46 protein-coding genes (1 of these 46 running past the window's edge) are annotated in these 57,671 nt (G+C 55.5%); 27 read left to right on the top strand and 19 right to left on the bottom strand.

The genetic code is table 11. The features are described 5' to 3' along the window. The 3 genes from B9A24_RS04605 to B9A24_RS04595 all read left to right on the top strand — a co-directional run. Positions 1 to 455: the end of a glycoside hydrolase family 43 protein gene (locus tag B9A24_RS04605; protein WP_200813862.1), read on the top strand. 664 nt of this gene lie to the left of the window's left edge; the window shows 455 of its 1,119 coding nt (coding positions 665-1,119); its start codon lies off the left edge, out of view; the stop codon is at positions 453 to 455. 311 nt (positions 456 to 766) lie between these two features. After that, on the top strand, positions 767 to 2,755 hold the full coding sequence (locus B9A24_RS04600; RefSeq protein ID WP_084444002.1) for a sialate O-acetylesterase: 1,989 nt from the start codon (positions 767 to 769) through the stop codon (positions 2,753 to 2,755). 92 nt (positions 2,756 to 2,847) lie between these two features. Continuing rightward, positions 2,848 to 3,882 (top strand): LacI family DNA-binding transcriptional regulator, encoded by a 1,035-nt coding sequence (locus tag B9A24_RS04595; protein ID WP_084444001.1) that lies wholly within the window; start codon positions 2,848 to 2,850, stop codon positions 3,880 to 3,882. Positions 3,883 to 3,980: 98 nt separating this feature from the next. Here the strand turns inward: B9A24_RS04595 and prmA are convergent, their stop codons facing one another. The 8 genes from prmA to B9A24_RS04555 all read right to left on the bottom strand — a co-directional run bounded on the left by prmA (position 3,981) and on the right by B9A24_RS04555 (position 11,654). Next, the gene (gene prmA / locus B9A24_RS04590) at positions 3,981 to 4,814 is read right to left on the bottom strand and encodes a 50S ribosomal protein L11 methyltransferase (protein WP_084444000.1); all 834 of its coding nucleotides are present in this window, start codon (positions 4,812 to 4,814) and stop codon (positions 3,981 to 3,983) included. A 115-nt stretch (positions 4,815 to 4,929) separates the two neighbouring features. Beyond that, entirely contained in the window at positions 4,930 to 6,297 is a 1,368-nt protein-coding gene (locus tag B9A24_RS04585; protein ID WP_084443999.1) for a hypothetical protein, read from the bottom strand. Further along, a complete protein-coding gene (locus B9A24_RS04580) occupies positions 6,276 to 7,037 on the bottom strand; it encodes an ABC transporter ATP-binding protein (RefSeq protein ID WP_084443998.1) in 762 nt (253 codons plus the stop codon). Before B9A24_RS04580 ends, B9A24_RS04585 begins: the two co-directional genes overlap by 22 nt. Positions 7,038 to 7,207: 170 nt before the next feature. Continuing rightward, positions 7,208 to 7,600, bottom strand: coding sequence for a 7(1) septoil knot domain-containing protein (locus tag B9A24_RS04575; protein WP_084443997.1), 393 nt, complete (start codon positions 7,598 to 7,600; stop codon positions 7,208 to 7,210). A gap of 78 nt (positions 7,601 to 7,678) precedes the next feature. Beyond that, on the bottom strand, positions 7,679 to 8,443 hold the full coding sequence (tpiA, locus tag B9A24_RS04570; protein WP_084443996.1) for a triose-phosphate isomerase: 765 nt from the start codon (positions 8,441 to 8,443) through the stop codon (positions 7,679 to 7,681). An 80-nt stretch (positions 8,444 to 8,523) separates the two neighbouring features. Further along, positions 8,524 to 9,306, bottom strand: a complete 783-nt coding sequence (locus tag B9A24_RS04565) for a hypothetical protein (RefSeq protein WP_084443995.1) — start codon at positions 9,304 to 9,306, stop codon at positions 8,524 to 8,526. A 111-nt stretch (positions 9,307 to 9,417) separates the two neighbouring features. Continuing rightward, on the bottom strand, positions 9,418 to 10,641 hold the full coding sequence (locus B9A24_RS04560; protein WP_084443994.1) for a Gfo/Idh/MocA family protein: 1,224 nt from the start codon (positions 10,639 to 10,641) through the stop codon (positions 9,418 to 9,420). Then, entirely contained in the window at positions 10,638 to 11,654 is a 1,017-nt protein-coding gene (locus tag B9A24_RS04555; RefSeq protein ID WP_143434755.1) for an FAD:protein FMN transferase, read from the bottom strand. The genes B9A24_RS04560 and B9A24_RS04555 overlap by 4 nt, the downstream gene beginning before the upstream one ends. Positions 11,655 to 12,291: 637 nt before the next feature. On the opposite strand from B9A24_RS04555, the gene B9A24_RS04550 reads away from it, so the two are divergent. The 6 genes from B9A24_RS04550 to B9A24_RS04525 all read left to right on the top strand — a co-directional run bounded on the left by B9A24_RS04550 (position 12,292) and on the right by B9A24_RS04525 (position 21,521). After that, positions 12,292 to 15,375: a SusC/RagA family TonB-linked outer membrane protein gene (locus B9A24_RS04550; protein WP_084443992.1), complete on the top strand. Its 3,084-nt coding sequence runs from the start codon at positions 12,292 to 12,294 to the stop codon at positions 15,373 to 15,375. A 32-nt stretch (positions 15,376 to 15,407) separates the two neighbouring features. Beyond that, positions 15,408 to 17,060, top strand: a complete 1,653-nt coding sequence (locus B9A24_RS04545) for a RagB/SusD family nutrient uptake outer membrane protein (RefSeq protein WP_084443991.1) — start codon at positions 15,408 to 15,410, stop codon at positions 17,058 to 17,060. 92 nt (positions 17,061 to 17,152) lie between these two features. Then, positions 17,153 to 18,538: a 3-keto-disaccharide hydrolase gene (locus B9A24_RS04540; RefSeq protein WP_084443990.1), complete on the top strand. Its 1,386-nt coding sequence runs from the start codon at positions 17,153 to 17,155 to the stop codon at positions 18,536 to 18,538. A gap of 32 nt (positions 18,539 to 18,570) precedes the next feature. Further along, complete coding sequence (locus B9A24_RS04535) at positions 18,571 to 19,926, top strand: Gfo/Idh/MocA family protein (protein WP_084443989.1); 1,356 nt, start codon at positions 18,571 to 18,573, stop codon at positions 19,924 to 19,926. A 15-nt stretch (positions 19,927 to 19,941) separates the two neighbouring features. Then, positions 19,942 to 21,018 carry a DUF6807 domain-containing protein gene (locus B9A24_RS04530; protein ID WP_084443988.1) on the top strand — a complete coding sequence of 359 codons (1,077 nt, stop codon included), beginning with the start codon at positions 19,942 to 19,944 and terminating at the stop codon, positions 21,016 to 21,018. Between the two features lie 47 nt (positions 21,019 to 21,065). Further along, positions 21,066 to 21,521, top strand: coding sequence for a VOC family protein (locus B9A24_RS04525; RefSeq protein WP_084443987.1), 456 nt, complete (start codon positions 21,066 to 21,068; stop codon positions 21,519 to 21,521). Positions 21,522 to 21,547: 26 nt separating this feature from the next. On the opposite strand, the gene B9A24_RS04520 is transcribed toward B9A24_RS04525, so the two are convergent. Further along, a complete protein-coding gene (locus B9A24_RS04520) occupies positions 21,548 to 22,561 on the bottom strand; it encodes a LacI family DNA-binding transcriptional regulator (protein WP_084443986.1) in 1,014 nt (337 codons plus the stop codon). 717 nt (positions 22,562 to 23,278) lie between these two features. Here B9A24_RS04520 and B9A24_RS04515 point away from each other — a divergent pair. The 5 genes from B9A24_RS04515 (at position 23,279) to uxuA (ending at position 29,547) form a co-directional block, all read left to right on the top strand. Then, entirely contained in the window at positions 23,279 to 23,614 is a 336-nt protein-coding gene (locus B9A24_RS04515; RefSeq protein WP_143434754.1) for a hypothetical protein, read from the top strand. 99 nt (positions 23,615 to 23,713) lie between these two features. Then, positions 23,714 to 24,889, top strand: coding sequence for an endo-1,4-beta-xylanase (locus B9A24_RS04510; RefSeq protein WP_084443984.1), 1,176 nt, complete (start codon positions 23,714 to 23,716; stop codon positions 24,887 to 24,889). A 90-nt stretch (positions 24,890 to 24,979) separates the two neighbouring features. After that, positions 24,980 to 27,262, top strand: a complete 2,283-nt coding sequence (locus B9A24_RS04505; protein ID WP_234996981.1) for a glycoside hydrolase family 3 N-terminal domain-containing protein — start codon at positions 24,980 to 24,982, stop codon at positions 27,260 to 27,262. A 70-nt stretch (positions 27,263 to 27,332) separates the two neighbouring features. Continuing rightward, positions 27,333 to 28,154, top strand: a complete 822-nt coding sequence (locus B9A24_RS04500) for an SDR family oxidoreductase (protein WP_084443983.1) — start codon at positions 27,333 to 27,335, stop codon at positions 28,152 to 28,154. A gap of 220 nt (positions 28,155 to 28,374) precedes the next feature. Then, positions 28,375 to 29,547 (top strand): mannonate dehydratase, encoded by a 1,173-nt coding sequence (gene uxuA, locus B9A24_RS04495; protein WP_084443982.1) that lies wholly within the window; start codon positions 28,375 to 28,377, stop codon positions 29,545 to 29,547. A 239-nt stretch (positions 29,548 to 29,786) separates the two neighbouring features. On the opposite strand, the gene B9A24_RS04490 is transcribed toward uxuA, so the two are convergent. Then, the gene (locus B9A24_RS04490; protein ID WP_084443981.1) at positions 29,787 to 30,200 is read right to left on the bottom strand and encodes a DUF2251 domain-containing protein; all 414 of its coding nucleotides are present in this window, start codon (positions 30,198 to 30,200) and stop codon (positions 29,787 to 29,789) included. 68 nt (positions 30,201 to 30,268) lie between these two features. Beyond that, positions 30,269 to 33,109 carry an excinuclease ABC subunit UvrA gene (gene uvrA, locus B9A24_RS04485; protein WP_084444051.1) on the bottom strand — a complete coding sequence of 947 codons (2,841 nt, stop codon included), beginning with the start codon at positions 33,107 to 33,109 and terminating at the stop codon, positions 30,269 to 30,271. A 268-nt stretch (positions 33,110 to 33,377) separates the two neighbouring features. On the opposite strand from uvrA, the gene B9A24_RS04480 reads away from it, so the two are divergent. After that, complete coding sequence (locus B9A24_RS04480) at positions 33,378 to 35,510, top strand: DUF262 domain-containing protein (protein ID WP_084443980.1); 2,133 nt, start codon at positions 33,378 to 33,380, stop codon at positions 35,508 to 35,510. Positions 35,511 to 35,695: 185 nt separating this feature from the next. After that, on the top strand, positions 35,696 to 36,199 hold the full coding sequence (locus tag B9A24_RS04475; protein WP_084443979.1) for a DUF1905 domain-containing protein: 504 nt from the start codon (positions 35,696 to 35,698) through the stop codon (positions 36,197 to 36,199). 198 nt (positions 36,200 to 36,397) lie between these two features. Here the strand turns inward: B9A24_RS04475 and B9A24_RS04470 are convergent, their stop codons facing one another. Further along, positions 36,398 to 37,090 carry an SGNH/GDSL hydrolase family protein gene (locus tag B9A24_RS04470; RefSeq protein WP_084443978.1) on the bottom strand — a complete coding sequence of 231 codons (693 nt, stop codon included), beginning with the start codon at positions 37,088 to 37,090 and terminating at the stop codon, positions 36,398 to 36,400. A gap of 257 nt (positions 37,091 to 37,347) precedes the next feature. Here B9A24_RS04470 and B9A24_RS04465 point away from each other — a divergent pair, with 257 nt between their 5' ends. After that, positions 37,348 to 38,826: an alpha/beta hydrolase family protein gene (locus B9A24_RS04465; protein WP_084443977.1), complete on the top strand. Its 1,479-nt coding sequence runs from the start codon at positions 37,348 to 37,350 to the stop codon at positions 38,824 to 38,826. 243 nt (positions 38,827 to 39,069) lie between these two features. Then, a complete protein-coding gene (locus B9A24_RS04460) occupies positions 39,070 to 40,551 on the top strand; it encodes an alpha/beta hydrolase family protein (protein WP_084443976.1) in 1,482 nt (493 codons plus the stop codon). Between the two features lie 110 nt (positions 40,552 to 40,661). Here B9A24_RS04460 and B9A24_RS04455 read toward each other — a convergent pair whose 3' ends face one another. Next, the gene (locus B9A24_RS04455; protein ID WP_084443975.1) at positions 40,662 to 41,954 is read right to left on the bottom strand and encodes an MFS transporter; all 1,293 of its coding nucleotides are present in this window, start codon (positions 41,952 to 41,954) and stop codon (positions 40,662 to 40,664) included. Positions 41,955 to 42,670: 716 nt separating this feature from the next. Here B9A24_RS04455 and B9A24_RS04450 point away from each other — a divergent pair. The 3 genes from B9A24_RS04450 to nth all read left to right on the top strand — a co-directional run bounded on the left by B9A24_RS04450 (position 42,671) and on the right by nth (position 44,273). After that, positions 42,671 to 43,306: an RNA polymerase sigma factor gene (locus tag B9A24_RS04450; protein ID WP_084443974.1), complete on the top strand. Its 636-nt coding sequence runs from the start codon at positions 42,671 to 42,673 to the stop codon at positions 43,304 to 43,306. Further along, positions 43,245 to 43,475 (top strand): anti-sigma factor, encoded by a 231-nt coding sequence (locus tag B9A24_RS04445; protein ID WP_084443973.1) that lies wholly within the window; start codon positions 43,245 to 43,247, stop codon positions 43,473 to 43,475. The genes B9A24_RS04450 and B9A24_RS04445 overlap by 62 nt, the downstream gene beginning before the upstream one ends. 69 nt (positions 43,476 to 43,544) lie before the next feature. Beyond that, entirely contained in the window at positions 43,545 to 44,273 is a 729-nt protein-coding gene (gene nth, locus B9A24_RS04440; RefSeq protein ID WP_084443972.1) for an endonuclease III, read from the top strand. A 13-nt stretch (positions 44,274 to 44,286) separates the two neighbouring features. Here nth and B9A24_RS04435 read toward each other — a convergent pair whose 3' ends face one another. Beyond that, entirely contained in the window at positions 44,287 to 45,495 is a 1,209-nt protein-coding gene (locus tag B9A24_RS04435; RefSeq protein WP_084443971.1) for a glycosyltransferase family 4 protein, read from the bottom strand. Positions 45,496 to 45,562: 67 nt separating this feature from the next. Further along, positions 45,563 to 46,585, bottom strand: coding sequence for a gliding motility lipoprotein GldB (gene gldB / locus B9A24_RS04430; protein WP_449404354.1), 1,023 nt, complete (start codon positions 46,583 to 46,585; stop codon positions 45,563 to 45,565). 86 nt (positions 46,586 to 46,671) lie between these two features. Here gldB and B9A24_RS04425 point away from each other — a divergent pair, with 86 nt between their 5' ends. Then, positions 46,672 to 47,331, top strand: a complete 660-nt coding sequence (locus B9A24_RS04425) for a porin family protein (protein ID WP_159451937.1) — start codon at positions 46,672 to 46,674, stop codon at positions 47,329 to 47,331. Positions 47,332 to 47,451: 120 nt separating this feature from the next. On the opposite strand, the gene B9A24_RS04420 is transcribed toward B9A24_RS04425, so the two are convergent. The 3 genes from B9A24_RS04420 to B9A24_RS04410 all read right to left on the bottom strand — a co-directional run bounded on the left by B9A24_RS04420 (position 47,452) and on the right by B9A24_RS04410 (position 50,767). Beyond that, the gene (locus B9A24_RS04420; protein ID WP_200813861.1) at positions 47,452 to 49,059 is read right to left on the bottom strand and encodes an Rne/Rng family ribonuclease; all 1,608 of its coding nucleotides are present in this window, start codon (positions 49,057 to 49,059) and stop codon (positions 47,452 to 47,454) included. Positions 49,060 to 49,459: 400 nt separating this feature from the next. Beyond that, the gene (locus B9A24_RS04415) at positions 49,460 to 50,341 is read right to left on the bottom strand and encodes a tetratricopeptide repeat protein (protein WP_234996979.1); all 882 of its coding nucleotides are present in this window, start codon (positions 50,339 to 50,341) and stop codon (positions 49,460 to 49,462) included. A gap of 120 nt (positions 50,342 to 50,461) precedes the next feature. Continuing rightward, on the bottom strand, positions 50,462 to 50,767 hold the full coding sequence (locus B9A24_RS04410; RefSeq protein WP_084443967.1) for an HU family DNA-binding protein: 306 nt from the start codon (positions 50,765 to 50,767) through the stop codon (positions 50,462 to 50,464). A gap of 199 nt (positions 50,768 to 50,966) precedes the next feature. Here B9A24_RS04410 and mutY point away from each other — a divergent pair, with 199 nt between their 5' ends. From mutY to recG, 4 genes are all read left to right on the top strand, one after another. Then, the gene (mutY, locus tag B9A24_RS04405) at positions 50,967 to 52,058 is read left to right on the top strand and encodes an A/G-specific adenine glycosylase (RefSeq protein ID WP_234996977.1); all 1,092 of its coding nucleotides are present in this window, start codon (positions 50,967 to 50,969) and stop codon (positions 52,056 to 52,058) included. A 94-nt stretch (positions 52,059 to 52,152) separates the two neighbouring features. Further along, entirely contained in the window at positions 52,153 to 52,578 is a 426-nt protein-coding gene (locus B9A24_RS04400; protein WP_084443965.1) for a single-stranded DNA-binding protein, read from the top strand. A 148-nt stretch (positions 52,579 to 52,726) separates the two neighbouring features. Then, a complete protein-coding gene (gene gldD / locus B9A24_RS04395) occupies positions 52,727 to 53,326 on the top strand; it encodes a gliding motility lipoprotein GldD (RefSeq protein WP_084443964.1) in 600 nt (199 codons plus the stop codon). Positions 53,327 to 53,384: 58 nt separating this feature from the next. Further along, on the top strand, positions 53,385 to 55,481 hold the full coding sequence (recG, locus tag B9A24_RS04390) for an ATP-dependent DNA helicase RecG (protein WP_084443963.1): 2,097 nt from the start codon (positions 53,385 to 53,387) through the stop codon (positions 55,479 to 55,481). Positions 55,482 to 55,537: 56 nt separating this feature from the next. On the opposite strand, the gene B9A24_RS04385 is transcribed toward recG, so the two are convergent. Beyond that, on the bottom strand, positions 55,538 to 55,768 hold the full coding sequence (locus B9A24_RS04385) for a hypothetical protein (RefSeq protein ID WP_143434752.1): 231 nt from the start codon (positions 55,766 to 55,768) through the stop codon (positions 55,538 to 55,540). Between the two features lie 567 nt (positions 55,769 to 56,335). Between B9A24_RS04385 and B9A24_RS04380 the strand changes: the two genes are divergently transcribed. Then, positions 56,336 to 57,625, top strand: a complete 1,290-nt coding sequence (locus tag B9A24_RS04380) for a hypothetical protein (RefSeq protein WP_084443961.1) — start codon at positions 56,336 to 56,338, stop codon at positions 57,623 to 57,625. The last annotated feature ends 46 nt before the right edge of the window (positions 57,626 to 57,671 follow it).

The raw sequence follows: 57,671 nt of genomic DNA, 5'->3' as shown, positions 1-57,671 counted from the left end.
GCACCGTCATGCGGGCCCGCCACCCCTGGACGTTGTTTGAGGCCAACCGCCGCATGCCCATCTACGACAACCGCGTATTTGCGCAGTGGCACACGCTGGAGGGGCCATTTATGCGCAAGCACGAAGGCAAATACTACTGCTTTTACAGCGGCGCTAATTTCCTGACTGACCGCTACGGCGTCGATTTTGTGGTGGCTGATTCTATCCTCGGCCCCTACTCCGATGCCGGAGCCGAGAAAGGTGCCCGTGTGCTCCACTCAGTACCTGGTAAAGTGCGCGGCCCCGGCCATCACTCCCACGCCATGAGCCCCGACGGTAAAACCGAAGTACTCGTGTATCATGCCTGGGACGAAGGCATGAAGGAGCGCCAACTGTGTATCGACCCTCTCCTCTGGACACCCGAAGGCCCCCGCTGCCAGGGCCCCACCTACACGCCCCAGCCCCGCCTGACGTAAATAGTTTAAGGAAAAGCCCCCAGCACGTCATGCAGAGGCGTAGCCGAAGCATCTCGCTCGCTTCGTTGCTATATAAAAGGCGGTCGTGCTGGATCTAGCGTCCGCCTGTCGAAGCATCTCTACTGCTGACTAATCTCAACGAAGCAGGAGAAATGCTTCGCTGCCTTAGCATCACAATAGTAACCTAGCGTCCGCGAGCCAGATGCTTCGTCGCCGCTTCATGCGCGGTATGCTCTGCATGACTGCCTTTTAAAGAATGTACTGACTTTCAGAGAGTTGTTCTCTTACGCTAACGCTAAGTATTACTGTTTATGATGCGCATCAAATACACTCTCTTACTATTGGCTTTCCTTACGCAACTCCCCGTGCAAGCCACCGTGCGTGTGCCTAAGCTGGTGGGCGACCACATGGTGCTCCAGCGGGATAAGCTCCTGCAACTCTGGGGGTGGGCCGATGCCGGCGAAGCGGTAACGGTTTCGTTTCGGGGGAAAAGCTACCCAGCCAAAACGGGCGGGCCGGGGGGCAAATGGACAGTGGCGCTGCCCGCGCAGCCAGCGGGCGGGCCTTACGAGATGACCATCAAAGGCCAGAACACGCTTCAGATCAAAGACATCCTGCTGGGTGACGTATGGCTGGCTTCCGGTCAATCGAACATGGAGTGGCCTCTGCAACAGAATGTTGTCAATTTTAAGCAGGAAATAGCCCAGGCAAATTTTCCTCGTATTCGTCTGCTCAACGTGCAAGATGCCACGGCAGCCACCCCGCAGGCGGATTTCAATAGCAAAGGCTGGAAAGTGTGCGGCCCCCAGACGGTGGGGGACTTTTCGGCCGTAGCATACTTTTTCGGGCGCGATTTGCATCAGCAATACAAGGTACCTATTGGGCTGATTTCGAGCGAGTGGGGCGGCACGCCCGCCGAAGCCTGGACCAGCGGACAAGCCCTGCGTAAATTCCCGGAATTTTCCCCCCAGGTCGCGGCTTTAGAGTCCGGCGCGGGTTCGGCGCGCCAGCAGGCAGATTATCAGGCCGCACTAGCTGCCTGGAAGAAAAGCCCCGCCGGGCAAGATCGTGGTCTACTTCATGGGCAGCCCTCCTGGGCCGATCCGACATATGCCGCTACCAATTGGCCAACGATGCAGCTACCCGGCATTTGGGAAGGGCAAACCGATCATCCCGAGCTCAGCAGCTTCGACGGCATTGTCTGGCTACGCAAGGATGTAACATTGCCGGCAGCGGCGGCCGGACAGGCGCTTACTCTTTCGCTCGCGCAAATCGACGACCGCGACTCTACCTGGTTCAACGGTGTACTGGTGGGCACTACCAATGGCTACGCGCAGCCCAGACGCTATACCGTGCCGGCCGCGGCAGTGCGCGCCGGCCGCAACGTGCTGACAGTGCGCGTGGTAGATACCGGCGGCGGCGGCGGCATCTGGGGCAAGCCCGAAGAGCTTTACCTCAAAACCGCCACTCAAACCATGCCGCTTTCCGGCCCCTGGCACTACCAAACGGCTTACGACCCAGCTAGCGTTCCTAAGAATCCATTCCCCGGCGGCACTCAAAACCAGCCGACCATGCTCTACAACGCCATGATTGCCCCCCTCGTCCCCTATGCGCTGAAGGGTGTGATCTGGTATCAGGGGGAGAGCAATGCTGGGCGGGCGTATCAATACCGCACCCTGTTTCCGGCCCTGATTCAGGACTGGCGCACGCAGTTCGGGCAGAAGGATTTGCCGTTCTTATATGTGCAGCTAGCCAGCTTCGGGCCCCAGCAAGACCAACCCGCCGACTACGATTGGGCCGAGCTGCGGGAGGCCCAACTGATGACGTTGGCTCAGCCCCGGACTGGTATGGCCGTCGCGCTGGACTTGGGCAACCCCGATGACATCCACCCCCTCAACAAGCAGGATGTGGGGCACCGCTTAGCCCTGACCGCTCGGCAGGTAGCTTATGGAGAGAAAAATATAGTTGCCTCCGGCCCTACCTATAAGTCGATGACGGTGGATGGCAACCGCATTCGGCTGCAATTCGATAATGTGGGTAGCGGCCTGATGCTACAAGACAGCAGCGGCCCTCACTTGAAGGGCTTTGCTATTGCCGGCGTCGACCGCAAGTTTGTGTGGGCCCAGGGCAAGCTGGAGGGCAACACGCTCGTACTTTACAGCGACCAGGTACCGACGCCAGCGGCCGTGCGCTACGCCTGGGGAAACAGCCCATTTGTTAATCTTTACAACAAAGAAAACCTGCCCGCTTCCTCTTTTCGCACTGATACCTGGCCGGGTAGTACGGAAGGCAAAAAGTAGAGCTGATTTTGCGTAGATTACCCCATATTTTGCGCTGCTTTTTGCACTCAGTGTTGCGCTACTTTTTCTCTACTATCTAAAAATATACTTCTGTGGCCAGCAATCGAGCGTCCATTTCGGATATGGCAAAAGAGCTAAATGTATCCGTTTCTACCATCTCGCGGGCGCTTAGCAATCATTCCAGCATTAGCGAGGCCACCAAGAAAAAGGTCTGGAAGCTGGCCCAGGACCTCAACTATCAGCCCAACCACCTGGCGGCGGCGTTGCGCAAAGGCAAAAGCAACTTGCTGGGCGTAATAGTGCCCCACATTGATGGCAATTTTTTCTCTTCCGTCATGCACGGCATCGAGACGGTGGCCAGCAAGGCGGGCTTTAACGTCCTGATTTGCCAGTCGAACGAAGACGTGACGCACGAGCGCAAAAACATCGAAACACTCATCAACGCGCAGGTAGAGGGAATCTTAGTGTCGCTGGCCCGCACCACCCGCGACTTCAAGCATTTCGAAAAAGTGCGCAAGCGTGAAATTCCGCTGGTTTTTTTCGACCGCATTCTGGAAGGGCAGGATGTAAATGCCGTGGTGCTCGACGACCGCGAAGGGGGCTATCTTACTACCAAGCATCTCATCGCCCAAGGCTGTAAGCGCATCGCGCATTTTGCCGGCCCCCAGCACCTGAATATTTACAAAAACCGTCGTCAGGGCTATTTCGACGCGCTTCGGGAGTACGATTTACCCGTTGATGAGGAGTTGATTTTTTACTGCGACATGAAGCTGGAAGACGGCATTGCGGGCATGAAGCACCTGCTCCAACTTGCGGAGGTTCCCGACGCCGTGTTTTCGGCCAGCGACTTTTCCATTGTGGGTGCCATGCAGGTGCTTAAAGCCCACAACTTGCGGGTGCCGGAAGATATGGCGCTGGTAGGTTTCAGCAACGAGTCGTTCACGTCCCTCACCGAGCCTATGCTCACGTCCGTGGATCAGCGCTGCGAGCAGATGGGCCAGTCGGCGGTGCGTCTGTTTCTGGAATTGGTGGAGGAGAAAAGCGCCAAGTTCTCGCCCCGCCGCATCCTGCTACAGCCCGACCTGATTATTCGGGACTCTTCTATCCGGGAGAAAGTCGGCGTGTAGCGAAGCCTTGACTTTCCTTACATAAAAAAGCCCCCCAGCCACGAAATGATCATAGCTGGGGGGCTTTTTTATACTCAACCGTACGCGTACGTTGGGTGCTATGCTACTTTCGTGAAGACGGCAGAAACCCAATTGTTTTTGGTGAGGTGGGATTGAAAAGCCAGCTTGTGCTTTTTGGCTTCTTCCTCAATCAGCGCTAAGTCTTCCTGGTAAAAACCGCTGAACAGGATAGGTGCGCCGGTAGGTAGCAGGGCCGCGTAGGCGTACATATCTTCCAGTAATACGTTGCGGTTGATATTGGCCAGAATCAGGTCGAAAGGCGCTTCGCCGGCTAGCACCTCCACCCCACCCAGGCGGCACTCAATGTTGGCGCAATGATTTTCGGCGGCATTGTCGGCGGCGTTTTCCACGGTCCAGGGCTCCACGTCCACGGCCAGCACCTCGCGGGCCCCGAGCTGGGCGGCCATGATGGCCAGAATGCCGGTGCCGCAGCCCATGTCCAGTACGCGCTTGCCGGCATGGTCCACGCCGAGCTGGTTTTCAATCATCAGGGCCGTGGTTTCGTGGTGACCGGTGCCAAAAGACATCCGCGGCATAATTACGATATCATATTCGATAGGCTCGGGCTTGGGATGAAACGGCGCCCGCACGGACACTCTATCGGCAATGATGAGGGGTTGAAAGTTCTTTTCCCACTCCGCGTTCCAGTTCTGGCGCGTGATGATGCGGTGGCTGTAGTCGAGCGTGCCGATACCGGAGTAGCGGGCCATTACCTCAGCCACGGCATCGGGGTTGAAGTCACCCTCGCCGATATAGGCACAAAAACCTTCGTCGTGGTCCTCAAAGGTGTCGTAGCCCACTTCGGCCAGTTCGGCTACCAGAATATCGGCCAACTCGCGCGGGGCCAGTACGCGCACTTCTACAAAATCCATAAGGGTCAAAAAGAAGAATCAGAAACGAAAATGCCGCCCGAAGATGGGGCGGCAAAGTTCGCAGGAAAAACTCAGCTATAATACGTCTGCTTTACAGCGGGCGTAGTTGGTGGGCTTAGGCTCCGATAGCACTCCACAGCTGGCGGCGCAGGGAACCCTCGTTGCGACGAATCCGGCCAACCAACGGCCATACCGACGCCATGAGCAAAACCACCAGCGCCACGCGCACCCACCACCACGGCAGAAACCACAAGCCGGCGGCCAGCAGCACGGAAGCCGCACTCATAAGTTGGGAAGTATTATTGCGCATCGCGCTCAATTCCTTGGTTTTTTTCACTGGCTTGGCGTGGCAGAAGCTTGCCCACAAACCCACACTCATCAACGCGCCAACGCTCAGGGGCAACAACCACAGCATGTCCCACATACTGGACGGAAACAGAACCAGCAACAGCACAGCGGAGATAAGGCAATCGGTTAGCACCACGGGGAGCGCTAGCCGGAGGTAGAGCTTAAGGACGCGCAGTGTTAGGCCAATTCGCTGGATTTCGTTGGCTACCAACGGCATGAGGTAGCCGAAGAGGTTATTATTAATGTACGTGAAGCTCAGCACGGGCAGAAAGGCTACGTAGAACACGCCATTCGTTCTCATGGTGCCATCAGCTTTTATCAACTCCATCTCGCTGCAAAGGCCCATCAGAACTAGTTTCAACAGTAGACTTACCAGCAGTGGCATCCAGGCTTTCAACAGGTAGGCTTTGCTCTCGGGCGCTAAGCGGGCCAGCAGGCGGATGGGTTTGTCGGGCGCGCCTGCTGCTACCAGGTAGCGGGCGTTGAACATATTGCCCAGCCACCAGAACTGCACGCCCCACAACGCCCAAGGCACTAGGGCCATTACGCCTCCCAGCGCGGCGTGGTAGGGCGCATTGGGCAGCGCCAGCCAGACGCCAGCCACCGCCAGGCTAATCAGGTGCAGTACTACCACCGGGTGGCGCCAGCGCCCCAACGACAACAGCAGGCGCAGGTTGAAGCTGGCTGCAGTAGCACTCAGAATCAGCAGCAGACTCAGGCCAATCTCCAGGCGTAGCCGCTGCGCTATGACCAGAGCCAGCAGCAGGCCCAAAATCAGTGAAAGGCGGCGCAGAGAAATGAAATCGAGCAGAAACGCCGCCACCAGATTCACCCTTCCCGACACGGGAAAATGCTCCGGCAAAGGCCGCTGCACCGCCCGAAAGGCAGGCACAAAGTCTATTAACAAGGTAGAGATAAACAGGATGCTGTTAAGGCCCAGCAAAAACCTTTGCAGCGTGGCCATTTTCATATCACTATTGCACACAGCCCCAAATAGCCCCCCGTAGAGTAAGCCCATGCCCAGCAGCAGCGTACTCACGGCGCGCTCCTCCCCAGCTGCGGGCCAGATTACGGAGAGCAGGCGGCGGCGCAGCAAGTAAGGCAGAAAGTGCCCTAGCTTTGGTTGGTCAGCCATGTCAGGTCCTGAGTGGAGGCGGTAGTGGGTTGGAGCAGCTGAAATAGCGCGTCGTTAAGGTAGGCTTGCTGGCCCTGCAGAAAATCTTCCATCGTACCCCAGTATTTTACTTCGCTCTCATCCAGAATGAGTAAATGGGTGGCTACTTTCTCGATATGGGTCAGGTTGTGCGACGACACGAACGTGATGGCCTGTGGACGATAGCTGTTCAGCAAGGCGAGCATGCGGTCGACGGAGAATACATCAAGACCATTAAAAGGCTCATCGAGGATGAGCAGCTCGGGGCGGTGCAACAAGCAGGATGCCACGGCCACTTTTTGCTTCATACCCGTCGAAAAGGAGCTGAGCCGCTTGGTGCGCACCGTGTCGTAGTCTTCCAGCAGGTGAGCTAGCAAACTTTCAATGCGCGTGTGAGCATCAGGCAGCTCGTAGATGCGGGCCACGAATTGCAGGTATTCGATGGGCGTCAGCTCTTCCACTAAGTAGCCTTGGTTGATGAGCGAGCCCATGCGCCGCTTTACTGCCACCGGAAAGGTTTCGCCCAACGGTACGCCATCCAGCAACAGCTCGCCGCTGCTGGGCAAAAGCACGTTAGTGAGCAGATTAAATAAGGTGCTTTTGCCGGCTCCGTTGCGCCCCAATACTCCGACGCAGCAACCCGTATAAGCGGCGAAGGAAACATCGTGCAGGACCTTTTTAGGACCAAAGGACTTGGTAATACCGCGTAATTGTAGCTCCATCTGACAAGAAGTATAAACTGAGGTAAGCACCGCTTATTCAGCGGATAATTTTGCCAACAAGTTACCACAAACCGCCCGAGCATCTCTTACCATGCTGCACAAAAAGACAGCGCCCACCCAAACTGTTTTGGGTGGGCGCCAGGCTGAATACGAGGTTGCTGTGGGGCTGCTTACTGCTTGCGGCAGCCAGCATACGAGCGTACATCGGTGTAGTGAATGCTGAAGTCGGCCAGGTTGCGGTTGTCAGTCACGAATAGGGCATAATCGGCGAAGTCGCGGGCCATGGTGAAGTACCAGAAGCCGGCTTTATCGGCAAAGAGCTTGTTCGATTCCTTGAATACCAGCACATCGGCAAAGGCTTCGTCGGGCTCCAGATATACGGTGGCAAAGCAGTAGCTGCGCCAGCGCGGGTCAGTTTCGAGGTAGATGCTGCCGTAGATGCGGCAGGCTTCGACCGATTGAGCAGTACTGGGAAGCAAAACGGAAGCTGGCACCGACTGGGGGGCAAAATTTGCCCCCAAGCCCAGCGTTAGCCAACTCAGCAGCAGCAGATAAAACGTCATGATTTCTTAGGATGAATATACCTGCTTGACAGACAAATGTATCGTCGGCTTTGGTTCGCTGACCTCGGCCTTCGCTGCTTAGAACGACTTAATAATCTCAGTAAAGTCGCGTGACTTGAGCGACGCGCCCCCTATGAGGCCGCCGTCCACGTCGGGCTGGGCGAATAGCTCGCGGGCGTTCTGAGCGTTGGCCGAGCCACCGTAGAGGATGGTGGTGTTGAGGGCGGCCTGGGCGTCGTAGGCGCGGGCAATCTGCTCGCGGATAAAGGCGTGGACCTCCTGGGCCTGCTCGCTGGTGGCGGTCTTGCCCGTCCCGATGGCCCAGATGGGCTCGTAGGCAATAATTACCTGATCGAATTCCTCATTGGAGAGGTGAAACAGGCCATGCTGAAGCTGCTTGCCGATAAAGTCGTTGGTCTCATTCATCTCCCGCGTATCCAGGCTTTCGCCCACGCAGAAAATGGGCTTGAGGCCGGCAGCCAGGGCTGCTTTCAGCTTCTGGCTCAGCAGCTCGTCGTCTTCCCGGAAATACTGGCGGCGCTCCGAGTGGCCCAGAATCACGTACTCGCAGCCCACGGAAACCAGCATCGGGGCCGAAACCTCGCCGGTGTACGCGCCACTTTCCTTCTGGTGGCAGTTCTGCGCGCCGAGGTGAAACTGACTATTGGGGGGCAATTGCCGGCCGATAGCCGCCAGATACGGGGCCGGGGGGCAGATCACGACCTGCACAGCCGGGCCGGTCGTCTCGTCGGCCACCATGTTCGTGATTTCGGAGACCAGGGCCAGGCCGTCCTGGTAGGTCATGTTCATTTTCCAGTTGCCGGCAACGAGGTTTTGACGCATGAGCGGAGTATAGGTTAGGGGGGAGAAAAAAATAGAGCCCGCAAGTTAGGCGGAGTATTGGCAATGACTGCGCGAAACGGCTACGCGCGGCGGCGGGCCAGCAAAATGCCCCCCAGCCCCACCAACCCCGCCCCTGCGAGGGCCGCCCAGCCCAGCTCGGGGTAGGCCGGGCGCTGCGCTACCCCGATGGCGACCAGCGCCCAGGCTACAACCAGCGGAAACACCATCTCCTCAAAAGCCTGGCTTATGAGCAGCCCCAGGGCCACTACCGCCGCCAGCAGCCCAAACGTCAGCAGCACGGCCACGTTCAGGGTCGGCTGCCAGCCCAGCTCGCGCAGGCCCAGCGTGCTATTAATCACCGCCGCCACCGAAATCCAGCCCAGATACAAAGCAAATGGCACGCTTACCCAGCGCGGAGCTTCCCCAGCCAGCACCTGCTTACGTGCCCGGCCGTACGCCACCACCAAGGCCAGCAGGATGATGAGCATCGTCAGCACGCTGAGCCCGATCAGCTCATAGGCAAACAGCACCACCCAGGCGGCCGTTGCCAGGTTGGCTACAGTGAGCGGCGCGGCCACGGTATCGGGCAGCAGATTGTGGCGCTGAGCGGGCAGCAGCTGCCAGACCGCGTAAATAGTAAGCATCAGAAAAATTACCCCCCAGATGCTGAAAGCGTAACCAGCCGGCGTAATGAGGGTGGGATACTGCGCCGACACGGCGCCCATGGTTTGCCCATTGAATGGGTACGCCTGGCTGTAGTAGTTCAGGCCAATGTTACCTAGAATACTCAAAGCCGCCAGCCAGCGCCAAACCCGCGTGGCCGTAAAAGGAGCCGAGGAATTGAAAGTAGCAGTTGTTGTCATGAGATACTGAGTCGTTGGGTGAGCCGGGTAGCCGTTGCGGGGGCCGCGGCCGGGCTACAAAGCCGGCCGTCGGCTACTTTTTTTCCCCTGAAAACAGCTGAAAAGCCAGCCTCAGGTGAAGTTGTACTCTGGGCGCCACTTTTCGATGGTGTGATTGTAAATGGCCTGGTTGGCCAGGTGCACCGTGCAGGCCGTCCGTGCCCCGGTCAGGACATTGGAATCGGGGATTTTGTTCTCCTTAATGGCCCGATAAAAATCGCTCAGCGCGTACCAGGAACCATCTTTTAACGGTTCAGCGCCGGTAGTAATAGGAATGCCGCCCTCCTTGTTCCAAGTGATTTTGGTGGCCCCGGTCACTCCGTCCACGGTGCCGTATTGCTTCAGCGTTTCCTTCTCCGGGTAATATATGCCCTCATCAATGAGTAGTGAGATGGTGCCCTTCGTGCCTTTGAGCTTGAACAAATAACCATCGCGGGCGTTGGCGCAGGTAGCCCCGAAGTTGCCGATCATGCCCTCACGGGCGTAGCGCACCATCACCTGCACATTGTCATAGGTTTCGCGGCCGTCTTTGTAGTAGTCGATGCCTCCGGTGCCCATTATCTCGTCGGCGTGCGTGTCGAAGGCCCAGTTAATAAAATCCATCTGATGAGAGAGCAGCTCGGCGGCCAAGCCGCCCGAGTATTCGCGATACATGCGCCAATTGATCTGGCGCTCTAGGCCCGGCTCGGGAACCGGACGCCGCCAACTACCATTACGGTCCCAGCGGCAATCGATCTGCGTTACTTTGCCTAGGTAGCCCTGCGCGATCATCTCCTTTACGCGGTAATACAGCGGCGAATAGCGGTATTGGTGGCCCACCTGTAGCGTTTGGTTTGGATGCTGCTGAACCAGCCGCACCAGCTCCTGAGCTTGGGGGATGTCGTAGGTCATGGTTTTTTCCAGAAACACCTGCTTGCCGGCCAGCAGCGCGGCTTTAGCCACCGCGAAGTGCAGATGCAGCGGCACGGCGATGATAACGGCCTCCACAGCCCGCGCATCGAGCAGGGCCCGGTAGTCGGCGTAGGCTTTGGCCTTACTAGCCGATTCGATTTTCTGCGCATCACGCAGGCGAAACGGCAGCTCATCGCACAGCGCCACTACCTCAAACTTATCTGGCAGCTCCTGCAGGATTTTAAGCAAACCCTTGCCCCGGTCGCCGCAGCCGATGACGCCGATTTTTATTTTATCGGCCGTGGGTGCGGTGGCGAACACCTCTACCAGCCCGTTGGGCAACAGCAGGCCGCCGGTTAGCAGGCCGGTTTTCTGGAGAAAGTCTCTTCTAGCGAAGTTTGTCATGGGTTCAAAAGTAACCGTTGGAAGCCGGGTGTGGCGGTATCGGCCGCGGTGCCGTCGGGACGCTGATAAATCAGGTAGGCCTGTAGCTCAGAATGTTGACGCAAAAATAACAAAGCCCTGGTCAGGCCCATGCCCATCAGAGCATTGTCGTAGGCGTCGGCCGTCAGCGCGTCGCGGGCTACTACGGTCGCGCTGATCATTTCATTCTGGAAAGGATACCCGGTTTTGGGATTGATTAGGTGGGCATTTTTCAGAGCTCCTACCTGCCGGAACTTGCGGTAGTTGCCGGACGTGGTAACCGCGCCTGCCGCCAGGCAGATGATTTGCTGCAAAGCCGGCGCTTCAAAGGCACTGGTGTCGGGCCGCTCAATGCCGATGCGCCACCGCTCACCGCCCGGCCACTTGCGGCCTCGCACCCTAATTTCGCCCCCCAGCTCGACCAGATAATTCCGGATGCGGTGGCGCTCCAGCAGCGTAGCCAGCACATCTACGGTATAGCCCTGGGCAATGCCGTTCAGATCAAGATGAACGCCGGGCACATCCTTCACCAAAGAGTCTCCCCGCAGATGGAGCTTATCGGACCCCACGCGGGCCAGCAGCACCCGGATAGTTGCCGGCGCGGGCGCGGCCGGCGGCGCGGGTTGCGTCCCGAAACCCCAGGCCTGCACCAGCGGCTCTACCGTAGTATCGAAGAGGCCGCCGGTAGCCTGATACACTTGGAGGGCCGCGCCACTTACCACCTTCAGATGCCGGTCGGCCACCACGCCGCGCCGGGATTGATTGAACTGGTTGATAAGGGAGCCGGGCTGGTAGAGCGAGAGCGAAGCATCAATTTCGGTTAGCTGTCGGGTCACTTGCTCCTTGGTTACGGTACTGTCGGGGGCATAGTAAGTAATAGCGTACGTGGTGCCCTGGGCGTAGCCGCTCAGGTGAAAAGCCCGAAGGGGAGCCGGTGAGACCAGCCACAGCAGTAATAGAGGAAGCAAACCGGACACCATGAGTTTGGGGGGCAAAAAGCGAGTAGCTAGTGGTGTAGACAGCCGGCCCTAAGTCCGTTCGCTGGTTACGAGGACCGTCAAATGGCAGCTGGGGGGCTTTTTTATGTTGTCCGAAGCGGTTCTCAAAGCAGTGTGCCTAACGCTGGACAGTAGCACGAACTAAAATGCCCGTGCTACTGTCCAGCACTTCCATTAACCTGAAAACCACTCTGGCTTGCAATCTTTTACCTGACTGAAATCACTGCTGCCAGCGGAAACGAAACAGGTAGTGCGACCGAGAATTTATAAATATGACTATAAACAGAATTAAAATCAATCAGGCTAGCCGAGTGATGTAAGCAGAGGAGTCTTATTTTCAGGCAGTAACTGTTGTCTCTACTCATCAAATCCCATCAGAGACGTATTTTATTAGGATTCGCCACCTTATTGCTAGCCTGGAGAGAGGAGGGAAGATATTTACGGAAACGTTTACGCAAATAAAGTGTCACGTTGTATTTTTATTAACTCCTAAATTTTCTATGTTTAGTGCAGATTCCGCATAGCATCTTGTAAATCAGCGGCTTTAATCTACCCAATCTTATTTGATGACTCCAGCAATCAAGTCTGCGGCGTAGGTTTCTCTATTCTTCCTCCCACCACTTCTCTCCTACCCATGAATACATTTTACTGTCGTCACTTACGTCAGATAATCGTTCTTTTAGTGGTGCTGCTAGCGAGCGTCACCCCGGCGGCCTGGGGCCAGCAGGCTGAGCCCGAAATCAGCGGTACGGTGGTAGATGAGAAGGGCGGCACGCTGCCCGGCGTCACGGTGCAGGTGAAAGGCACCACCACGGGGGCCAGCACCGACCCCGATGGCCGGTTCTCGCTCAAATTGCCCCCCGGTGCCACTTCTTTGGTCTTCAGCTCCATTGGCTACGCGCCGCAAACCCTTGAAATCGGGAGCCGGCGCCAGTTCAACGTGACCCTGCGCGAGGACGCCACGGCCCTGGGCGACGTGGTGGTGGTGGGCTACGGCACCCAGAAGAAAAGCCAGACCACGGGGGCCATTTCGTCGGTTACTTCCAAGGAAATAGCCGAATTACCGGTGTCCAACGCCCGCCAGGCCCTGCAAGGCCGGGCGGCCGGCGTCGACGTTATTCAGTCGGGCAGCCAGCCCGGCGGGGGCGTGACGGTGCGCATCCGGGGGCGGCGCTCCATCAACGCCTCCAACGACCCGCTCTACGTGGTTGACGGTATTCCGCTGGCCGGCGGCATCGACGACATTAATCCCCAGGATATTGCCTCGCTGGAAGTCCTGAAAGACGCGTCGGCCACCGGCATCTACGGCTCGCGGGGGGCCAACGGGGTGGTGCTAGTGACCACCAAGCGCGGCAAATCCGGCAAGACCGTGGTGGGTTACGATGGTTATTATGGCTTCTCGAACGCGCTGGGCCGGGTGGATGTGATGGACGGGCAGCAATTCGCGGAGTACAAGCGCGAGTCGCGCCGGACGGCCGGCACCTACAACGACACCGACCCCGCCGCGGCCGACCGCAAGCTGTTTACCGCCGTCGAGCTGGAAGGCATCGAGCAGGGCCGCAACACCGATTACCAGGCCTACCTGCTGCGGACGGGCGCGATTCAGAGCCATCAGGTGGGCGTGCAGGGCGGCAGCGAAAAGACGCAGTTTGCCATTTCCGCCAACTATTTCCAGGAGAAAGGCATCATCAAAACCACGGACTTTACCCGCTACACCTTCCGCGTCAACCTCGACCACCAGATCAATGACCGGATTCGGGTGGGCACCTCCACCTTCGGGGTGTACAGCCTGAATAACGGCGCCGACAGCCCCGTCAACAATCCCGCCTTCGACGGCAGCTCGACCGGGAGCTACACGGCGCGGGGCTTCCGGCCCTACGGCGGCGCGCTGGAGGAGAACCCGCTGGGCAAGCCCTACGACGATGAGGGCAATATTATTTTCCTGCCCACGCCCGACGGCCTGCGCTCCAACCCGGCCGCCGAAGTGGTGCCGGGGGCTAATATCGCCGAGACCAGAACCGTGCGTCTCTTCAACAGCATCTATGGGGAGTGGAAGATCCTGGACGGGCTGAAGTATCGCCTCAATTTTGGTCCCGACCTGACCAATGAGCGTTTCGGGCGCTTCTCGGGCCGCTTTACCAATGCCCGCCGCCTGGGTCCGCCCACGGCCCGCACCGAGTACGGGATGCGCCTGAACTACACGGTCGAGAACATTCTCACCTATAATAAAACGTTTGGCCAGGTGCACAACGTGGGGCTGACAGCCCTGCACTCCATTCAGCGCGACAACTACGAATCGGCCTTTATCGACGTGAACGCGGTGTCGGCCGAGCCCCAGGCATTTTATAATCTGGGGCAGGCCGGCTCGTTCAACGCGCCCGGCACCGACCTGCGCACCTGGACTCTCCAGTCGTTTATGGGCCGCGTCAACTATGATTTCAAGGAAAAATACCTGCTCACCCTCACCGGCCGCTACGATGGCTCGTCGCGGTTTGGAGTCAATAACAAATACGGCTTCTTCCCCTCAGTGGCGGTGGGCTGGAACCTGGGCGACGAGGCGTTTTTCAAGGGTATTTCCTGGCTCGATCAGATGAAGCTGCGGGCCAGCTACGGCTCCATTGGCAACACCGGCATTACGCCCTACCAGACCCAGAGTCTGCTGGGCCGCACGACCTACGCCTTTGGCACGGCCCCAGCCTATGGCTACCGAGTGGGTACGCTCGGCAACGACGATCTGAAGTGGGAAACCACTTCTACCGGCAACGTGGGCCTGGATTTCAGCCTGTGGCGGGGCCGCCTCTACGGCTCGCTGGAGGTGTATCAGGCCGACACGCGCGACCTGCTGCTCTTCGACCAGCTGCCGATTTCCAACGGCTTCGACCGGGTGCTGCGCAACGTAGGCCACACCCGCAACCGGGGCGTCGAGCTGACGCTTACGACCGTGAACGTGAACGCGGCCAACGGCCTGCGCTGGTCGACGGACGTGCAGTTCACGCGCAACCGCGAGGCCATTATCGAGCTGTTCAATGGCAAAGTGGATGATATTGGCAATCAGCGCTTTATCGGGCAGCCCCTCCAAGTGTATTACGACTACGAGAAGCTCGGCATCTGGCAGCTGGGCGAGGAAGACGCGGCCAAGGCGTTTGGGCAGGTGCCCGGCCAGATTAGGGTGAAAGACCAGAACGGCGATGGCAAGCTCGACGCGGTGAACGACCGCGTGATTCTGGGCAGCACCATCCCAAAGTGGGCCGGCGGCATCACCAACCGCTTCGAGTTCAAGGGGTTCGACCTCTCGTTTTTCGTGTATGCCCGCATCGGCAACATGATTCGCAGCCAGTTTCACACCAGCTTCAACCATCTGGCGGGCCGCTACAACAACTTGGATATCGACTACTGGACGCCCGCCAACCCCACCAATGAGTTCCCGCGGCCCAACACGAACCAGGAAGACCCCATCTACGGCTCCACCCTGCAATACTTCGACGGCTCGTTCGTGAAGGTGCGCAACATCAACTTCGGCTACAACTTTTCCCCCGCCGTGTATCAGGCCATGAAAATCAGTGGCTTACGCATATACACGAGCATTCAGCAGCCGTTTATTTTTGCCAAATACCGCTCCCAGTACAAAGGGATTGACTCCGAAACCTCGGATGTAATCAACGCGGGCCAGACGCCCTCGGTGCGGCAGATCACCTTTGGCCTCAACGCGAAATTCTAACCTGACTGCTCAGTCCTTTTCGACTTTTCAATATGAAGCTTTTGAAACATAGTAAGTTGCTCTTGGCCGCGATGCTGTTGCTGGGCAGCCAGTCCTGCAAGGACCTGCTAGAGGAGCGCGTGGTGTCGCAGGTCGGCTCGGAGTACATCACCACGGCTGCCGGCTTCGACGCGGCCGTGCGGGCCGTGTATGCTTCGCTGCGCGATTTTTATGGCCGGGAAAGCGCCATGACCATGACCGTGTTTGGCACCGACACCTACACGATGGGCGCCGACGGCTCCTTTAAGTACGTGAATCAGTACACGACCCAGTTTGACAGCCGGACCCCGTTCGTGGCCGACATCTGGAATTCGTTTTATCTGGGCATCAATACGGCCAATGCCGTCATCGACCAGGCCGCCAACGTGACGGGCATCGACGAGGCCACCAAAAAGCGCCGGGTGGCCGAGGTAAAGTTTCTGCGGGCCCACCACTATTTCGTGCTGGTACAAATGTACGGGGCCGTGCCGCTGGTGCTGAGCCAGAATACCAAGGCTACGAAAGAAGCTACGCGCACGCCGGTGCCGGAAGTGTACGCTGCCATTATCAGTGACCTGGAAACGGCGCTGCCGGACCTGGCCGCGCCCACCTCCGACTACGGCCGCGCCACCAAAGGCGCCTGCGAGCATCTGCTGGCCCGCGTGTACCTGACCAAAGCCACCTCCGAGGCCGCCGCCCCCAACGACTACGCCCAGGCGGCCACCTACGCCCAGAACGTCATCAAAAACTACTCGTACCGCCTGCTGCCCGATTTTGCCAACGTATTTGCCCAGGGGGCCGGCGAGATCAGCGACGAGGTGATTTTTGCCACCCAGTACACCTCCGACCCCACCACCAACGGCGCGGGCAACGAGACCCATTTGTACTTCGGAATGGAATACGACGTGCAGGCCGGGATGCGGCGCGACATTTTCTACGGCCGGCCCTTCAAGCGCTTTCGCCCCACTACCTACACGCTCAATACGATTTTCGCTGACCGCGCCAACGACTCGCGTTACCAGAAAAGCTTCCGTAGCACTTACTTGTCCAATAATCCGGGCACGTTCACCAACCTGTTTGACAACTCCAAAACGCGGGTCACCTACGCCACCGGCGACACGGCCATCTACCTGCCCGGCGTGGAGTGGACGCTGGCGCAGCGGGCCCGCAAGCCCTATCAGGTGCTGGTGCCAAGCCTGTACCGGCCCAACCTCTTCCCGACCCTGCTCAAGTTTCTGGACCCCTTGCGGCCCGATCTGACCTACACGAACGGCAGCCGCGATTTTCTGATGTTCCGGCTGGCCGAAACCCAGCTTATCGCGGCGGAAGCGTTGCTCAGAATGAGTAAGCCCGCCGAGGCATTGCCCTTTATCAACGCCGTGCGGCGGCGGGCAGCCTTTCCGGGCAAAGAAGCCGCCATGCAGATAACGGCCGGCCAGCTGACCATGGATTTCATCATGGAAGAGCGCGAGCGGGAGCTTCTGGGCGAGATGTTCCGCTGGTTCGACCTCAAGCGCTGGGGCGTACTGGTGGAGCGGGTGCGCCTGTACAACCCCGACGCGGCGGCCAACATCCGCCCTTTCCACGTGCTGCGCCCCATCCCGCAGGACCAGATCGACCGCACGGCCGGCGGCGCGGCGGCTTTCCCCCAGAACCCTGGCTATTGAGGGCGCAGACAGAAAAAGCCCCCCAGCAGGCTCACAGCCGAAGCTTCAGTAGTTTAACCTAACCGAAGTATACACTTCATCAACTCAATTCCTTGAAAAAACCTACCTCCCTGATTGCCGGCTGCGTGCTGGCGGCTCTGACTTTCGCCCCGCCCCAGCCGGCCGCGGCCGCCGCTGCCGCCGACGCCTGGCAGAACCTGTTCGATGGCAAGACCCTGAAGGGCTGGAAGCGCCTAGCCGGCACGGCCGACTACAAGGTGGAAAACGGCGCCATCGTGGGCACCACCGTCATGAATTCGGGCAACACCTTCCTGGTCACGGAGAAAGAGTACGGCGACTTTCAGCTGGAGCTGGACCTGATGATCGAAAGCGCGGTGAGCAACTCGGGCGTGCAGACGCGCAGCCACTTCGGGGCCCCCGGACCGGAGGGCAAGGTCTATGGCCGGCAGGTGGAGATTGATCCTTCGGCGCGGAGCTGGTCGGGGGGCATTTATGATGAGGCGCGGCGGCAGTGGCTATATCCGCTGGATCTGAACCCCAAGGCCAAGCCGCTTTTCAAGGTGGGTCAGTACAACCACATCAAGGTGGAGTGCCTGGGCAATGAGATGAAAACCTGGATCAACGGTACGCCCGTGGCGTATGTAGTCGATCCTATTGACCCAAAAGGCTTTATCGGCCTGCAGGTACACGGCATCACGACCCAGGAGCAGGCGGGCAAAAAAGTCTACTTCAAAAACATCAAAATCAAGACCACAGACCTGAAGCCCAGTCCCTTCCCGGTCGACATCTACGTGGTCAACTTCGTGCCCAACACGCTGACGGCCTACGAGAAAGAGCACGGCTGGAAGCTGCTCTATGATGGCAAAACCCCGGCGGGCTGGCGCAGTGCCAAAGCCGCCACGTTTCCGGCCCAGGGCTGGCAAACCAAAGACGGCACCCTGACGGTGCTGTCGTCGGAGGGCAAGGAGGCGGCCAACGGCGGCGACATCGTGACCAAGGACCAGTACAAGGCCTTCGATCTGTCCTTCGAGTTTAAGCTGACGCCGGGGGCCAACAGTGGCGTAAAATACTTCGTGACCCTGGACGAGAAGACCGAAGGCTCGGCCATCGGCCTGGAGTACCAGGTGCTCGACGATGCTCTGCACCCCGACGCTAAGCTCGGCCGCGACGGCAACCGGACCCTGGCTTCCTTATATGATTTAAAGAAAGCCGACAAGAATCCGCGCTTCATTCACCCCATCGGCGAGTGGAACGTGGGCCGCGTGGTGGTATACCCCGACAACCGGGTAGAGCACTACCTGAACGGGGCGAAAGTGCTGGAATACACGCGCGGCTCCCCGGAGTTCCGCGACCTGGTGGCCCAGAGCAAGTACAAGGTCTGGCCGAACTTCGGGGAGGCAGCGGCCGGCCACATTCTGCTGCAAGATCATGGCAATCTGGCTTCCTTCCGCAGCATTAAAATCAAGGAGCTGAAGTAATTGCCCCCGCTCTCACCCTAAATCAACTTCTCATGTCTACCGAACGTCGTCAATTTATCAAGCAAACGGCCCTGGCCAGTGCCGGGGTGCTGTTTTCCCAAGTCAGCTGGTCGGCCAGCAGCTACAAGCGCATTATTGGGGCCAACGACCGGGTGCGCGTCGGAGTGGTTGGCTTCTCGGACCGGCACAAGGGCTCACATATGCCCTGCTTTATGAATCACTACAAGGAGCTGAACTTCGACGTGGTGGCTGTGTCCGATATCTGGAAGCAGCGGCGGGAAGAAGGCGCGGCGGCCTGGAAGGAAAAGCTGGGCCACGACGTGGCGGCGTATCGCAACAACGAAGAGATGTACGCCAAAAAGGCTGTGGACGCGGTATTCATCGGCACCGCCGATTTTCAGCACGCCCTGCACGCCATTGAGGCCGTGAAGGCCGGCTGCGACGCCTACGTGGAAAAGCCCTTCGCCGAAACGATGGAAGACAACCGGGCCGCCCTGAAAGTCATTAAAGCCTCCGACCGCATCATCCAGATTGGCTCCCAGCGCCGCAGCGGCAACAACTACCACGCGGCCAACGACTTTATCAAGTCGGGCAAGTTCGGCCCCATCACGATGGTGGAGCTGACCTGGAACGTGAACCAGCCCGGCCGGTGGCGCCGCCCGGCGCTGGTGGCCCAGCTCAAGGAATCGGATGTGGACTGGAAGCGGTATCTGATGAACCGTCCCGCCGAGGCCTTCGACCCGCGCAAGTACCTGGAGTACCGGCTGTTCTGGCCCTACTCCTCCGGCCTGCCCGGCCAGTGGATGAGCCACCAGATTGACACCGTGCATTGGTTTACCGGCCTGCCGCACCCGCGCAGCGTGGTGGCCAACGGCGGCATTTATATGTGGAAGGACGGCCGCCGCAACTGGGACACCCTGACGGCCGTGTTTGACTATGGCCCCCTGAACGACCCGACCACCGGCTTCCAGGTGACGTTTGGCTCGCGGATGCACAACGGCGACGAGCGCCCGGCTGAGATCTACTATTCCAACGGCGGCGAGCTGAACCTGATTACCAATCAGGTATCGCCCCGCGGCGGCCTGAATAAGAAGTTTGCCGAGGCCATGCAGATGCAGGCCAATCTGCTGCCGGAAATGAGCTTGTCCAGCACCGAAGTGGTCGTCGCGTCGGCCAACACCGGGGGCGATACGCTGACCTCCAACCACGTCCGCAACTGGATGGAGAGCGTGCGCAGCCGCAAAGCGCCGCACGCGCCCGTAGAGGCCGGCTACAGCCACTCCATTGCCAACATCATGACCACCGCCGCCGCCCGGACGGGCCAGAAGGCCACGTTTGACGATAAAACCCAGGAAGTAATGGTGGGGGGCAAAATTTTCACTTATTAGGCCCGGCCCAACCCAATGGTAAATCCTTTTCTTTCCTGGCTTGGGGCCGGGCTGCTGACCGTGCTTGCCTTTTCCGCGGCCCCGGCCCAGCAGAAGGAGGCCGTGCGGGTGATCCGGGGGGACGCGCGGCAAAAGAAGATCGACGTGTACGTGGGCCAGCATCTGTTCACCAGCTTTTTGTACCCGGATACGCTGGAAAAACCGGTTTTGTACCCGCTGCGGGCGGCGGGCGGCACGGTCGTGACGCGGGGTTTTCCGGTTCAGCCGAAGGCCGGCGACCCCACCGACCACCCCCACCACCTCGGGCTGTGGCTGAATTTTGAGAACGTGAACGGCCTCGATTTCTGGAATAATTCCTACGCCATTCCGGCGGCGAAAAAAGCGTCCTATGGCTGGATCAAAACTGACCGCATTCTGGAAACCACCAGCGGCCCTACGGGCGCGCTGGCCTATCACGCCAACTGGACCAACCAGCAAAATGAGGTGCTGCTGGAAGAAACGACCCGGTTTGAATTCAGCGGCGCGGGCCGCCAGCGTTTGATTGACCGGGTTACCACGCTGAAAGCCAACACGGACGTAACCTTCAACGACGCGAAGGATGGGCTGATCGGGCTGCGCCTGGCCCACGAGCTGCAAATGCCCACCGACCAGGACCAGAAGTTTACGGACGATAAAGGCAACGTGACGGTAGTGAAGGGCGGCACGGACCAGCTGGCCACGGGCAACTACCTGACCAGCGCCGGCCAGCGCGGTAACGACGCCTGGAGTACGCGCGGAGCCTGGTGCAAGGTATTTGGCAAAATAGGCTCGGACTCGGTCAGCATCGCCATCATCGACCATCCTAAAAACCCGAACTATCCGACCTTCTGGCACGCCCGTGGCTACGGCCTGTTTGCCGCCAACCCGCTGGGCGAAAAGATTTTTACCAACGGAAAATCAGCCAAAAACCTCCACCTCAAAAAGGGCGAGTCAGTCACGTTTCGCTACCGGGTGGTGATTGACGCGGGCCCCACTACGCTTTCGGGTAGTCAGCTAAGCGAGATGGCCGCGGACTTCGGCAAAAGGAGCCTCGCTACCAGCAAAAACAACTAGCGTTTACGCTTACCTCCGCACGAGTGCTTATCAACTGATTCTGCCTGATGAAAAACGTCTTTTTTCTGCTGTTTACTGTTGCCCTAATTGCCCCCCGGATTACCACCGCGCAAGTAAATAAGGCTGATATTCCGCACTTTAATCATGCGGCCATCTGCGTGAAAGACCTGAAGAAAAGCACTGATTTTTACCGGAGCGCCCTGAAGCTGGAAGAAATCGCCAATCCCTTTAATGATGGAATTCATGCCTGGTTCAGCATGGGGCCGGCGCTGCAGCTGCACATCATCCAGCGGGGCTGCCCGCTGCTGGAGAATAAGAATACGCACCTGTGCTTCAGCGTGGCCTCCCTCAGCGGCTTTATCACGCACCTGGAAAAGCGGAACGTAGCCTATACCAACCTGAAGGGCGACAGTAAAATACCGACCACCAGAATTGACGGGGTAAAACAGATTTACCTGCAGGACCCGGATGGCTACTGGATTGAAATCAATGATGCCAAATAATAGGGCTGGGGGGCAAAATGCCGGGCTCAGGAGGCCGTAGACCGGCGCGCAAACAGCTCCGATTTCAATACCAGGCTCTGGCCGGGCGAAATGGCCCGCTTCTTCTCGATGGCGCACAGCAGGATCTGGGCGGCGGCCTTGCCCATCTCGTAGGCGGGCTGCGTGATGGTGGTCAGGGCCGGGGCCAGCAGCGCGGCAACCCCCAGATTGGAAAAGCCAATAATTTTGACCTCAGCGGGAATCGCGCGGCCCAGGGCGTGGCAGGCGTGGTAGCTGCTGATGGCCAGGTGCTCGACGGAGGCAAAAATGCCATCTACTTCGGGGCGGCGGCGCAGCAGGTCCATAATCCGCGCGGTGTTGCGCTCGTCGTCGCCGTCGTCGCTCACGACCAACGTGTCATCATACGGGAGGCCGTGGTCGCGGAGCGCCGCTTGGTAGCCCTGCATCCGGATTCGCCCGATGGACAGGTTGCCCGAAACCAGCAGATACGCGATGTGGCGGCAGCCGGCTTCGATCAGGTGCCGGGTAGCCAGGTAGCCGCTCTCGTAGTCGTTGGTGGTCACGTTGGCCGTGGCTATGGCTTCGCACACCCGGTCGAAAAAAACGATGGCCGGCTTACTGACATACAGCTTTTGCAGGTGCGCGAACTTCTGGCTCTCGCTGGCCACCGACATGAGCAGGCCATCTACCCGCCCCCCGGTCAGGTACTGCGTGATGGCCACCTCCCGCTCGTAGTCGTCGTGGGTGAGGTAGATGAGAACGTGGTAGCCGCTCTGATGGGCTACTTCCTCGATGCCGTTGATTACCAGCGAGAAGAAGTGATTATTCACCTCCGGAACGACCACGCCAATGGTTTTGCTGATGTTGCGCCGCAGGCTGCTGGCGTAGGCGTTGGGCTCGTAGTTGAGTTCGGCGGCCAGGGCCTTCACCCGCTCCTTGGTTTGCGACGACACCTCGTAGCTATCCTGCAGCGCCCGGGAAACCGTGGCAATCGATAGGTTCAGTTCCTGCGCCAGCCGTTTCAAATTTACTTGGTTCATCAAAACGCTTGAATGGAGCTGAAAACGGACGAATGTGAAGGTGAAATAAAAGGAAAACTGCTCAGCTGAGTAAAGCTAACGCATTATAAACAATGATAAATCATATCGCAAGGCCTAAGGCGGGTATCGACAGCGACCTTAAATAGCACTATCACAACTACGTATCTATCCACGGCAATGCTCTTCTTTCCAGAGTTTTTAGCTTCACTTCCTCCCGAAGCTATGTAAACGTTTACGTAGATAAACAGGGCCCTTATAGATGATTTGATTGCTAAATGTACGGTACTTAGCAGAGCGAAGCATTCGAAGAAAAAGTTGAATTCTACCTTATTCGCCGGCTTCTACGCCGTTCGCCAACATCTCTTATTCCAACAGAATAAGCTCCCCCCCAGCGCTCATAATTGAAATATTTACTGTTCGGTTATCGGCCGTGCCCCTGAAACCGCTGTCACCTATTACTGGCAGCAAGTGTCCCCCCTGGTTTTTGCTCAACAACAATTTCCACACATCCATGATTTGTACTTTACACTTTCAACCGTTGCGTTGGGTTACAAGGCCGCTGATACTGCTGCCGGTACTCGGCCTCGGTTTTAGTAATGGTCTCCTGGCCGCTCCGGCGGCTGTTTTGCCTAGCGTTACCTCAGGCCTGCTAGCTGATGTGACCATCACTGGTCGGGTAATCGATGAGCGCGGCGAAGGCTGGCCGGCAAGCCCTTTATGGTGACGGAACGATACGTGAAGGGCGAGGACGCTCCTGAACTGGCCAACACTGCTGGTGCCGGCTGGGTAGTGAAGACCCAAGAGGACAGGGGGCTTTTTTACCAGAATTTCACCCTGGGCTTGCTGGAATCGAAGAATTGCGTGGGCTGGCACTGGTTCAAGTACCAGGACAACGACCCCACCATCGTGGGCGCGGAGCCATCGAACACCAACGCCAACAAGGGTATTGTGAACAACTACCTGGAGCCCTACAAACCATTGCTGGATAAGATGCGCGAGCTGAACCAGCAGATGTACTCCCTGGCCGACTTTTTCGACAAACGCCAGCCCTGATTCAGGCTGCTTATTCGAGCAGCAGACCAGGCTGTTTTCCGGGTGTCTGAAGCGCCGTCAGCATCCACCTTTCACCAGTTGTTTTTTCCGTAATTGCCCATGAAAACCAACGCCCTACTCGGTAGTCTGGCTTTGCTACTGCTCCTGCAATGCGGCGATAAGGAGAAGACGCAGGCAATACCCATCCCAACGCCCACGCCGCCAAAAACGCCCCCCAGCACCACGCTGCGGCAGCTGGCACCCTTCCCGATAGGTGCCGCAGTGAATATCAACCTGCTGAAAACGCGGCCCGCTTACCTGAACGTGGTAAAGACCGAGTACAACAGCGTGACGGCCGAAAACGCCATGAAATTTGGCGCGCTGCACCCCAGCGAGGCGGTCTACAACTGGACCGACGCTGACTATTTGGTTGACTTTGCGCAGCAGAATAACGCCCGCGTGCACGGCCACACACTCATCTGGTACAAGTCGCTGCCTGGTTGGGTGACCAGCTACCAGGACAGCACGGCGACTTGGGAGAACCTGATGAAAACCCATATCCAGACGGTTGTAACGCACTTTAAAGGCAAAGTGGCGGCGTGGGATGTCGTGAATGAAGCGTTTGAAGATGATGGGCAGCTGCGCAACAGCATCTGGCGGCAAAAGCTCGGCGACGACTACATCGCGCGGGCCTTTGAGTACGCTCACCAGGCCAACCCCGCTGCGTTGCTTTTCTACAATGACTACGGCCACGAGTACAGCACCACCAAGCGAACAGCTATTCTAAGCCTGGTAAATAGCCTGAAGACCAGAGGCGTACCTATTCATGGTATTGGACTGCAAATGCATACTAGCAGCAATATTTCCAATAGCAATCTGGCTACCGCCATCACTACGGCTGCTCAAACCGGGCTGAAGGTGCACCTGGCGGAGCTGGACATTGCAATGAACCGGGATGCGTTGACTACGGCCACGTTTACCCCGGCGCTGGCCGCCGCCCAGAAAGACAAATACAGAGCCGTCGTGCAAGCATTCAAGGCGCTGCCGGCGGCCCAGCGCTACGGCATCACTACCTGGAACGTGGGCGACGCGGATACCTGGGTGCGCGGCTACTGCAGCTGCCCAGATTGGCCCCTGCCCTTCGACGAAAACTACCAACGCAAGCCTGCCTACGACGGCATTGTGGAGGCTTTACAATCAACAAGCACTAGTGCGGGCTTGAGAGAGGCCCGTGCTTCTATGTTCACTTGGCGGCCACGGGCCACATTGGGAAATGGGAAAGCAGCTTTTCAGTAATTCACGCGTCGGCCGCCTTGGTGGGTGAAATGCGCCGATGCTGATTGAAAAGCTGTGGCCCGTGGCCGCCAGTGAACATATTATCATTTGTTGTCGCCCTTCAACGGCGACTTTTTATACCAACAGAATGCGCCTACCACTTCACAACTACCTGCTTTTAGGCTCGCTGCTTTTCGCCGGCCCGACCGTGCTGGCGCAGAAAAAGCCCCCACGGCGGCTACTATTGAGCAACGCGTCAGCAGCTTGCTGGCCCAGATGACTCTGGAGGAGAAAGTTGGCCAGCTCAACCAATATTCAGGTCGCGAGCTGACGGGGCCGGCCAGCAACCGCAAAACCGACTTGCTCAACAGCATTCGGAGCGGGCAGGTGGGGTCTATGCTGAACGTGAAAGGCGTAGCCGACACCCACGCTATTCAGGCCGAAGCCTTAAAGTCGCGGCTGAAAATTCCGCTGCTGTTCAGCCTCGATGTTATTCACGGCTACCAGACCGTTTTCCCGATTCCGTTGGGCGAAGCGGCTTCCTGGGACCTGGCGGCCATCCGCGAATCGGCGCACGTAGCGGGCCGCGAGGCGGCGGCCTCGGGTATTCACTGGACGTTTGCGCCGATGGTAGATGTGGGCCGCGACCCGCGCTGGGGCCGCGTGATGGAAGGCGCGGGCGAAGACGCTTACCTCGGCTCCCAGATTGCCAAAGCTCGCGTCCTGGGTTTTCAGGGCGAGAAGCTGGGCGGCACCGATGCCATTATGGCCTGCGCCAAGCACTTCGCCGCCTACGGTGCCGCCCTGGCCGGCCGCGACTATAACGTAGTGGATATGAGCGAGCAGCAGCTCTGGGAGGTGTATTTGCCGCCCTTCAAAGCGGCAGCCGATGCGGGCGTAGCCACGTTTATGAACTCCTTTAATACCCTGAACGGTATTCCGGCCACCGGCAACAGCTATTTGCAGCGCGACATTCTGAAAGGCCAGTGGAAATACCCCGGCTTTGTGGTGAGCGATTGGGGCTCAATTAAGGAAATGGTGCCCTGGGGCTATGCTTTGGATAAAGCCGCCGCCGCCCAGAAAGCCATAACCGCCGGCAGCGACATGGACATAGAAAGCGATGCTTACTCTGCTTCATTGGCGCAATTGGTGAAGGATGGCAAAGCGGACGTAGGGCTTGTGGATGATGCCGTGCGCCGCATTCTGAGGAAGAAGTTCGAATTGGGCTTGTTCGATGACCCGTACAAATTCTCGGATGCGAAGCGCGAAAAAAAGGTCCTCAGCGACCCCCAGCACCGCGTGGCCGCCCGCCAGATGGCGCAGAAATCCATCGTGTTGCTGAAGAACGATAAGAACATGCTTCCGCTGGCCCCGCAGCGCAAAATCGCCCTTATCGGCCCACTGACCAAGGCCAAGCGCGACCTCGCCGGCAGCTGGATTGTGCTGGCTGACACCACCCAGATTACCTCCGTATATGACGGCCTGACGAAGCGCGGCGGCAAAAATGCCCCCCAGGTGCTCTATACCAAAGGCTGCGAGGTGCTGGGCGACTCTCGCGCCGGCTTCGCGCAAGCAGTAGAAACCGCCAAAGCCGCCGACGTAGTGGTGCTGACCGTGGGCGAAACCTGGGATATGAGCGGCGAGGCTAAGTCGCGCGCCGACATTCATTTGCCCGGTGTGCAGGAAGAGTTGTTTCAGACCCTGAAAGCTACCGGCAAGCCCATTGTGGTCATCATCATGGCGGGCCGCCCGCTTATTTTTAACGCCATTGCCGACCAGGCCGACGCCATTTTGTACGGCTGGTGGCCGGGTTCGGAGAGCGGCACGGCACTGGCCAATGTGTTGTATGGCGAGTATAATCCGTCGGGCAAGCTGCCGTCTACGTTTCCGCAGTCTGGGGGGCAAATTCCGATTAGCTACCAGCAATACAGCACCGGCCGACCCGTCACCAAGCCCGGCGACATTCGATACAAATCGGCGTACATCGACGCGCCCAATACGCCGCGCTACGCTTTCGGGCACGGGCTGAGCTACACTACGTTTAAGTATGACAACTTGAAAATCAGCCAGCTAAGCATGAGTGCCGGCCAAACGGTGCAGGTGCAATTTACGGTAACCAATACAGGCCAGCGCGCTGGTGAGGAAGTAGTGCAGCTTTATCTGCGCGATATGGTGGCCTCGGTGGCGCGGCCGTTGAAGGAGCTGAAGGATTTCAAAAAAATCAGCCTCAAGCCGGGCGAAACCCAAACCGTTACGTTTACCATCGACCAGGACAAGCTTGCCTTCTACAACCAGCAGCTGCAATGGGCCGCGGAGCCCGGCGAGTTTCAACTGATGATTGGCTCAGCATCCGACGATATTCGGTTGGAGAGCAAATTGACGTTAGTACCGTAAGCACTCGTTGGCTATGTCTTTATTCACCCCAGCGGTGCCCACCGCTTCTCCCGCTCTTACATCCCGCCCTATGTCCTCTCTCGACCAGTTTTCCCTGCACGGTAAGGTCATTGTCATCACAGGCGCTACCGGGGTGCTCGGCGAGGCCCTGTCGCTGGCAGTGGCCGAGGCGGGTGCCAAAGTAGTGGTGCTCGGCCGCGACGCGACGCGGGCGGCGGCCCGCGTCGCGGCCATCCGGGCCGGCGGCGGCGAAGCAATAGCGGTGCTGACCGATGTGCTGGACAAAGAAAAAATGCAGGCCGCCTGCGAAGAAATCGTAGCCACCTGGGGCACTATTGACGGCTTGGTGAACGCGGCAGGGGGCAATTTGCCCGGCGCCAACGTCGGCCCCGACCAGGATTTATTCGACCTCAGCATTGAGCAGACCCGCCAGGCCGTGGACCTGAACCTGTTCGGCACCGTCATCCCAACCACGGTATTCGGGCGCGTGATGGCCGAAAAAGGCCGGGGCTCCATCGTCAATATCTCGTCCCTTACTGCCCAGCGGCCCCTCACGCGGGTGCTGGGCTACACGATGGCCAAAAAAGCCGTGGAAGCCTATACCCAGTGGATGGCCGTGGAGTTGGGCCTGCGCTACGGCGGCGCGCTACGCATGAACGCCATTGCCCCCGGCGTATTTCTGACCGAGCAAAACCGCTCGTTATTGGTAGATACAAACGGCAACCCCACCGAGCGCGCCCGCAAATTCATTGCCCACACGCCCTACCAGCGCTTCGGCGTGCCGGAGGAGCTGACTGGCACGCTCATCTATTTACTAAGTGATGCTTCGCGTTTTGTGAGCGGCGAAACGATATTAGTAGATGGTGGCTTCAATGCATACAGCGGCGTATAATTAGCCGTTAATGTGTTTAAAAGAACATCATGCAGAGCGCAGCGAGGCATCTCGCGGGCTGATGTTGTGGTGCTGACTTCTACTAAAAAGGCGATCATGCTTAATCTAGCGTCCGCTTGTCGAAGCATCTCTACTGGTTACTAATCTCAACGGTATTGCAACGAAGCGGCAGAGATGCTTCGCTCTGCTCTGCATGACAAACGAATTGTAGTTCTAATCTATGCCTATCATTCAAAGCTGGCGCTGGTACGGCCCCAACGACCCGGTCAGCCTCTCCGATATTCGTCAGGCCGGCGCTACCGATGTGGTGTCGGCCCTGCACTATATACCTAATGGCGAAGTATGGCCGGTGGCCGACATCCAGCAACGGCAGGCCGAAGTAGCCGCCGCGGGCCTGACGTGGAGCGTGGTAGAAAGCGTGCCCGTGCATGAGCAAATTAAAACCCGCACGGGTAATTTCGAGCAATACATTGCCAACTACCAGCAAAGCCTGCGCAATCTGGCAGCCTGCGGCATTCACACCGTCACCTACAACTTCATGCCCGTGCTAGACTGGACACGCACGGATCTGGCCTACGAAATAGAAGACGGCTCCAAAGCTTTGCGCTTCGAGAAAGATACTTTTGTTGCCTTCGATGCTCTGCTTCTAAAGCGGCGTGGAGCAGCACAGGAATATACTCCCGAAGAAGTGGCGCGGGCTGAGGCGCGCTTAACGGCTATGAGCGATGCGGAGCGGCACCAGCTGGAACGCAACATCATTGCCGGCCTGCCCGGCAGCGAGGAAAGCTTCACGCTCGCCCAATTTCAGCAGGCGCTGGATGCCTACGACGGCATCGACGCGGCGCAGCTTCGCCACCACCTGATTCTGTTTTTGCAAGCCATTGTGCCGGTAGCCGAGGAAGTAGGTGTGAACTTAGCCATTCACCCCGACGACCCGCCCTACCCTATTCTGGGGTTGCCGCGCGTGGTAAGCACGGCCGCCGACGTGGAAGCCTTAGCCACGGCCGTGCCTTCCCTGCACAACGGCCTGTGCTTCTGCACCGGCTCCTTCGGCGTACGGGCCGACAACGACCTGCCGCAGATGGTGCGCCAGTTTGCCGAGCGCATTCACTTTATCCATCTGCGCAGCACCCAGCGCGACCTGGGGGGCGATTTTTACGAAGCCAACCACCTGGAGGGCGACGTAGATATGTACGCCGTCATGCGCGAGCTGATAGCCGTAATGCGCCAGCGCCAGGTGAGCCTGCCCATGCGCCCCGACCACGGCCACCAGATGCTCGACGACCTGCACAAAAAAACCAACCCCGGCTACTCCGCCATCGGTCGCCTGCGGGGATTGGCGGAGCTGCGGGGGTTGGAAATGGGCATTTCGCGCAGCTTAGCATCAGAATAATTGGGGGTCAGAACGGTGTAGAGACGCATACTTGCGTCTCGTCGTTGCTGAGGTTGTTTAGTTGTCATCCTGACGCAGGGAGGACCTTATAGAATGAGACCGACTAGCGTCACAACGGCTTGTTCAGGCGTAATAAGGTCCTTCGTGCCCCAGGATGATCAGACGACTATCGTTCAACGACGAGACGCAAGTATGCGTCTCTACATCGTTCTGACACCCAATTTGCCCCCCAGCCGACTTCAGGCCGCAAAGTATTTATCTACCAGCTCATCCGTTAGCTCCCGCGAGCCTAGCTGCCCATTTTTGGCGGGCGGAAAAGCGTTGCGACAAAACCCAGCTTGGCGCTGAAAGTCATAGAGCGCGTGGCTCGAGCCGTTGATGAGCAGCACAGCCGTATTCTGGGCTTCGTCCCAGAAAATCTGGGCAGTTATTGGCACTTCTCGATCTTCAATATCGGCGACATTGTAGATGTGGAGCGCATCAAGTAATTCTAATTCACCTGTATTGCGCAAAGCATAGAAGTAGCCAGTAGTGCCATCGTCTTCGAGGAGGACCTGAAACTCGTTATTGACCGCTTCGCTGCTGATTAGGCGGTTTTTCTCACCGGGCTCTGGCTCTCCTATTCGGAATTTTTCTTCGACGCTTAAAATCATAGCTGCAATAAAAAAGGAGCCGCTAAGTAGCGGCTCCTTCGTTTTACGAGAAATCTGGTTTGGTGGCGCTACACCTTATCGGCTAGGAAGCGCGCCGTGTGGTTGGTGTTTTTGAGCTTCACCAGGTCCTCGGGCGTGCCTTCGAACAATAAATGCCCCCCGTTCAGGCCGCCTTCTGGGCCAAGGTCGATAACCCAGTCGGCGCACTTGATGATGTCGATGTTGTGCTCAATGATAAGGACCGAGTTGCCTTGCTCAATCAGGGCGTTCAGGGCTTTGAGCAGCTTGTTGATGTCGTGGAAGTGCAGGCCGGTGCTGGGCTCGTCGAAGATGAACAGGATCTTATCCTGCTGTAAAGTGGCACCTTTGGTCAGGAAGGAAGCCAGCTTTACGCGCTGGGCCTCGCCGCCTGAAAGCGTGTTGGCTGACTGCCCCAGACGGATATAGCCTAGTCCTACATCATCAAGGGGCTTGAGACGGTCGGCTACTTTGGGTTGGCCTTTAAAGAACTCCACCGCGTCGGCCACCGTCATATCAAGCACGTCGTCGATGCCTTTATCCTGGAATTTCACGTCCAGAATATCCTGCTTGAACTTGTGGCCGTTGCAGCTTTCGCAGGTCAGGTAGATATCAGCCATAAACTGCATTTCGATTTTCACCTGGCCTTCGCCCTGGCACACTTCGCAGCGCCCACCTTCAATGTTGAAGCTGAAGTGTGAGGGTTTCAGGCCCCGCGCTTTGGCCAACGGCTGCTCCGAAAACAAGGTCCGAATGGCGTCGTAGGCCTTCACATACGTCACCGGGTTGGAGCGCGACGACTTGCCAATCGGGTTCTGATCGACGAACTCGACGTGCGTCACCTGCCCGTTTACGCCCATGAGGCGGTCGAAGCGGCCGGTAGCTTCCCCGGCCCCGCCGCCGAGCTGCTTCATCAATGCGGGGGCCAGAATGCGCTTCACCAGCGTCGATTTGCCCGAGCCTGATACGCCCGTTACCACCGTCATCACGTTCAGCGGAAACTTCACGCTGATGTTTTTGAGGTTGTTTTCGCGGGCGCCGGTTACTTCCAGCGCGTTGCGCCAGGGACGGCGCGAGGTGGGCACTTTCACCTCCATTTTGCCCCCCAGATACTGCCCGGTATAGGTGCTAGTGTTTTTAAGAATCTCCGGGTAAGTGCCCTGAAACATCAAATGCCCCCCGCCCGAACCAGCTTCCGGCCCAATGTCAATAATCTGGTCGGCCTGCTCCATCATCATCTCCTCGTGCTCCACCACAATCACGGTATTGCCGAGTTTCTGCAAGGAGCGCAGCACGCCAATGAGCTGCTCCGCGTCCTTGGGGTGCAGGCCGATGCTGGGCTCATCGAGAATATACATGGAGCCCACCAGCGCCGAACCCAGCGAAGTAGCCAGCGAAATACGCTGCGACTCGCCCCCTGAGAGCGTGCTGCTCAGGCGGTTGAGCGTGAGGTAGCCCAGGCCCACGCGGTGCAGGTAGCCCAGGCGGTTGGTTACCTCCGTTACGAGGCGCTCGGCCACTTTGGCGTCGTGCTCGGTCAGGGTCAGGTTGTTGAAAAACTCTAGGGCCTTGCTCACCGGCAGCAGCACCACGTCGGTGATGCTCTGGCCGTCGATTTTGACGTACTGGGCGTCTTTGCGCAGGCGGGTGCCGCGGCAATCGGGGCAGGTGGTACGGCCCCGGTAGCGGCTTTGCAGCACGCGGTACTGAATTTTGTGGGTCTGGGTGCTCACCCAGCGGAAGTAGGCGTCGAGGCCCTCAAAGTACTTGTTGCCATCCCAGAGCAAGCGACGCTCAGCTTCGGTCAGCTCGTTATAAGGGCGGTGAATGGGGAAATCGAAGCGGATACCGTTTTTCAACAAGGGCTTCAGCCATTCGCTCTGCTTATCGGTGCGCCAGGGGGCAATAGCGCCCTCAAACACGGTCAGGTTCTGGTCGGGAATAACCAGGTCTTCATCAATGCCCAGCACCGAACCGAAGCCTTCGCAGGTCTGGCAGGCGCCGTAAGGGTTGTTGAAGCTGAAGAAGTTGACGCTCGGCTCCTCGAAGACCACGCCGTCCAGCTCAAAGCGGTCGGAGAAGGTGCGGGTTTCGTCGTCGAGGCGCACTAGGCAGGTGCCGTGGCCCTCGAAAAAGGCGGTTTGCACTGAGTCGGAGAGGCGGAACTGCAAGTCCTCATCATCGGGCCGAATCACGGCGCGGTCAATCATGATGTGCACAGCGCCCTTCACTTCTGGTTTGCCTTCCCCAATCAGGTCTTCGATGAACGACACTTCGCCGTCTTCGGTCACCACCCGCGAGTAGCCTTTTTGCAAGAGCAAATCCAGCTCTTTGCTCATCTTCCGGCCTTCTTCGGAGGGCAGCAGCGGAGACAACAGCATCACGCGGGTACCATCGGGCAGGCGAAACAGGAAATCGACCACGTCGGCCACGTTATCCTTGCGCACCTGCTCCCCGCTCACGGGCGAAAACGTGCGGCCCACCCGCGCAAACAGCAGCTTGAGGTAATCGTAAATCTCGGTGCTGGTGCCCACCGTGGAGCGGTTGTTCTTAATAGACACCTTCTGCTCGATGGCAATAGCCGGCGAAATGCCCCGGATATAGTCCACGTCGGGCTTGTCCATGCGGCCCAGAAACTGGCGGGCGTAGCTGCTCAGGCTCTCCACGTACATGCGCTGACCTTCAGCGTACAACGTATCAAACGCCAGGCTCGACTTGCCCGACCCCGACAGCCCCGTCACCACGATAAACTTATTGCGCGGCAGCGCTACGCTCAGGTTTTTGAGATTATGAACCCTGGCATTTTTAATCAGAATAAACTCGCGCGGATCAAGCGCGTCAATCGGGTCGTCCGCGGGGGCCGACACCTGGAGGGAAGCAGTTTTGGGCATAGGTAACGTAACAGCCGGCAGCGGGCGGAAGGTTTCGTCCACAGCGTTTTGAATTTGCAAAGGTACGGCGAGGGTGGCTGGGTTGGAACCCTAGTTGTTTTGCGCAACCGCTGGCATCGGGTGGCAGTGTAAGTGTAATGCTACCGTTGGTATGCTTTACGCTACTATCTTGCATATCAAGAATGTATTACTGCTACAAGGAGTATCGATAATACATCTGTTGTACTAAACACTAAAATTTACTACCGCGAATAAACACACCTTCGATATGAATGAATTAGAATCGCTAAAAAGCATTTTTAAAGACCGGATTTTCAAAATCCCAGATTATCAAAGAGGTTATGCTTGGACCACAAGACAATTGAAAGACTTTTGGGAAGACTTGGTAAATGTTCCTATAGATAGGTATCACTATACTGGACTTTTATCCTTAAAAAAAGTAGATAGTAAAGTTTGGACTAATTGGAACGAAGAAAAATGGTTAATTGAGGATAGAGGTTTTAAACCATTTCATATTGTTGACGGTCAACAAAGGCTAACAACATTCGTCATTTTTATTCAATCAATCTGTGAACTACTAATTAACAATGGAGAGAATATTAATAAATCAGAGAATGAAATTTATTTAGGATCTTTCAGCTTAAAGGCAATAAAAGAAGAGTATTTAGTAATTGAAAAGCCACCAAGATTCATTATAAGAACACACAAATTTGGTTATGAAGTAGATAATCCAAGCTTTAAGTTTCTAAGACATAGAATTTTTCAAGAACCGAATAGCGGAACAATTCAAGAGACGTTTTATACATTGAACCTCGACAATGCAAAGAGTTTCTTTAAAGAAAATTTAAACATTTATTATGAAAAATATGGATTAAAAGAAATTGATATTCTTTTTAAGAAAGTCACCCAAAACTTAATGTTCAATGTTTATGAAATAAGTGATGATTTCGATGTGTTCGTTGCTTTTGAAACAATGAATAATAGAGGGAAGAAATTATCAAACCTTGAACTTTTAAAGAACCGCCTTATATACTTAACAACTTTGTATGACAAAAACCAATTAAAAGATGATGAACGCAATTCATTGAGAGAAAAGATAAATGAAGCATGGAAGGAGGTTTATTACCAACTTGGACGTAATAAACAAAATCCATTAAATGACGATGATTTTTTGGTGGCTCATTGGATAATGTATTTTCAATACACAAGAGAAAAAGGTGATGATTACATACGTTTTCTCTTGGAGCAGAAATTCACTCCTCAAAATATTTATGCCAAAACAGAAGTGAGGCTTAGTTCCATTCAAGAATTTGAGGAAATCAAAGACGATGAAGAGCCAGACTTAGATGAAGTTGAGATTAATGGAGAGGAAGAAATCACCTCATTTAGGTCAAAGCTGTCACCGAAAGAAATAGAAGAATATGTAAATAGCCTTAAATCAGCAGCAGTCCATTGGTATAACACATACAATCCAGTCAATAATTTAAATCTAACAAACCAAGAAAGTCTTTGGATCGACCGATTGAATAGAATAGGAATAATATATTTTCGCCCTTTAATTACAGCTTCATTCTTAACCGAAAATACTAACCCCAAAAAAAGGGTTCAGTTATTTAAAGCAATTGAAAGATTCATTTTTATAACGTTTAGACTAAGCAGGGCTTTTTCAACGTATCGAAATAGTGAGTTTTACAGAGCAGCAAGGCAACTAAGAGACAATGAGTTAACAGTAGAAAATATTATTCAAATTTTAAACCAAAGAATGAACTATTGCTTCTATATGTCCGAAGAGTCAAAAGAAGTTTTCTTTGAGTACACTTATTTTCAAAAATACATAGATAAGAAATTCAAATCTGGTGGTGGATTCTACTCTTGGAATGGTTTAAGGTATTTTCTTTATGAGTATGAGATGGAAAAAGTAAGGCTGAGAGGAAGCCAAAAAATAGATTGGAAACTTTTTATTAAAAATGAAAAGGACAAAGTATCAATTGAACATATTTATCCACAAACGCCAGCTAACAAGTGCTGGAAAGATGATTTTAATAATTATAAAAAAACCCAGCAAGTTTATTTTCAAGGAACACTAGGCAATCTCTTGCCTCTTTCGCAGAGCGTAAACTCCAGCTTACAAAACGATTGCTTCTCAAGTAAGAAAACAGCTAAATACAACGAGAAAAAAGAAAAACTAAGACAAGGGTATGCGGACGGTTCTCACTCAGAAATAGAGGTTTCAGGTTATGATGAATGGAATCCAAATAACATATTGGATAGAGGACTCAAACTTTTAGAGTTCATGGAGCAACGATGGGACTTAAAGTTTGAGAGTGAGAATGAAAAAGCAGAACTACTTTTCTTAGATTTTATGAATCCAGACGAATATGTTGAACAGAGAAACAAATAAGAAGATAAAGTACAAATTATGACAAGAGAGTGATTCAATTGGCTATAAAGCGCTTATAAGTTAGTCAGCTTCACAATGACCGAAGACTCTATCTCCCTTTAATAGCAACTCTACTTACGTCTATATAGCATAGCCGGTGGGCCTCATGTACAACCAGTCGAAGACGTAGAATAACCACCTAACTCATGCCCATCGAAATCATCAACGCGGATGTGACGCTGGAACGGTTTGCCGGCAAAGGCGGCTGGACCTACGCGCCCGTACCGTGGTTTGAATCTGGCCCCAAAACGTATTTTAACACGCTGCGGGTGAGCGGGCGCATTGATGCGTTTGAGTTGCCGGAGGCTCAGATGATGTCGATGGGCAAGGGCCGGCTGTTTTTGCCGGTGAAGGCCGCTATTCGCCAGCAGATCGGTAAGCAAGCCGGGGATAGTGTGCGGCTGGTGCTCTTCCGCACCGAGGAAGCGGCGCCCCTCACCGTATCAGAAACCGATTTTCGGGAGTGCCTGGCGGAGGTACCTGGCGCGCTGGCAGCCTACGAGCGGCTGACCGCCGCGCACCAGCAGGCCTGGGTGGCCTGGGTAGCCGCCGCCCCCACCGATGACCAGAAAGTAACCCGCGCCGATGCCGCCTGCACGCGGCTGGCACATTTGCCCCCCAACGCGAAGAGTTGCCTGCCGCCCACGTAAAAAGCCCCCCAGCCTGCTTTAGTTAGTGTTTTTTACCTCTTAAGACTGTTTAGAAAGCTATTAGAACGTCATGCAGCGCGGAGCGAAGCATCTCGCCTGCTGCCACTGGATTACTATTCTGACTACCGCTGGCGAGATGCTTCGCGCTGCGCTGCATGACGTTCAAAATTATTGCGGACGACCTCTTAAACAGCTTCCTTACTTCGCTAAAACCGGCGCGACCACCTGCGTCCAGATTTCATACCCGGCGCGGGTCATGTGCAGGCCATCCTCCCGAAACAGCTCCGGCCGGGGCTTGCCATCAGTGCCCAGCATGGGCGTGCCTACATCCACGAAGCGCACTTGTTTGGGGTGCGCTTTGCTATACTGGCGGATGAGATTGTTCGCCGCCTGCATCTGGGGCCACTGCGCCCACCGGGCCAGGCTGGGCTTGATGGACAGAAAAACCAGTTGTGACTGGGGCAGCTTCTGGCGCATTAGCTTCTCAAACGTAAGAAACGACGCGTACACCTGCTGGGGCGTAACGCCGGCCGCAATGTCGTTGTCGCCCTCGTAGAGCACCACTTGCCGCGGCCGGTAGCGCACGACCAGCTTATCGAACAGTTGAATGGCATCGGGGAAGCGCGAGCCGCCGAAGCCCCGGTTCAGCACCGGCTGGTTGGGGAAATCGGTGGCCAATGTTTCCCACATGCGGATGGAGGAGCTGCCGTAGAACAGGATGGAGGCGATGGGGGGCTTTTTGAGGCTGTCCTGACGGGCAAACTCGCGTAGCTCCGTCGTCCAGGGTGCTGGGGCCACGGGTGGCGGGGCTGTTTGGGCATAACTAGTGAGCGTCAGCCACGACAGCAGTAGAAGTGTAAAGCTGTACCGCAGGTAGTTAGGCTTAAGCATACAGGTAGACAGAAAAGAGTGAGACTGCTTGATCAAGGTACTACTAAACTAGCATTGGCTGATAGCGGCAAATAGCTCAGATAAACTTTCAGCAACGAAAATTTAACCTGCTTAGAGGCGTTTCACTTTAGCGCCTTCTGCTTGGGAAAGAGGAAGTATAGCTTTCTGAGGTAGCAAAATTTCGAGAAGATTATACTATTCGTATCCCTGGCCGGCGTTTTGCACCTAAATGCGTCAGCTATTTTTATCCCAATCCTATGCGTCCTGCCACCCCAATTCTGCTTTTCCTTCAGCTTCTATTTGCTTTTAGCGCAGTCTCGCTGAGCGCCGCGCCGCTGCCGACGCTGGGGGGCAAATGGAGCGGCACCCTGAAAATACCGAACGGTAAGCTACTCCAGCTTCAGATCGATATCACGGATACGAATGGAAAGCGCACGGCCAGCCTCGACATACCCACCCAAAACGCTCACGATATTACCGTAGAGCGCGTGGAGGTGCGCGGCGACAGCCTGCACTTACAGGCTAGTGCTATTCGGGCCTCTTTTGCTGGCCGCATTGCGCCCAATGGTGGCCTGATAACCGGTAAGTGGCGGCAAAACGGCGTGCGGCTCCCGCTATTATTACAGCGCACAAGCACCGCCGTAGTAGCCGCAACGGCAGCGGCTACACCAACCACCGCGCCTCCTGCAAAAGCCGTGGCAAGCAAGAATTCAAAACGGCCTCAAGAGCCGCTGGGGCCGTTTCCTTACCGCGAGGAGGAAGTTCGATTTGCGAACAAAAGTGCCGGCATCAATTTCGCGGGTACCCTCACGGTGCCACAGGGTGCCGGCCCGTTTCCGGCCGTCGTGCTGCTGTCGGGCTCGGGTGCCCAAAACCGTGACCAGGCCGTATTTGGTCACCGCCCTTTCTGGGTAATTGCCGACTACCTCACCCGCCGCGGCATCGCCGTGCTCCGCTTCGACGACCGGGGCATAGGACAGTCGGGGGGCAATTCGGCCACCGCTACGGCCGCCGACTACGCCACCGATGCCCAGGCCGCGCTGGACTTCCTGCGCACTCGCCGCGACTTAAACGCCAAGCACCTGGGACTGGTAGGCCATAGCGAAGGTGGCACGGCGGCCATTGCCGCCGCCAATAAAGCGCAAAGCCCCAGCTTTCTGGTATTGCTGGCTACGCCCGGCGTGCTGGGGCCAGAGGTGATTGTGCGTCAGACGCTTGACATATCCCGCCTCAAAACCCATGATGCTAAAATCCTGGCTGGCGTAGAGCAGCGCCAGCGGGCCTTACTCAATATCGTGCAGCAGATCAGCGACAATAAGCATGCGCGGGCCCGCCTCATTCCGGCCATGATTCCGCCCATTCCGCTGCCTCCTGAGCAAGCCGCCCAGATGCAAAAGCTGGCTGAGGATAAAGCGGCCATGATGACGACTCCTGCCTACCGCTATATGCTGGAGGATAATCCGCCCAAAAATCTGCGTACTATCAAGTGCCCGGTGCTGGCCCTCAATGGCTCCAAAGATCTGCTTGTTGCTGCCGAGCCTAATTTGAAATCCATTGAAAAAGCTCTAAAAACCGGCGGCAACCGCGACGTAACGGTGCGGGAGTTATCCGGCCTGAACCACCTTTTTCAGACGGCTTCCACCGGTGCCGTAACCGAGTATGAAGGCATCAATGAAACCTTCTCTCCCACGGCCCTGCAAGCGATGGGCGACTGGATTGCTCAACGAGCTAAGTAAGACATGAACTACTTATTGAAGGGCCACCAATAGGTAGTAAACCAAGCCAATCGCCAGATTATCTTTTTCCGGTATAAGACACCTTGCCAGCTGAACAGCATATCAATTATGCAAGTGAAAATATTTGTCTTAAATTATCCCGTAATAGCTCTCAAATCTATTATAAACACTTTCAACGCAGATTAAGATAGTCAGTTCACATTCTCAGCCACGGGTTTTAAGAACGCTGTTTATTTTAACTATATGAAGAAATCTTTATTCATTTCTTTGTTAGCCTGCCTACTGCTTTGGCTACCCAAAATCAGCGTAGCCGGTGAGCCTACTCCGCTAAAAGGCCAGTGGAAAGGCCTATTGAAGGTACCGGGGGGCAGTTTAGAGTTGATTATCACCATCATGCCGCTTACTAACGGCTCCTACTACGCGGCGCTTGATGTGCCCAAGCAGCGGGTGAACCGCATGCCGGTGGAAGTTGAGCTTAAAGGCAACGATCTGACGCTGCGCATGGAGCAGGCTGGTAGCAGCTTTGTGGGCAAAGTAGGCCAAGGGGCGGCCACCCTGACCGGAACCTGGAAGCAACCCGGTCTTACTGCTCCGCTCGTGCTGAAGCAACTGGTAGTATCTACGCCGCCGGTAGCGAAAAAAGCCCGTCTTACTCCTCCGTATCGTGAGGAAGATGTTACGTTTCTAAATACCGGCGCCAAGCTCAAGCTCGCGGGCACGCTTACCATTCCAGCAGGTCCAGGACCTTTCCCGGCAGTGGTTCTGCTATCTGATACGGGTCCGCAGGATCGGGATGCGGGGCAGCAGGAGTACCGCATGTTTGGACAATTGGCCGATTACCTGACCCGGCGCGGCATTGCGGTGCTGCGCTTCGATGATCGGGGCGTAAGCAAATCGGGCGGTGACTATCGTACCGCTACTACCACCGATTTGGTGGGCGATGCGCAAGCGGCCCTGACCTTCCTACGCTCGCGCAACCTCATCGACCCGCAGCATGTGGGCTTGCTGGGCCACGGAGAAGGGGCCAACGTGGCCCTGCTGGCCGCGGCTGATCAGCATAGTAAGACGCCTGACTTCGTGGTATCCTTGGCGGGCTACGGCTTAGCCGGGCGGGATGTACTCCTGCGTCAGCAGGTAGAGATTATGCGGCTTATCGGGTCAGATGCCCAGCAGGTGCAAGCGGCCGTAGAGCTTCACAATCGTATGGTGGAAGTGATCCGCCAGACGCCCGATGATGCACAGGCCCGAGCAAAACTGGCCGGCATTCTGCGGTTGAACAACACGAATATCGATCCCCTGATGGCGAAAGCCCGCGCCATTCAGCTCACTACGCCCTGGTCACGCTACTTCATGGATTTCAACCCTACCCACAAATTATCCGGCGTAAAGTGCCCCGTGTTGGCCCTGAACGGCCTGGACGACTTACAGGTAGCGGCTCGCACGAACCTTTCCATCTTATCGAAAGGCCTTAGTGGCAACCGTGATGTAACCGTACACAAGCTGGCAGGCGTCAACCACTCCTTTCAGCCTGACCCTAAAGAGTGGCCCATAGTCAATGGTGAGCAACAACCTGCTTTCTCACCTAAGGCTTTGGATACCATCCGTGAGTGGGTAATGGAGCGCAACGGGCAGCCCGATACTAAAAAGCTAGCGGCGCACACTGCTTTTTTTAAACGTCTGAAGCCCAATTTCTCTAAGCAGCCAAGGAGCCAGGCTAGCCGGTAGCGTTTTTGGCTTTCTAACATGAGCTTGCTCAGCCTCTCCTCGGCGCAGATAATGCACGTAGAAAAGGTTGAGCAAGTTTCGTTTGTAAGCTTATAAGCGCACTTCAATATCTAGACTGCTGCAACCGGCTTGGGCTCAGGTGTCAGGTCTAGGCGACGTAGCTTATCGGCTTTAATAGCAGTGATTCCCACTACCAATAGCGTCATAGCGCCACCAAATATGACGGACGGCACCACACCCATAAGTCGGGCTGCTGCCCCTGATTCGAAGGAGCCGATTTCGTTGGATGAACCGATAAAAATATTGTTCACGGCCGATACGCGGCCTTTCATGTGTTCTGGCGTGAAGGTATGCAACAGCGTAGAGCGGACGATAACTGAGACGGCATCGAAGGCACCAGTGAGGAACAGCAATACTAAGGACAGCCAGAAATTACGCGACAGCGCGAAGCAAATGGTCGCGACGCCAAAGCCGGCCACGGCCCACAATAGCTTGCGCCCGGCCTGACGCCTCAGCGGGTAGTAGGTCATCAGCACAGCCATCAGCACCGACCCCACGGCCGGGGCGGCACGCAGGTAGCCCAGCCCTTCGGGGCCCGTACGCAGAATAGTGTCGGCAAAAATGGGCAACAGTGCTACCGCTCCCCCAAAGAGCACCGCAAACAGATCGAGCGACAAAGCGGCCAGCACCAGCTGGTTGCTAAAAATAAACTGCACGCCCGACAGAATACTTTCCTTCAAATTTAGCCGCTCGCCTTCTATTGGGGGCAACGCGCGGCTAGCAATACTCCCGTACAGCAGCAGCGCCAGCGCCATCAGCACCGCATCGACACCATAAGCGGTATTGATGCCGGCCTTGGCAAATAAAAGCCCCCCAATAGCTGGTCCGAGTACCGCAGCCGCCTGATACGTGGTGCTGTTCCAGGTAATGGCGTTTGATAGCCGCTCACGGTCGGGAATAAGCTGGGGCATGAAGGAAAACAGGGCCGGCCCCAGAAAGCCGCGCGCGATGCCACTGACAAAAATGACGGCATACAGCGGCAGGGTGTAAAACTGATCTTTGGCCAGCAGCCACGACCCAACAGGACGGGTGAGCAGAAACAACGTCACCGAGCAGAAAAGCAAAGCCGTGACGGCAGCCACGATAATATTCTTGCGACGTACCGAGTCGGCCACATGTCCGGCGTAAAGCGACACCACAATACTCGGGATTGCTTCGGCCAAGCCAATCAGGCCTAGCGCCAGCGGATCATTTGTAAGCTGAAACATTTGCCAGCTCACCACCACCCCCTGAATCTGGGTAGCGACGGTCATGCACACGCGGGCCGACAACAAGCGTCGGAACTCAGGCAGCCGCAGGGCGGCGTATGGATCGTGGGGCCCGGCAGGGGAAAGAACGGACATAGGAAAAACGCAGGTCGAAATCGGGGCCAAAGGTAGCGCAACCCTCCTGGAAAGCAGGTATATTGCGTACCGGCAGGATTGTTACTCCAGGTTTGTTAATGGGTTGGCTCTGAGTACAAACGAGACTCAGAAGTCTTTTTTATATAGCTGTGCAACTACAACTAGCAGGCAAATGAAGCGTCGTGAGGTGCGTGGTGAACGATAGAATAACTACTTCTGATTACGGCTCATGACTAGATCAAACGCTGGGGGGCTTTTTTGAGTCATACTCTTGGCTATTGTACTAAATCCGGGTTGCCCCGCAGATTCGTATGAGTATTTCAGCGGTGGTTGCTTACGACAATAAATCGACCGAGCGCACGAGATAATGACAGAATTACCGGGCGTTACTTACTAAATCTTGTTAGCTGCGGCATTACGGTGTTGTTATTGCTCAGTGGCCAATACGCTACTAGCTTGTATCTGGGGCGTTTGTGGCAGTTACTTTTATTAGTTTTTGAGAACTAGAAATAATAAATATTTGATTTACAATATTTAATAATTTGTTTTGAATCGCTCAGAAAAAATATTTTAACAGATTCTCTATCACGTTGTATTTGGTCAACTAGTTTTATACATTTGACTCTCCCAGTTATCTTTTTATAAGAATCTTCTCTTTCACCGGCAAACTGCACTATTTGACCTAAAGCTCTACGTTCTCTTAACCCGTAGCCTTTATGGAAACCATGCAGCCGAGTGATTCCGCGTTGATTTCGCTCTACATAGCCGGCAAAGAAGATGCTTTCGCTCTCTTGCTGGAGCGGCATAAAGCCCGCGTCTTCACTACTATCATGCTCATCGTGCGCGATGAAGCCGCTGCCGAAGACTTACTGCAAGACACGTTTATAAAAGCCATCCACACCATGAAGGGTGGACGCTATAATGAAGAAGGAAAGTTTTCTTCCTGGATTTGTCGCATTGCCCATAATTTGGCCATTGACTGCTTCCGCCGCGAAAAACGTAAGCCTTTATTGAGTCTTGATACAACAAGCCACGCCTTTAATTCGTTGGCTTTAGCGGAAGAGGGCGCGGAAGCGACCATCACCCGCGAAGAGACCCATGCCCGGTTGCGCGAATTAATTCAGGACCTGCCCGCGGCGCAGAAGGAAGTGCTTATTATGCGTCATTACGGCGATATGAGCTTTCAGGAAATCGCCGATGCAACGGGGGTCAGCATTAATACCGCTCTGGGGAGGATGCGCTACGCGCTTATCAACCTGCGGAAAAAAATGGCCGCACAACCCGTTTTCTATGATCAAAACATTTACCCACGAGAAACTGATCCGGTACGTGTACAACGAGTTGCCGGATGAGCAGCGCCAGGAAGTAGAGCAAGCCTTGACGCACGATGCTGATCTAGCTGCCCGCTGTGCCGACTTGCTGCTGGCTCAGCGCTGCCTCAACAGCTTGCAGCGTGGCCCGCGGGCCGCAACCACCCGAGCCATTCTACAGTATTCACGCACCTTTCTGACGCCGTCGTAAAAGAGAAGCGGAGGGAATGAGTAACGAGAGTAGCGTATTTTGCTGCTTCATTCTCATTCCCTCTTTTTTATGCGCAAGGCTGAACGGTTTCGTCGCTTTCTGGACTACTTCACCACGCACTTCCCCGAGCCGCAAACGGAGCTACAGTACTCCAACCCCTACGAACTGATTGTGGCCGTGGTGCTCAGCGCCCAGTGTACCGACAAGCGGGTAAACCTGGTGATGCCCGAGCTGCTACGCCAGTTTCCGACTCCGGCCCATTTGGGCGCAGTCTCGGCCGAGGAGGTTTATCCCTTTATCCGCAGCGTATCTTACCCCAACAATAAGGCAAAGCACTTAGCCGGCTTGGGTAAGATGCTGATGGATGATTTTGGCGGCGAAGTACCGAGCACTATTGAGGAGTTGCAGCGCCTGCCGGGCGTCGGTCGCAAAACGGCCAACGTTGTTGTTTCTGTTATCTATAATCAACCGGCAATGGCCGTGGACACGCACGTATTTCGCGTGTCGCATCGGCTGGGATTGGTCAGTCGCACTGCCACCACGCCGCTGGCCGTGGAAAAGGAGCTGGTGCGCTACATTCCCGAAACGCTGATTCCGAAAGCTCACCACTGGTTGATTCTGCACGGCCGCTACATTTGCGTAGCTCGCCAGCCCAAATGTGCTGTTTGCCCCCTGACTGATTTCTGCAAGTACTACGCGGAGCACTTTGGATTGCCCTCGACTGATAATGCTGTTTCCTTAACTGAGCCCGAATTTCCCCCCAGCGATTCAGATGGCAGTTACATAAGTACAACATAGTACATAAGTAGTTCTAGTTGGTAATAGATGCAGCATCTTCTAACACCGTTTGAACATTGGCAGCTATTCCGTTCCTATCGAAGTGCAGTAAGGCTGCTGTCTTTCCCTTTTCTCCTGCTTGCTTGAGAGTTGCAGGTATTGCCAACAACTCACTTATGCATGAGGCCATCGTGAGTGCGTCGCCGGCGGGGGTGTACCAGCCACACTGGTAGTCTTCGACCCACTTTTTCGTCCAGCCGTGGTTCGTTACTATTACAGGCGTACCCACCGCAAGGCTGTCGTAAAATTTAGCCGGCGAATTAGCATCCAGCACTGGCAGATTCAAGAAAGAAACCACCGACACTTCTGCCAACCGAAACCAAGTGAATACGGCGTGGCGCGGCTGGGGGGCAATTAAGCGAATACCTGCGCATCGGGCCGCAGCTGCTCGGATAAGAGGCTCATGAAAGCCGTGCCCCATGAATAGCCAAGTGACATCGGGATGGCTGGGGGCCATTTTTTCGGCGGCAGCTACCAGCGTCGGAATGTCGTTTGCCCGACCAAAAGTACCCGCATATAGTACGACTCGGCGACCAGCTAGGCCCTGCTCCTCTCGCAGGGAGGCAACTGCCGCAGCGGTGGCCGCAGTGGCTAAGTGAAAGTCGGTGCCGTTGAGGACAGTGGTTATTTTAGCTGGGCTTATTTCTAATGCCTCAATGTAGTGTGACATATCAGGCGACAGAGGCAGAATATGTTTTGCGCTGGTATATAAGCTCTTCTCCAAGGCAAACAGCTGTTTTCGCGCAAACGCATTCGGTACGGCGCCCATGGCGATGGGAAAGGAAGGCCACAGGTCTTGTACTTCAAATACCCACGGCACCCGCCGTAAGCGCGCTACCTGCGCGGCGGCCCAGGCTGCCGTCAGTGGCGTGGATATTCCCCAGATAACATCGGGCTTATCCAGGCGCAGTCCTTCGCGCAGGGCATAAGCGGCATATTGCCCAAAGGCTAAAGCCCGCCGGCCGACACCCATTTTATTGTGATAGGGTACGTCAGCGGCTCGCATCTCTACGCCTTCCGGCACCCACGGAAACTGTTGGGTGAAGCGCTGTGGCTCCCAAGTGCGTGTTGTAATCAGCGATACGCGGTGCGTACGGGCCAAATGCTCCAGCAGGGTATAGTGCCGACTAGTAGCCGGACAATCGGGGTTGGTGTGATACTGGCTGAAAACCGCGATATGCACTTCGGCAACTAAAGACTATCTTCTTACTTCCCCTCGCCTATTCGTTGAGAGCAACTTCCCTTTCTATTTACTTCCGCTTTGGGCGGTAACGCGACTCGTTAAGAATAGCCTGCGGATCTTTCTGGGCCATGAGCTGAGCGAGCGTCACATTTGGATGGGTTTCCATATACTTGCGCACAATTTGCCAGCCCACCCAGGCACCAATGCGACCGGGGGCCGTTTTGGCGATTTCGGGCACATTGGGCCGCTCACTCACGTATTTTTGAATAGTGAAAGGACTGTTATTGTAAAGCAGCTTTTTCTCAATAAAGTGAGCCCAAACTTTCCCTTCGTTAAATTCCAAGCCAGCCAATTCGTCGGCGGTGTAGCCAATAAGCACAGAATCGGGCGTGCAGGGCAACACTTTTTCGGTGAAGTAGAGCGACTTCCCCAGCTGTATCATCTCGCCAAGCATGGTTTGCTGATTAGCGGGTACGGGTTGGTTGTACTTGCTGGAAATGGCCTGCGCGACGGTAGGCAGTAGGTGAGCGGGTGTATAGCGCCGCAAAATATAGGCCGGCACATTGGGGCGGTAGCTAGCTTTGGGGCCGACGAAAAAGTCAAGGCTGAGCACCATCAGGCTGTCGTTCACGAATAAATCCTGACTCAGACCGCTTACAAACGTCTTTACTGGTGGCACCCGAAAAGTCGGGAAATAGTAGCGTACGTGCTGCATCAACTGCTTTAGCTCCGTCTGAAGGGTGTCGGTGCTAGAGAATTCAGCTAGTGTCTCACGTCCTAGCTTCTGCAAACCAGGGTTAGTAGCTAAGCGCGTGAGGATAGCCGCCAGAGCCGCATCGGAGGGATACTGCCGACGCTGCAAGAACTGGTTAGCTAGTAACGGATTTCGCGCAAGGAATTGCTGTGCCTCCGCCTCATTTTTAATAGCAAAGAATGATTGCTCTAGCCGCTCGACTTGTACGGGAGCATCGATGCGGGCTACTTCCGGGTTTGTTTCGCAGGTCGTAGCCTTTTTACAGCCAGTCAGCAGCAACAAAGCGCTGAACCAAATGGCAAAACAGGTACGCAAGGGGGCAGATTTATAATGCACGGTTCTATCTTTGGGACGAAAATAGCCAAAACGAAACGCCAGCTGGTCAGCTTTCGTGTTTCAGATGTCGTTTTATCCGTTTAATGATGAAAAAAATACTTTTAGCCCTGCTGGTGCTCGGCACTACTGTCGGCACAGCCTCCGCTCAAGTCGAGATTGGCATCAAGCTTTCGCCCTCAGTCGCTTATCTGCGGGCCGACGCGCCCCAGCAATACAGTTTTAAATCGGAGAAAAGCAAGCTGGGCATTGGTGGAGGACTGGTGGTCGATTATTTCTTCGGCCAAAACTATGCCTTTGGTACGGGCTTGCAGCTCACTAGCAAAGGTGGCACTGTTTCTTACCAAGCTAATATTGTCACGCAGGATAACGAGCAGAAGATTAGCCTTCAATACCTGGAAATACCGCTGACGGTGAAGCTATTCACCAACGATATTACTACGGATACCAAGCTTTATTTTCAGCTGGGGGGCAAAATTGGTGGTCTGGTGGCAGCCCGCATAGACGGCGAGAAGTTCTATCAGTCGGGCGGGGAAAAGTCCAGCAAACATTTCATCATTCCTGATGCCGCTTTGCTGGGCGGTTTTGGGGCTGAATATCAGGTGGGCCAGAGCACCAAAGTATTTGCCGGTCTCTCCTACCACCATGGTCTCGCTAATGTGGACCGCTACTTTGAAAAGACCCTTAATTTCAATGATGTGTCCCTTAAAAATGGGGAGGTCGCGCTTGACTTAGGCATCAAGTTCTAACTCTTGTACTGCACACCAGTCAACTCAATAAGATCCTACGCAAAAGCCCGCCTTACTCATCCAGAGCACGGCGGGCTTTCTTCTTGGTCAGGGGCTTTTCGCAGAAAAAACCGTTAGTCCTTAATCTATAATCTCAATTTCGCGGTCCTGGAGGCGGGCCATGGCCGCTGCGGGTGAGTGCAACTCAATGTCTTCGCCCCGCTCATCCTCAATGCGGTAGTCGGTGAGGCCCAGGCTGGTGTCCTTGGTCACTTTTACCCACTTATAATACTTCAGATACCACTTCATCTGCTTGGAAACCAAGCCTTTGGTGTAGTATGCGTACAGGAAAGGGTGCACGTGCAGGGTAATACCCGACTGATTCTGGGTCATCAGCAAGTCTTCGATGCTGTTCTCAATCTCGTCGGTGACGAGAATAGAGGCCGAAATCTTGCCCGTGCCGCCACAGGTAGGGCATAGCTCACCGGTAATAATATTCTCGGCGGGCCGCACACGCTGCCGCGTGATCTGCAGCAGGCCGAATTTGGTGATGGGCAAAATGGTGTAGCGCGCTTTGTCGTGCTTCATAATGTCCTTCACCGCATCCTCGACCTTCTTGCGGCTCTCCGCCGCTTTCATGTCAATGAAATCGACGACGATAATGCCCCCCATATCCCGCAAACGCAGCTGACGGGCCACTTCGCGGGCCGCCGACATGTTTACGTGCAGGGCATTCGCCTCCTGGTCGCTTTCCTGGTTGCTCTTGTTGCCCGAGTTTACGTCGATGACGTGCAGGGCTTCGGTGTGCTCGATAACGAGGTAGCCGCCGCCGGGCACGGTCACGGTTTTGCCAAACAGGGTTTTGAGCTGCTTCTCGATGTTGAGATGCTCAAACATCTTCACCTTGCCGGTGTAATGCTTGAGTAAACCTAGCTTATCGGGGGCAATCTTCTCCAGGTAGCTGCGCATCTCCTCGTACATCGGTGCCGAGTCCACGGTGATGGCATCGAAGGACTCGTTGAGCATATCGCGCAGCATAGAGCTAGTGCGGCCCAGCTCACCCAGAATCTTATCGCGTTCCTTGGCGGTGCGCAGGGTCTGGAAGAGCTGTTCCCAGTTGCTGGTCATGCTCTGCATGTCCTTATCCAGCTCGGCTACCTCACGTCCCTCCGCTACAGTTCGGATGATAACGCCAAAGTTGTCGGGCTTGATGGAGGCGATAAGGCGCTTGAGCCGATCCCGCTCCGTGCGGCTGACAATCTTCTTGGAAACGCTGATCGTATTGGAGAACGGCACCAGCACCAAATAGCGGCCGGCCATCGAAATATCGGTGGACAGGCGCGGTCCTTTGGTCGAAATCGGCTCCTTTACGATTTGCACCAGCAATTGCTGGCCTTTTTTGAGCACGTTGTCGATCTTGCCGACTTTGTCGAGCGGCTCCTCAAACTGAAATGTCTTCAGAGGCCCGACGGTAGTTTTCTGCGATTGCACGCCTTTCACCCACTTATTCAGCGACAGGAAATTCTCGCCCAGGTCGCCGTAGTGCAGAAAAGCGTCTTTTTGATACCCGATGTCAATGAACGCAGCGTTCAGCCCGGGCATCACTTTCTTGACCGTACCCAGGAAGATGTCACCAACAGAGTAGTTGGTGTCGTTGCGGTCGAAATGGTATTCGATGAGCCGCTTGTCCTGGAGCAGGGCAATTCGTTCGCCATCCTGAGCAGAATTAATGATTAATTCGTTACTCAATGTCTCGGTAGCTTAACTAATCTCCCCAAAAGCGCCTGTATTTGCCCCCCGAAACCCACAAAGGGAAGCCAGTGCGCCAAGGCACCAGCTTCCCTTCCGAGCCACGGGGAAAGCATCAAACCAGCCACTCTCAGAGATACTAAATGAGAGATAAACGGACTTTGGTTGAAGCCTCAACCGTCCGCCAGCTAACCCCGCGGGGCTTACTTCTTCTTGTGACGATTCTTGCGCAGACGCTTCTTGCGCTTGTGGGTGGCGATTTTATGACGCTTTCTCTTTTTACCGCAGGGCATGTGGTTGTAGGTTAAATGGTTGAATGACTTTATGCTCGAATAGCTGATTGCTCATCCGCCGCCATTGCTAAGAAAGCGGTAGGCGTTGGAAGCACAAATCTGCTGATTTATTCCAACTTGCTCAGTTCCTCATCGACGGAAGCCGCCAAACTTGGGTCGCTGCTTAAGCTTTTGGCCTTGGTGAAAGCCGTTCGGGCTTCGTCTTTGGCACCCGTTTGGGCCAAAGAAACGCCCAAATAAAACTGGCCGTTCACGTTACTCGGATTCACTTTTACAAGCTCCCGAAAACGCTCCACGGCCTTATCGTACTGGTTGCTTTGAATAGAGAGGATGCCCAAATTGTAGAGCGCCTTCTCGTTGCGGGGGTTGGTAGCTAATACCTCGCGCAATAACGTAACGCCCTGCACGGGGTTGTCGCTGGCCATGTAGGCCATACCCAGATTGGTTTTGGCGTCGAGGTTATCGGGGTTGTTTTTCAAAACCTTCTCGTACAGCTCCCGGGTTTTTGCGCTTAGCGTTTTGGCTCGCTCCTCAGTTGCCGCGAAGCCAAAGGCCTCGAAGTACTCATCAGCAGCCCGTTTCCAGGCTTGCTCCCCGGGGCGGGCAATGGCTACTTGCTCGTAGTAATAGCCAGCACTGTCAAACTTGGCGATGGCTTTGTACTTGGCGGCCAGGTCGGAGGCTACGCGCAGGCGAGCTTGGGGGTCGCGCTCTTTGTTGTAGCGCGCGGCTAGCTGCTTGATCTCGCGGCTTTGTTCGGCCGTGGCTTGCTGGTGAGGCTGCTCGGGCGTACCTGCCACGGGGTCAGCGGTTTGCTCCTGCTCACCTGAGGAGGCAATAGCCTTCGACCCATTGGTAGCAGGACCGCCACCGTCGCGGTTAGCGGTGCGAGCCGCATCCTGACTCAACTCGCCTTTACCTTCTTTGGGCTTCACCATCACCTTGGGCAACAGAAATAAGCCAGCCACCAGCGCTAGAGCGATGGCCAATATTACTAACTGATGTGAGCGGGAACGTGACGCCATGCAGAAAAAGCAGGCCGTCGGGCTCCCAATTACGGAGTGCCCGACGGCTAGCCGGCAAAGAAGTAAATGGAAGAAAAAGAAGGATTACGCCTGAGCGGTTTCCTTAATTTTCTTGCTGTTTTTGATTTTGCCGATGAAGGTTTTCGATGGCTTGAAGCTAGGAATAAAGTGCTCGTCGATGATGATCGACGTATTTTTAGAGATGTTACGAGCCACTTTCTTTGCCCGCTTCTTGTTTACGAAGCTGCCAAAGCCGCGTACGTAGATGTTGTTGCCATCGGCCATCGAATCCTTTACTACTTTGAAGAAGGCTTCGACGGTAGCTGACACGTCTCCTTTTTCGATGCCGGTCTTGTCGGCAATCTCGGCGATTACTTCTGCTTTAGTCACGCTGGTAAATGAAATGTACTATGGAGAGAAAAAATATGCTGGGCAAAATATCCCGATTCAACACGTAAGCCCTTGCCCGGTAAGCTGTTCGCTTATGAATTGGGGCCACAAAGGTAGTTTCCTTTTTTGGTTTTGCAACATTATTTACTGATTCCACCCGGCTCTGCCTTTCTTTCCCAACTAATTTATTCTCAATATATTGAGTTCCCTCTCTTCTCCTCTCGCCCACCCTTTCTTCGCTTCGGCCCTCCTCGATTGGTACCCACGCCACCACCGCGACCTACCCTGGCGTCACACCCGTGATCCGTATGCTATTTGGCTCTCGGAGGTCATTTTGCAACAGACCCGCGTGAAGCAGGGCCTCCCCTATTACCTCGACTTTGTAACAACTTATCCCACCGTTCAGGAGCTGGCTGCGGCTCCCGAGGATGAAGTAATGCGTCACTGGCAAGGCTTAGGCTACTATTCCAGGGCCCGCAACATGCATCACACCGCCAAACAAGTTACAAGCGATTTTGGGGGGCAATTTCCGAGCTCTTATGAGGGCTTGCTCCAACTTAAAGGCGTGGGACAATACACCGCCGCTGCCATTGCCTCTTTTGCATACGACGAAAAGGTGGCCGTGCTCGACGGCAACGTGTACCGGGTTCTGGCCCGCGTGTTCGGTATCAGCGCCGATATTGCCGCGCCGGCCAGCCGCAAAGTGTTTCAGCAGCTGGCCGATACACTTATTCCGGCGACCTCGCCAGCCGAGTTCAACCAAGCTATCATGGAGTTCGGGGCCATTCAGTGCACGCCGGTGAAACCTGACTGCTTGTTTTGCCCCCTACAAGGTCAGTGCTATGCTTTCCAGCACGGCATGGTGCAGGAGCTGCCCGTGAAAAGCAAAGCTAAGGCCTCACGCACGCGCTACTTTCACTACATGGTGCTACGCTACGAGGACACCGTTTATCTGCGCAAGCGCACCGACAGGGACATCTGGCAGGGACTCTACGACTTTGCTCTTACTGAAACCGACAGCTCCGATTTGCCCCCCACCGACCTGCTCGATAAAGTAGAAGCCCTGGGGGGCAAATTGGACACTAGTAGCGTGGAAGAGCCGGCTGTTGCGGCCCGCCATGTGCTTAGTCACCAGAAGGTAGAGGCCCGCTTTCACGCCGTCAGGCTACAGGCACCGCTATCGGCCGCGGCGCTGGCAGCGACGGGTTTGCAGGCTTTTACCCAGGCTGAAATTGAGCAGCTGCCCAAGGCCGTTTTGATCAGTAATTACTTGGAAAGAATGGGGTTTTAGGCGGTTTTTTGTTTGGAAGCAAGGGAGCATTTTTGTATCTTTAAAGGAATAGGAAGCAGGTTATTTTGCTTCGTAACCCCTTATTAATCAAGTGATGGCAGCAGGAGTAAACAAAGTAATCTTAGTTGGAAATCTGGGCAAAGACCCGGAGGTTCGCCACCTGGAAGCCGGCGTGAGCGTAGCCAATTTTACGCTCGCCACAAACGAGTATCACAAGGACAAAACCGGCACCCGCATCGAGCGCACCGAGTGGCACAACATCGCCGCCTGGCGCGGCCTGGCGGAGGTAGCCGAGAAGTATCTGCGCAAAGGCCACCAAGTATATATTGAAGGTCGCATTCGGACGCGCCAGTATCAGGACAAGGACAACCAGACGCGCTACATCACCGAAATCGTGGCCGATGAGATGACCATGCTGGGTGGACGTCCGCAAGGTGAAGGAGCCGCCGCTCAGGCTGCCCCCGTACCCGAGGCGCAGACGTTCCGCCAGGAGCCTGAACTGGACCAGCTGCCCTTCTAAAAAGCCCCCCAACGGGCTTCTTTCTGTTTAAAGCCCCGGCACGAAGCCCGGGTTTTTTGCGTTTCACGGATTTGCGGGAGAAATTACGCGGGGTAAATAACCTCTGCATTTCCGCCTACCTTTGACTATCATTTTCGCATTGCTTCAAATGCCTGTTTTCCGACTCTGCCGTGGCCTGGGCGCGGTACTACTTTTTGTGGGCTCACTCGCGGCCGGCTGCACCTCGGCCCCCGATTATACGCCCAAGCCCAAGGGCTATAACCGTATCGATTTGCCCCCCCACAGCTACCAGCAGCTAGCGCCTGGCCGGCCCTACACGTTCGAGTATTCGCGCCACGCCCGCATCCTGCGCGATTCGTCTTATCTGGCCCAGCCCAACTGGATAAACGTGTACTACCCGAAGCTGGGGGCCAACGTGCAGATTACGTATACCAATGTGCAGCAAAATGCCAAGCTCTACAACAAGATGCTGGAAGATGCCCGCAAGCTCACCAGCAAGCATCAGATCAAGGCCTCGGCCATCGACGAGAGCATTATGCAAACGCCCAGCGGTATGAAGGTGGCCGTATTTGAGCTGGCCGGCGACGTACCCAGTCAGTTCCAATTCTACACTACCGACAGTACCAAGCACTTTTTCCGCGGAGCCCTTTATTTTCCCATCGCGACAGCCAATGATTCGCTGGCTCCTATTATTGATTACGTCAAGAAGGATATTGTCCAGCTGCTGAACACGCTTAAATATCAATGAGCAATGAGCAATGGGCCAGCATAACTTGGCGTGATTGCTTATTGCTTATTCTCTCTGAATGAGCAACTTCTTTAACATCAAACTTGAAAACCTGCGCGGGGTGGGCACCCAGCGGGCTCAGCTGCTGCAAAAGGAGCTGAACCTGTTTACCTACGGCGACCTGATTCAGCGCTACCCCTTCCGCTACCTCGACCGCACGCAGTTTTATACTATTGCCGATTTGCACGACGACCTGCCTTTCGTACAGGTAAAGGGCGTACTACGCAACCGCGAAGTGCTGGGCGAAGGTCCCAAGCAACGCCTGGTGGCCAAGGTGGCCGACGCGAGCGGGGAGCTGGAGCTGGTGTGGTTCAAGGGCGTGAAGTATCTGCAAACCGTCGTTCGCAACCACCAGGAATACATCGTGTTCGGCAAGCCGACCATGTTCAACGGCCGGCCACAGATGGCCCACCCGGAGCTGGAGGAAGTAACGGAAGCCAAGCCGGGACAGAGCTTTTTGCAGCCCGTCTACAACACGACCGAGAAGCTCAAGAACTACCACCGCATCGACAGCAAAGCGCTGGCCCGCCTGGTGGCCGACCTGCTCAAAATTGCCCCCCCGCACATTTCAGAGTCACTATCGCCGGCCCTGATTCAGCACTATGGGCTCATGAGCAAGGTCGACGCGCTGCTGCAGATTCACTTTCCGCAGAGCCCGGAGCTGTTGCAGGCAGCTAGGTTTCGGCTCAAGTTTGAGGAGCTGTTCTACGTGCAGCTCAAGCTGTTGCGCCAGCGCGACCAGCGCAAAGTAGAGCTGGCGGGCCAGATTTTCCGGGAGGTGCCCTCGCTGGTCGATTTCTACAAAAACCACCTGCCCTTTGACCTTACCGGGGCGCAAAAGCGGGTTATTCACGATATCTACAAGGATTTTTGCGCTGGTAAGCAGATGAACCGGCTGTTGCAGGGCGACGTAGGCTCGGGCAAAACCATCGTGGCCTTCATTGCCATGCTCATGGCCGCCGACAACGGGGCCCAAAGCTGCCTGATGGCGCCCACCGAAATCCTGGCCGATCAGCACTATGCGGGCCTCAAAGCCTACGCCGACCAGTTGGGTATTCAGATCGGTAAGCTCACGGGCAGTACGCGCACCGCCGCCCGCCGGGAGCTGCACGAGGAGCTACGCGCGGGCCGGATGCATATGCTGGTCGGCACCCACGCCCTGCTCGAAGACGTGGTGCAGTTCCGCAATCTGGGCCTGACTATCATGGACGAGCAGCACCGCTTTGGGGTGGCCCAGCGCTCCAAATTGTGGCAGAAGAACCCACACGTTATTCCGCACGTGCTGGTGATGACGGCCACGCCTATTCCGCGCACCCTGGCCATGACGCTCTACGGCGACCTCGACGTGTCGGTGATTGACGAGCTGCCGGCCGGCCGCAAACCCATCGTGACCGTGCACCGTTACGACGCTAACCGCCTGAAAGTGTTTCAGTTCCTGCGCGACCAGATCAACCTGGACCGGCAGGTGTACATCGTGTATCCGCTGATTGAGGAATCCGAAACGCTGGATTACAAAGACCTCACCGACGGCTACGAGAGCGTGGCGCGGGCCTTCCCGGAGTTTCAGATCAGCATCGTGCACGGCCGGATGCGGGCCGAGGAAAAGGACTTCGAGATGCAGCGTTTCATCAAAAAAGAAACGCAGATCATGGTGGCCACTACCGTAATTGAGGTGGGCGTGAACGTGCCCAACGCATCGGTGATGGTAATTGAAAGCTCCGAGCGGTTTGGCTTGTCGCAGCTGCACCAGTTGCGGGGCCGGGTGGGCCGGGGCGCCGACCAGAGCTACTGCATCCTGATGTCGGGCTACAAGCTGAGCAAGGACTCGCGCACCCGCCTCGAAACGATGGTACGCACCAACAACGGCTTCGAGATTGCCGACATCGACCTGAAGCTGCGCGGCCCCGGCGACCTGATGGGCACCCAGCAGAGCGGCGTACTGGATCTGCTTATTGCCGATCTGGCCAAAGACGGCCGCATCCTGACGGAATCAAGGGCAGCGGCTCAGCAGCTGCTCAGCGAAGACCCCGGTCTGAGCCAGCCCGAGAATCTGAACATTCGCCGGCACATCGAGTCATTGCCTGCGACGGCCGTCAATTGGAGTCGCATCAGCTGAACGTATGTTGCCTAACCGGGACAAAAAAAGCAGCTAATAAGCTGCTTATCCGGCGTTTAGTTAAATACGCTATTTGCTCCGGCCTGGCTTTGCGCCCACCATTGGCGGTTGTCGCCGGGCGCAACGCCTTGCAGGGTAGCTTGACGGGAGAAAAATGAAATCATATGTACAGGTAGCTCATTGGCAGCGGTAGGCTTCGCAGCAATATCTCCGGCAATGGGATTCTTGACCAATTTACCAACAATGATGAGACTAAACAGTAATAGAAACTTGAGTAATGATTTCATAATGGATGGTAATCTGATAAACGACACCATAAGTGGCGCACAAAGTTAAAGCCAAAATTGGTAAAGAGATAAGCAAACAAGCTGAGCAGAGCGCCAAACACCTTTTAGAGAATGCAGAAGGATATATTTATTTTTATTACTGCTTTCTACCTCCATTTTTAGGGCAATAAAAAATAAGTCTCCAACGGTAGTTTCACATTCACTCCTATTTTATCCACAAAGTAAGCATACTCAAAACTCAAATCTGAGCACTAGAATGTTAAGGGATTGTCAACAAATGATTATTTAGCTAACATGCTACCCGATTGGTAGCGGCGCCATATACGAGGTGTATTTGAAGATAGATACCTTTGATGGTATTTTTTTCTGATGACTATAATTTTTCTAACGTAAACATCTTTTAACGTGCGATTTACATTTCCTCATAAATACAGCTTTGTATGGGTCCTAACTTTAAGCTTAGCTATACCGACGCTAGGGCAGCGGGTAAAATCGGTAGCCTTTACCTATTTACCCGAACAATCAGATGACCGCTATAACCAACGCCTAAACAAAAAGACCCTAACAATGCCCGATGGGGGCTTCGTTATTCTGGCACATCGTACAGCCACCGAATACGCCGTAGAGCGCTATGATAAGGAGCTAAAGTGCCTTTGGTCTACGGCACTGCCGCTCACTGCCGAGGAAAACATTGATGGCTTTTCTCGTAGTGAACAGCAAGTTACAGCACTGATATACCATAAAGACGACGCAGCCCAAAGCTTAGCTGCTCAAGTCTTTAACCTAGGCACCGGTACAATTACTCTCCGGAAAAAGCTCACGGAAACAGCTGCCCGCAACCGTCGCCCAGGAGCAGCTTTCTCACCCAATGGCACCAAACTCGTGGCCTGGCAGTATGCCACCCGCGACCAGCAGATTCGGGCCATTAGCGCCAGCGTGTTTGATGAGAAGCTCACAAAGCTTAAAGACCGTACCTATGATTTTCACGATTTGGGGGACTTTTTCTCGACCACCATCCATCTCGACAATGAAGGAACCCAGTATGTAACGCTGTTGAGCGACGAGATGAAGAAGCTCACGGTACGTCGCTACCGCAACGATAACGCGGACATCAAGGTCATGTCGGTGGCGCTAGGGGGCTCGTTTGAAGGGAAAGCAGTAATGGTGTTCGACGCCAAATTTGCCCTCCAGCCCGACCAGACGCTCTACGCCGCGGCCATCTGCACCGAGCGCCAGACGGGTCTTTACTATAGCTTGAAGGTAGTAAAGTTCGATTTTGCGGGCGAGGGCACGATGAAGTTTGCCCCCGAGTTTCGCTTCCAGCCCGAGTATTTGGCGGAAGTAAACAAGGCGACGCAATCGACAGCTAAGCGCCTGGAAGACGTGTACCTCACTGATTTGCTATTTACGGACGAAAAGCAGATGGTAGTCATTGCCGAGAAGAAGTACGAAGAAGGAGGCGATGCCTCACCCGTGCATGCCCGCGAGCTGCACCTGTTTGGCTACAATGAGTTTCAGCTACCGGAATGGCACAGCACCATTGCAAAAGATCAGGTAGCCTCGCCCACTGAAGCTTTCGCCGGTATCGGCTATCGAGTTGCCGTCTTTGGCCCCGAAATTCATATCCTAACGCAAGAAAAGTTGAAAGGCAAATCGGACCTGTACCTGCGCCAGGTGAATGCGCAAACCGGCGTAGTACAGCCAGCCAAAGGTTTGGGCCTCAACGTAGCTAATGACCAGCAATTAGCCTACGTAAAAGACTTTACGGCGTGGCTCGACGCAAAAACTATTGTGGGTGTAAGCCGACCAAGTAAGAAATCAGCCGCCTTACAACTGAATAAAATTGCGGTGAAGTAGATCAGAGATTCATCGAACACAAAAAAGACNCACTACTACGTACGTT

It is taken from the genome of Hymenobacter roseosalivarius DSM 11622 (genome assembly GCF_900176135.1).
Taxonomy (GTDB): Bacteria; Bacteroidota; Bacteroidia; order Cytophagales; family Hymenobacteraceae; genus Hymenobacter; species Hymenobacter roseosalivarius.
This window is presented reverse-complemented; position numbering and strand designations above follow the sequence as displayed.

What these genes read in the sequence shown, in the direction of transcription:
- B9A24_RS04465 (WP_084443977.1), top strand. Translation starts at nt 37,348, where the DNA reads ATGCGTCCTGCCACCCCAATTCTGCTTTTCCTTCAGCTTCTATTTGCT.
- B9A24_RS04445 (WP_084443973.1), top strand. Translation starts at nt 43,245, where the DNA reads ATGATCAAAACATTTACCCACGAGAAACTGATCCGGTACGTGTACAAC.
- gldD (WP_084443964.1), top strand. Translation starts at nt 52,727, where the DNA reads ATGCCTGTTTTCCGACTCTGCCGTGGCCTGGGCGCGGTACTACTTTTT.
- B9A24_RS04380 (WP_084443961.1), top strand. Translation starts at nt 56,336, where the DNA reads ATGCCCGATGGGGGCTTCGTTATTCTGGCACATCGTACAGCCACCGAA.
- B9A24_RS04450 (WP_084443974.1), top strand. Translation starts at nt 42,671, where the DNA reads ATGGAAACCATGCAGCCGAGTGATTCCGCGTTGATTTCGCTCTACATA.
- B9A24_RS04475 (WP_084443979.1), top strand. Translation starts at nt 35,696, where the DNA reads ATGCCCATCGAAATCATCAACGCGGATGTGACGCTGGAACGGTTTGCC.
- B9A24_RS04455 (WP_084443975.1), bottom strand. Translation starts at nt 41,954, where the DNA reads ATGTCCGTTCTTTCCCCTGCCGGGCCCCACGATCCATACGCCGCCCTG.
- B9A24_RS04515 (WP_143434754.1), top strand. Translation starts at nt 23,279, where the DNA reads ATGGTGACGGAACGATACGTGAAGGGCGAGGACGCTCCTGAACTGGCC.
- B9A24_RS04535 (WP_084443989.1), top strand. Translation starts at nt 18,571, where the DNA reads ATGTCTACCGAACGTCGTCAATTTATCAAGCAAACGGCCCTGGCCAGT.
- tpiA (WP_084443996.1), bottom strand. Translation starts at nt 8,443, where the DNA reads ATGCGTCAAAACCTCGTTGCCGGCAACTGGAAAATGAACATGACCTAC.
- B9A24_RS04470 (WP_084443978.1), bottom strand. Translation starts at nt 37,090, where the DNA reads ATGCTTAAGCCTAACTACCTGCGGTACAGCTTTACACTTCTACTGCTG.
- B9A24_RS04565 (WP_084443995.1), bottom strand. Translation starts at nt 9,306, where the DNA reads ATGACAACAACTGCTACTTTCAATTCCTCGGCTCCTTTTACGGCCACG.
- B9A24_RS04460 (WP_084443976.1), top strand. Translation starts at nt 39,070, where the DNA reads ATGAAGAAATCTTTATTCATTTCTTTGTTAGCCTGCCTACTGCTTTGG.
- B9A24_RS04490 (WP_084443981.1), bottom strand. Translation starts at nt 30,200, where the DNA reads ATGATTTTAAGCGTCGAAGAAAAATTCCGAATAGGAGAGCCAGAGCCC.
- B9A24_RS04560 (WP_084443994.1), bottom strand. Translation starts at nt 10,641, where the DNA reads ATGACAAACTTCGCTAGAAGAGACTTTCTCCAGAAAACCGGCCTGCTA.
- B9A24_RS04525 (WP_084443987.1), top strand. Translation starts at nt 21,066, where the DNA reads ATGAAAAACGTCTTTTTTCTGCTGTTTACTGTTGCCCTAATTGCCCCC.
- prmA (WP_084444000.1), bottom strand. Translation starts at nt 4,814, where the DNA reads ATGGATTTTGTAGAAGTGCGCGTACTGGCCCCGCGCGAGTTGGCCGAT.
- B9A24_RS04545 (WP_084443991.1), top strand. Translation starts at nt 15,408, where the DNA reads ATGAAGCTTTTGAAACATAGTAAGTTGCTCTTGGCCGCGATGCTGTTG.
- B9A24_RS04385 (WP_143434752.1), bottom strand. Translation starts at nt 55,768, where the DNA reads ATGAAATCATTACTCAAGTTTCTATTACTGTTTAGTCTCATCATTGTT.
- nth (WP_084443972.1), top strand. Translation starts at nt 43,545, where the DNA reads ATGCGCAAGGCTGAACGGTTTCGTCGCTTTCTGGACTACTTCACCACG.
- B9A24_RS04400 (WP_084443965.1), top strand. Translation starts at nt 52,153, where the DNA reads ATGGCAGCAGGAGTAAACAAAGTAATCTTAGTTGGAAATCTGGGCAAA.
- uvrA (WP_084444051.1), bottom strand. Translation starts at nt 33,109, where the DNA reads ATGCCCAAAACTGCTTCCCTCCAGGTGTCGGCCCCCGCGGACGACCCG.
- B9A24_RS04425 (WP_159451937.1), top strand. Translation starts at nt 46,672, where the DNA reads ATGAAAAAAATACTTTTAGCCCTGCTGGTGCTCGGCACTACTGTCGGC.
- B9A24_RS04585 (WP_084443999.1), bottom strand. Translation starts at nt 6,297, where the DNA reads ATGGCTGACCAACCAAAGCTAGGGCACTTTCTGCCTTACTTGCTGCGC.
- B9A24_RS04580 (WP_084443998.1), bottom strand. Translation starts at nt 7,037, where the DNA reads ATGGAGCTACAATTACGCGGTATTACCAAGTCCTTTGGTCCTAAAAAG.
- B9A24_RS04480 (WP_084443980.1), top strand. Translation starts at nt 33,378, where the DNA reads ATGAATGAATTAGAATCGCTAAAAAGCATTTTTAAAGACCGGATTTTC.
- B9A24_RS04510 (WP_084443984.1), top strand. Translation starts at nt 23,714, where the DNA reads ATGAAAACCAACGCCCTACTCGGTAGTCTGGCTTTGCTACTGCTCCTG.
- recG (WP_084443963.1), top strand. Translation starts at nt 53,385, where the DNA reads ATGAGCAACTTCTTTAACATCAAACTTGAAAACCTGCGCGGGGTGGGC.
- B9A24_RS04530 (WP_084443988.1), top strand. Translation starts at nt 19,942, where the DNA reads ATGGTAAATCCTTTTCTTTCCTGGCTTGGGGCCGGGCTGCTGACCGTG.
- uxuA (WP_084443982.1), top strand. Translation starts at nt 28,375, where the DNA reads ATGCCTATCATTCAAAGCTGGCGCTGGTACGGCCCCAACGACCCGGTC.
- B9A24_RS04520 (WP_084443986.1), bottom strand. Translation starts at nt 22,561, where the DNA reads ATGAACCAAGTAAATTTGAAACGGCTGGCGCAGGAACTGAACCTATCG.
- B9A24_RS04550 (WP_084443992.1), top strand. Translation starts at nt 12,292, where the DNA reads ATGAATACATTTTACTGTCGTCACTTACGTCAGATAATCGTTCTTTTA.
- B9A24_RS04600 (WP_084444002.1), top strand. Translation starts at nt 767, where the DNA reads ATGATGCGCATCAAATACACTCTCTTACTATTGGCTTTCCTTACGCAA.
- B9A24_RS04575 (WP_084443997.1), bottom strand. Translation starts at nt 7,600, where the DNA reads ATGACGTTTTATCTGCTGCTGCTGAGTTGGCTAACGCTGGGCTTGGGG.
- B9A24_RS04500 (WP_084443983.1), top strand. Translation starts at nt 27,333, where the DNA reads ATGTCCTCTCTCGACCAGTTTTCCCTGCACGGTAAGGTCATTGTCATC.